The sequence below is a fragment of the Streptococcus rupicaprae genome (assembly GCF_040545225.1).
GTDB classification, from domain to species: Bacteria; Bacillota; Bacilli; order Lactobacillales; family Streptococcaceae; genus Streptococcus; species Streptococcus rupicaprae.
Genome location: NZ_JBEPLO010000016.1, coordinates 1 through 57508, shown reverse-complemented (window position 1 = coordinate 57508; position 57508 = coordinate 1). Strand labels below are relative to the sequence as shown.

The following is a 57508-nucleotide window of genomic DNA, read 5'->3' as shown; positions in this document are numbered from 1 at the left end:
CAAGAAGTCATTCAGGGCTTGCATTGGTCGGTATTGAAGTCAATTGTTAATAGGCGATGGACCGCCAATATCTATTTTTGATTTTGAATCAGTATAAAAGGAAATTGTCGTAAACTTCCTTTTAGGCGTTTTTTATGCACTCTGGCTTAAATGTGTGGTGAGCAAATTCTTTCTCGTCAACTGTTTGAAAATGGATGCTCTCTTAATCCCTGCTTGTGATTGGGCTCTTCACATTGTACTTTTGCTTGAGGAGGTATTTACCACCAAATCCAATGGCACCAATTAAAAGATTGGCCCAGCCAGGCAAAATCGGGTTGAGGCTGGCTGGAAGAAAAGCACTGAGACCGAAAATCAGGAAGACACCAAACATGATCAAGGCCAGAATCAACCAAGTCTTGAGGCCACTTGGTCGCTCGCTACGTGGCTTTCTCAGATGGCGGTAAACCAAATGGTACATGGCATACATCATAGCCCCTGTTGCGGCACTGAGCACAAAGAGACTGGTCACACCATAAGTCTGAGCTTGGTTTCTAGAAAAACTCAAAATCCCCATCATGACTGCCATGATTCCTAAGATGAATAGACTAGCATCCAACCACATGAGCCAAGGATTTTCATTTTGAGGAGGATTAGCTGCTGCTTCTTGGGCTTGAATAGTCAGATTATCAACCCAAGTTGTCGGAGCACCAAAGAGCTGACGCGCCGTAATGCCTTTTGATTGGTTTTCCACAATAGTCGGCAGAATGGTTGAGAGGGTCTCCTTGATTTCGCTGTCTGATTTGCCGTTTTTGATCAGATGGTTGGTGGCGATGTGGATAAATTCTTGGTTTTTTTTAGTCAAGTGGTCAAGGTTAAAAGTTTCCATGAAATAAATTCTCCGTGTTGTGCGTTATCTGTTAGAACCATTTTTTGCGGATAAAGTAGATAATCAGGAGGCCACTGATAGAGAAGGCCCCTGCAATGATCCAGAAAAAGGCATGGGGGATAGCGTTGAAGGGCAGGGCATTCGGATCGACAAAGTTCATGCCGTAAGCCGAAAAGATCATGGTCGGAATGGACAGAACCATGGTGGCTAATGCCAGAGTCTTCATGATAGTGTTTTGATTGTTTGAGATAATGGACCCAAAGGTGTCGGTCATTCCTTTTAAAATGTTGCCATAGATGTCAGCCATCTCGATGGCCTGCTGCGTTTCGACTAAGGTATCTTCTAGAAGGTCTTCGTCTTCCTCATATTTTTTGAGGAGGAAGGAAGAGGCGGCCAGTTTTTTGACAATCCGCTCGTTGGTCTTCAGAGAGGCCTTGAAGTAAATGATGGTTTTTTCTAGTTCCATCAGCTCAATAAGCTCCTCATTTTTAGTAGCTTCATGCATCTGGCTTTCGATCTCTTCACTTTTTCGGTCAATCTGCCGCAAGGCGGATAGGTAAATGGCTGCATTGCGGTAAAGAATTTGAAAGACGAAGCGAGATTTCATAAAAGTATAGAAATTTCGAATGCGTCGATTGATGAAAAAATCAAAGAGAGGCAAGTCCACCAAGCAGGTCGTGATGATGGCTTCCTCAGTGATCACGATACCTAAAGGAATGGTGACATAGTAAATTTTACCGTTACGCTCTTCTGAGATCGGCACGTCAATGATAATCAGTTTATAGTCGTCTTCCACGGAAATACGAGACATCTCTTCCGCATCGAGAGGCGCTCTCAAGTCAGCGATATCGATGTTAAAGCGCTCTGCTATTTCCATGGTTTCACTCTGGGAGGGGTTGACGAGGTTGATCCAAGCCCCAGGCGCAAAGTCATCTATTTCTTTAAAGTCTGCGATAGATGAAAGAAAAATTTGTTTCATCGCGGTCCTCCCTTTTCATGATAATCAAGCTTTTAGGCCAGATTCTATTATACACTAAAAATGCCATTTCACAAAACTCTTTTTTTGAAAATCTGACTGAAAAACTGACGTCAAACAGAGTGAAGAATCGCTTGAAGAAGTGCTGCTTTAAGGCTAGACGACCTTTTTTCTTTAGCTTCTTTTTTGAAAGTGCTATAATGAAAGGAAGTTGTAGAAAGAGGGAAGTATGCTAGATAAGATTGTGATTCATGGGGCGCGTGCCCACAATTTAAAAAATATTGATGTGGAGATTCCGCGGGATAAGCTGGTGGTTGTGACAGGTCTATCGGGGTCTGGTAAGTCCAGTTTGGCCTTTGATACCCTTTATGCAGAAGGGCAACGCCGTTATGTAGAGAGTCTATCTGCCTATGCCAGACAGTTTTTGGGCAATATGGACAAGCCTGATGTGGATAGCATTGATGGGCTATCGCCAGCGATTTCCATTGATCAGAAAACAACCTCCAAAAACCCGCGTTCGACGGTTGGTACAGTGACGGAAATCAATGATTACCTGCGCCTGCTCTACGCTCGGATTGGTGTCCCTTACTGTATCAATGGGCACGGAGCTATTTCTGCGAGTTCCGTCGAACAGATCGTCGATCGGATTTTGGAATTGCCAGAGCGTCAGCGTCTGCAGATTTTAGCCCCTGTTATCCGTAAGAAAAAGGGCCAACATAAGACTGTTTTTGAAAAAATTCAAAAGGATGGCTATGTCCGAGTTCGGGTCAATGGGGATGTTTACGATGTGACAGAAGTCCCTGAACTGCCAAAGAGCTTTGCCCATACCATTGACGTGGTTGTTGACCGGATTGTGATTAAAGATGGCATCCGCTCAAGGCTATTTGATTCGGTGGAAGCGGCCCTACGCCTGGCAGATGGTTATGTTGTGATTGACACCATGGATGGTCAAGAATTGCTGTTTTCAGAGCATTACGCCTGTCCGGTCTGTGGCTTTACAGTTCCCGAGCTAGAGCCACGTTTGTTTTCTTTTAATGCGCCATTTGGGTCTTGCAGTGAGTGTGACGGTCTGGGAAGTAAGTTGGAAGTGGATAAAGATTTGATCATCCCTGATCCGGAAAAGACCCTAAGAGAGGGAGCTCTAGCGCCGTGGAATCCGATTTCGTCTAATTATTACCCGCAGATGTTGGAACAGGCCATGACTCAATTCGGGATTGATATGGATACACCGTTTAAGGACCTCAAGAAGGCTGAACAAGACTTAATATTAAACGGCTCAAAGGGAGAACTCTTCCATTTTCATTATGAAAATGAATTTGGAGGCGTGAGGGACATCGATATTCCTTTTGAGGGAATCATTGCCAATGTGGAACGGCGTTACCGCGAGACAACTAGCGATTTTACTCGCAATGTCATGAGTGGCTACATGAATGAGTTACCGTGTGCTAGATGCAAGGGTTACCGCCTAAATGATCAGGCCCTATCCATCAAACTTGGTGGAGAAGATGGTATCCATATTGGGGCTCTTTCAGACCTTTCCATTGCAGACCATTTGGACTTGGTCAAGGATCTAGCTTTGACAGCTAACGAAGAAACCATCGCTCGCCCCATTTTGAAAGAAATTATAGACCGTTTGACCTTCTTAAAGAATGTCGGTCTCAACTACTTGACACTCTCTCGTGCAGCGGGAACCCTCTCTGGTGGAGAAAGCCAGCGGATCCGCTTGGCGACCCAGATTGGGTCTAATCTGTCAGGGGTGCTCTACATCCTAGATGAGCCATCTATCGGCCTTCATCAGCGGGACAATGACCGCCTGATTGCCAGCCTTAAAAAGATGCGGGACTTGGGCAATACCTTGATTGTCGTGGAGCATGATGAGGATACCATGATGGCGGCGGACTACCTGATTGATATTGGTCCAGGAGCTGGAAAATTCGGCGGAGAAATCGTTGCAGCGGGAACCCCCAAGCAAGTCGCCAGATCTAGTAAATCTATCACAGGTCAATATCTCTCGGGCAAGCGTAAAATTGAGGTTCCGCTGGAACGACGTGCTGGCAATGGCCGGTTTATCCGAATCACTGGTGCAAAGGAAAATAATTTGCAAAATGTGACCGCGACTTTCCCTTTGGGCAAGTTTATTGCTGTCACGGGCGTTTCAGGGTCAGGCAAGTCAACCTTGGTCAATAGTATTTTGAAAAAAGGGATTGCCCAAAAGCTCAATCGTAATTCTGCCAAACCAGGCAAGCACAAGGCCATTGAAGGCATTGAACATCTGGATCGGTTGATTGACATTGACCAGAGTCCCATTGGACGAACACCGCGATCAAACCCTGCAACTTATACAGGGGTCTTTGATGATATTCGTGATCTCTTCGCGCAGACAAATGAAGCTAAAATGCGCGGGTACAAGAAGGGGCGTTTCTCTTTCAATATCAAGGGCGGTCGCTGTGAGGCTTGTTCGGGAGATGGGATCATCAAGATTGAGATGCATTTCTTGCCAGATGTCTTTGTGCCTTGTGAGGTCTGCCATGGCCGACGTTACAATAGCGAAACCTTGGAGGTGCATTACAAGGAGAAAAATATTGCTCAAGTGCTAGATATGACCGTCAACGAAGCGGTCGATTTCTTTCAACACATTCCTAAAATTGCCCGCAAGCTACAAACGATTCAGGATGTGGGATTGGGGTATGTTAGCCTAGGCCAACCAGCGACGACCTTGTCTGGAGGTGAAGCCCAGCGGATGAAACTGGCGAGTGAGTTGCACAAGCGCTCAACAGGAAAGTCTTTCTACATTCTGGATGAGCCAACAACAGGCCTCCATACAGAGGATATTGCCCGCTTGCTTAAAGTCTTAGAACGCTTTGTGGATGATGGCAATACGGTTCTGGTTATCGAGCATAATCTAGATGTCATTAAGACAGCAGACCACATCATTGACCTTGGACCAGAGGGGGGTGTCGGTGGTGGCCAAATCATTGCGACAGGCACACCGGAAGAAGTTGCTGCCAATCCAGCTAGTTTCACGGGTCAGTATCTCAAAGGAAAACTAGGCTAATCTTCCAGAGATTTTGAAAATAGTGACTAATACTCATAGAAAATCAATCTAGCCTAGGAAAGGAAGCTGATGATAGAACTGGCCTTCATCGAAGCGAGTTGACAAGGGTTATCTTTGCTTTTCAAAGAGTATAAGACGTTGCGAACCCTAGTCAACTAGTTGCCTTTAAAGGTCAATAAACAGCAGGAGGAAGTGATGCTATGGCACAGTTAATGGTTTTGGGAACCTTTCATATGGAAAGTCAGCAGGATTTGCATAGCTTGGCCAATCCTGATCGAACTTTTGAGATGAGGCAGGAGTTGGATGAAGCAGTAGCTGCTTTGGCGGTCTACCAGCCGACCAAGGTCTTTGTGGAGTGGGAACGGTCGAATCAGATAGGTCTGGAGACCTACATCGATCAGCTGGTGAAAGGGGAAAGGCAGTCTACCAATGAGATTGCTCAGTTGGCCTATCCTCTGGCCAAGTTGAGCGGTGCTCCTCTCTTGGCTATCGATTGGATGGAGGCAGGGCAAGGCCTTTATGGTTTTGGCCAAGTTCATGAGGTCATTCAAGAAAACAGTACTTTAGTTAACTTGCTGGCTCTGTATGAACCTCAGCCTGCTGATTTGGATAAGGGGATCACATGGAACTTGCGCCATTTTAATTCGCCAGAGTTTGTGAAAGATACTCAGGCTTATTATACCAATTTGATTCAGGTAGCTGGTGACGATGATTATGGCATTGGTTGGTTGATTTGGTGGTATCAGCGTAATATGAAAATTGTTCAGAACACCTTGAGTCAGTTAGAAGCCGATGATCGGGCCATCTTATTGATTGGCAGCTCCCATAAGGGGATTCTAGAAAACTTCTTTGCGGATAGCCAGCAGGTAGAACTGGTGGATGCACTGACCTATCTGACTTGACTGTCGAAGTAGAATGGTGGACCCGAGCTGGTCATATCAAGATCAACTTGAAAAAAGGCGTGGCTATTCACCGTTTTAATCCTTCCTATGATAAAAGAAAACCCGTTCAGCTTGGCTGGGCGGGTTGTTGTTTTAAAAAAGATACAAAAAAGTCAAACAAAACTATTGACCTTTCCTGACCAATGGTGTATACTAGGTATCGTAAGGGAGAGAAAAACCTTACAGGAGCAGGATTGCTCACTATTTTTTGACAAAAAAGGTCAGTTTTGGTCAGTCCTAAATCTGATTAAACGGACAAGAGTAACAGAAAGGGAGGCTCGGTTTGGAGAGTACTTTATTTTTTAAGAAATTGGTCAGTGATGGTCAGACAAGCCGAGCTGAACCGATGATTGTCTATAGACAGACCTTTTATTTTTAAGAGAAAGGTCAGTTTTGGTCAAAATTATAGAGATGTGAGTGAACATCATCATGATAAAACAAAAACAATTCAATGAGGTAAAGACATGAACAACAACTTTAACAATTTTAACAACATGGACGATATTTTCAACCAACTCATGGGCAACATGGGTGGTTACTCTAGTGAACGCCGCCGCTACAGCATCAATGGCCGTGAGGTAACACCAGAAGAGTTTGCGATTTACCGTCAAACTGGGCAGTTGCCACAATCAGATACCAGCTCTGCTATGGCCCAAAAAGAAGGGCAAATCAAGCAAGACGGGATCCTAGCTAAGCTTGGGACCAACCTGACCCAGCAGGCGCGTGAGGGTAAACTGGATCCTGTCATCGGCCGCAACAAGGAAATCCAAGAAACCGCTGAAATTCTGGCCCGTCGGACCAAGAATAACCCCGTCATGGTCGGCGATGCGGGTGTTGGGAAAACAGCGGTCGTAGAAGGTCTGGCGCAGGCCATCGTCAATGGCGATGTACCTGCCAGCATCAAGAACAAGGAGATCATCTCCATCGACATTTCTGGGCTAGAAGCGGGTACCCAGTACCGCGGAGCCTTCGAGGAGAATGTGCAGAACTTGCTTGATGAGGTCAAAAAGTCTGGCAACATCATCATCTTCTTCGATGAGATTCATCAGATTTTGGGGGCTGGATCAACAGGTGGCGATTCTGGTTCCAAGGGCTTGGCGGATATCTTGAAACCTGCCCTGTCCCGTGGAGAGCTCTCTGTGATCGGTGCGACAACACAAGATGAATACCGCAACACCATCTTGAAAAATGCGGCTCTTGCCCGTCGTTTCAACGAGGTTAAGGTCAATGCCCCGTCTGCTGAGGACACCTTCCAGATTTTGAAGGGGATTAAGCCGCTCTATGAAGCCCATCACAATATCGAGTTACCAGATGCTGTCCTCAAGGCAGCGGTGGATTATTCAGTCCAATACATCCCGCAGCGCAGCCTGCCTGACAAGGCCATTGACTTGATCGATGTGACGGCAGCCCACTTGGCAGCCCAACACCCTGCGACAGACCTCAAAAGCCTAGAAGCGGAGATGGCAGAAGCCAAGCGCCTGCAAGAAGCAGCAGTGGAGAAAGAGGACTATGAAACAGCCCTCAATCAAAAGGTGCGGATCGAAAAACTCCAAGAGCAGATGGACAACCACACCGAAAGCCAGAAGGTCGTTGCAACCGTCAACGATGTGGCAGAATCAGTAGAGCGGATGACCGGTATTCCCGTTTCCCAGATGGGGGCTTCGGATATCGAGCGCTTGAAAGACATGAAGGCTCGCTTGGAAGCCAAGGTCATCGGTCAAGATGCTGCGGTGGAAGCTGTGTCTAAGGCCATTCGCCGTAACCGTGCAGGCTTTGATGAAGGCAACCGTCCAATTGGCTCCTTCCTCTTTGTCGGCCCAACGGGTGTCGGTAAGACCGAGCTAGCCAAACAACTTGCTCTCGATATGTTCGGGAATAAGGATGCGGTTATCCGTCTGGACATGTCTGAGTACAGCGACCGGACTGCCGTATCTAAGCTGATCGGGGCGACAGCCGGCTACGTCGGCTACGAGGACAACAGCAACACTCTGACTGAGCGGGTGCGCAGAAACCCTTACTCCATTGTCCTCTTGGATGAAATCGAGAAGGCTGATCCGCAGGTCATTACCCTCTTGCTCCAAGTGCTTGATGATGGGCATTTGACAGATGGTCAGGGGAACACCGTTAATTTTAAGAATACCGTTATTATCGCCACCTCAAACGCTGGCTTTGGCTACGGTTCTTCTGAGGAAATGGCGGAGCAGGCCATCATGGATCGGATTGCACCCTTCTTCCGCCCAGAATTTCTCAACCGCTTCAACGGCGTGATTGAATTCAACCCTCTTGATAAGGAAAATCTTAGTCAGATTGTAGACCTCATGCTGGCCCAGGTCAATCAGACCCTGGCTAAGAAAGGGATCAGCCTTGAAGTGACTCCGAAAGCAAAAGACTTCCTCATGGAAGAAGGCTACGATCCAGACATGGGGGCTCGTCCCCTTCGTCGGGTCATCGAAGGGCAAATCCGTGACAAGGTGACCGATTTCTACCTGGACAACCTAGACGCGAAGCAGCTCCAAGCAGACTTGGTGGATGGGGAAATCGTGATTACAGAAAATAAATATTAAGAAAAAAGCCATTCCCTATAATGGATAGGGGGTGGCTTTTTAACTTAAAATGATGATTTAGGTTTTGCTTGATAGGCAATGTAGAGATAGAATAATGTTGTTGCGAGTGTTAGATAAAAGAGGACACCAGCCCGTAAGAGGGCAAAGGGTAATTCAAAGAGAAATGAGAATAGAAAATCTGTACCATCTAACTGCCAAAGTCCTGGTGTTAAAAATAGAGATTTAGGGTCTTGAAAAGGAGTAGCGAGATCGGAGATGCTGGTGAAATGAATAAAACTGTAACATAAGAAAATCATGGCTGTGGCAAGGGCGCTTTTACGATACCGTTGATAGAAAGCCAATTGCGATTCCTCATCAGAAAACAGAACGTCTTCATGACCGTGAGCGAGTTGTCGGAAGTAGTGACTCCCACTGGACGGTGATCCAGAAATGCGTTCCCAACCGCTGTCTTCAAAAAGCATGAGATAGTCCTGGTATTGTTCCTTGGATAGTTGATCTCGGAAATCAATTCGGACAGTGGTGATTTGTTCAGCAACACAAGGTTCAAAGTGGTAATAGAGTTGGGGAATAGGAACGCCTACCAATCGATATCCTTTGGATTGCATACGGTTTATCCAGTCTTCTTCTTTCTTTAAGTTAGTGAATAGTTTCCATTTTTTCATGATACCCTCCTACAAATTAAAGTGTTCAGCGATTTGAGTGAGTTTTCGAAGACGTTTTGTTTCCAGAATAAGGATTTCTTTTCCAGCCTCAGTGATCTGATAGACCTTTCGCCGAGCATCATTGGAAGGAACACTGGTAATCCAATGAAGTTTTAACAAATTTTCAATGGCTCCGTACATGGTTCCAGCTGCAATTTTAACCTCACCATCGCTCATGTCATCTACCAACTGCATCACAGCATAGCCATGAGCAGGTTCGATCAGGGCCAGTAAAATATAATAAGTCGTCTCCGTTAAAGGAAGTTGCTTGGGTCGTTTCACTAGGCATTACCTTTCTAGTCTGTTCAACTATACAGTTCAACTTTATATCTTTATTATATATCGTCAAACTATACATGTCAACTGTATAGTTGGGTTTTTTTGAAATTTTTTCGAAAAACACTTGACTCTCACGCTACGTGATAGAATAGAATAAGAGTCAAGGAGGAATAACCATGAAAACAGTCAAAGAAGTCAGTCAATTAGCAGGGGTGAGCGTACGTACTCTCCACTATTACCACGAGATTGGACTCTTATTTCCCGGTCAGGTCACCGATAGTGGCTACCGGCTTTATGACGATAAGGCCCTGATGCGGCTGCAGGACATCTTGCTATTTCGTGAGTTGGATCTTCCTCTAAAGGCAATAGCAGAGCTGCTTGATAGCCCATTAGCTGTCAAGCAAGCAGCACTAAGAGACCATGTCCGTCTCTTAGAACTCAAGCGGGATCGATTGGACCGATTGGTGCAGTTGACCCAAGAACTCATCCAAGGAGAACAACCGATGAACTTAGAACTTTTTAAGCAAGACCAGCTCAAAGCCTACCAAGAAGAAGCAAAGACACGCTGGGGACAGACAGCAGCCTACCAAGCATTTGCCTCCAAGTCTACAGATCTAGACGGACAGTCCGGACATCGAGATATGATGGCAGTCTTTGCTACACTTGGCAAGCTCTTAGACCGACCTGTGACAGATAGTGCTGTCCAAGATCAGGTCAAGGCCTTACAAGACACCATTACCAAACACTATTACCCTTGCACTGATGAGATCTTGCAAGGATTGGGCCTCATGTATGTAGAAGACAATCGCTTCACTCAAACCATTGACCAGGCAGCAGGTGAGGGGACAGCGAGATTTGTCTCTGAGGCGATCGCTTTTTACACTCAAGCCTAAGTTTCCTATTTTCTCTCTTCGTGATTTGTGGTATAATAAACCGAAATCCTTCTAGCCCTGCTAGATGAAAACACGTAAAAGGAGAATCCCATGGGACGTAAGTGGGCCAATATTGTGGCGAAGAAGACCGCGAAAGACGGTGCCAACTCAAAAGTTTATGCCAAATTTGGCGTTGAAATCTATGTAGCAGCCAAAAAAGGCGATCCAGATCCAGAGACCAACGGAGCGCTGCGCTTTGTCATTGACCGTGCCAAGCAGGCGCAGGTGCCTAAGCACATCATCGACAAGGCCATTGACAAGGCTAAGGGAAATACAGACGAGACCTTTACAGAAGGCCGTTACGAAGGGTTTGGGCCAAATGGTTCCATGATTATCGTCGACACCCTGACCAACAACGTCAACCGGACGGCGGCCAATGTGCGTGCAGCCTTTGGGAAGAACGGAGGCAACATGGGGGCGTCTGGTTCGGTTTCCTTCATGTTTGATAAAAAAGGGGTCATTGTCTTTTCTGGCGACGACGCAGACAGCATTTTTGAATTGCTCCTTGAAGCAGATGTTGAAGTAGATGATGTTGAAGCAGAAGAGGGAACCATCACCGTCTACACCGCTCCGACAGATCTACACAAAGCTATCGTGGCTCTTCAGGAGTCAGGTATCACAGAATTCCAAGTGACCGAGCTAGAAATGTTGCCTCAGTCAGAAGTCAGCCTCAGCGAGGAAGATCTTGCGATCTTTGAGAAGCTCTATGATGCCCTTGACGATGATGAAGACGTTCAAAAAATCTACACCAACGTTGAAGGATTCTAAGCCTAAGATGACAAGGAAAACTTGACGCATGTTGCCAGTAGGCTAGAGCATTCGTTGTATTAAAAATCGCCAAGAACCCATGCTTAAGAGCAGGATAGTCTTGGCGATTTTTCAGTTATAGATTGTTAGAAAAACCAGACGGAAGGTCCAGTCTGGTTTTTCAACTTATTTAAGTCTAACATTTTCACGACGATAGGTTTGGGTGTAGTCTAGGAGTTGGGCTTCGATGTTTGGGCTGAGTTGCTCTTCGGTCATTCGCCATACCCAGTTACCGCCTAGGGTATTTGGGAGATTCATCCGAGTGCTACCGTCTAAACCAAGCAGATCTTGCATCGTTACAATGGTCATAAAGGCGACGGATGAAAAGAGCATGCGAAACATTGCTTGATTGACGGTCTCGCCCTCACGGCGGTTGCTGTATTTATCTAGGTAAGCACGGCTACGCTCGTCCGTCTCAGTTTCGTACCAACCGATGATGGTATTGTTGTCGTGGGTCCCTGTGTAGGCGACGACATTATTCCGATGATTATGAGGGCTTTCGATACTATCACCATCTGGGTCAAAGGCAAATTGTAAAACCTTCATACCAGGGAAGCCGGTTGTCTCACGCAACTCAATGACCTTATCGGTAATGGATCCCAAGTCTTCGGCGATGATATTGAGCTCCCCCAGCTCTGCCTTAATGGCGTCAAAGAGTTCAAAGCCAGGGGCTTCGACCCGGTAGCCGTTGACAGCCGTCTCTTCGCCAGCAGGAATTTCCCAGAAGGAGGCAAAACCAATAAAATGATCAATTCGTACCATGTCATAGAGTTTAAAACTCTCTCTGATGCGGGAAATCCACCATCTGAAACCATCAGCTTTCATGGCATCCCAGTCATAGATTGGATTACCCCAGAGTTGGCCAATTTCAGAGAAGGCATCTGGTGGGCAGCCTGCGACAACACGTGGTCGGCCTTCGTCATCCGTCTTGAAGTAATGAGGGCTGGCCCACATATCCGCTGAATCTGCAGCGATATAAATCGGCATATCCCCCACAAATTCAATTCCTCGCTCATTAGCATAGGCTTTTAAGGCCAACCATTGGCTAAAGAAAAAATATTGGGTGATACGGTGGTAGTCAATGGCCTCAGCCAAACGTTCACGATAGTTGGCCAGAGCTTCTGGTTGACGGGAACGGATCGCAGCGTCTTCCCACTCTGTCCAAGGCTTGAGACCGAAGGATTCTTTGATAGCCATGTATTCTGCAAAATTATCCAACCATCCGTGATGTTCTTCTAAGAAGCGATAGTAACCTTCAGACAAACCAGAGGCTTTGAAGCGCTGAACAGCTTTTTCCAGAATAGGCCTACGCCCGTAGAAAACCTTAGCATAGTCAACTTCAGCGGGATTACCTCCGAAATCCACACCCACTAAATCTTCAGGACTCAATAATCCTTCAGCTAGTAAACGGTCAAAATCAATAAAATGTGTGTTGCCTGCAAAGGCAGAGAAGGACTGGTAAGGAGAATCCCCATAGCTGGTCGTCCCCAAAGGAAGAATCTGCCAGTAGCGTTGCTTGGTCCGGACCAAGAAATCAACGAAGTCATAGGCCGCCTGCCCCATAGAGCCGATACCATACTTGCCGGGGAGAGAGGAGATGTGCATGAGCACTCCACTTTGACGTTCTTTCATGATTAAAGTACCTCAAATTAATTTGTGTTTAGTAGCGCTTAAGAAAACAAATGCGCAAACGATTGCTTTGTTTTTCTATTATATCTTGTCTCCGCTTACAAATCAAGCGAAACATCCAAATTTCGACATCATTTTACGGAATCCAACATAGACTTAACAGCTAACGCTTAGTTTAAAAGTAGATTAAACGGGTTTAAATGTCTCCTGTCTAAAATTTTTCTAAAAAAATTGTAAAAAAGACTTGCAACCGTATCCAATTTGCGGTATACTAATCTTAGTTTAAGAAAACGGTTGCGTTGGTTGTTTCTAAACATCGCTAGACTAGAAAGGAGGCCTTCGGCGCAAGGAATAGAGAATAGATGGAACTTACATCAATATATCATAGACCTGAATCCGAATATGCTTATCTTTATGAGAAAGATAAAATGCATATCCGAATCAGAACAAAGAAAAATGATATCAAGGCAGTTGTCTTGCACTATGGCGACTCTGTTATTTTTCACGAGGACTCATATGAAGAGTCTGTCGCCATGGAAAAGGTAGCAACTGATTTGTGGTTTGATTACTGGCAGTCGGAAGTATCTGTCAGGTTTGCTAGAATTCAGTATATCTTTGAAGTAGAGGATTTTGAAGGACAAACGGTCCTGTACGGTGATCGTGGTGTTGTTGAAAACACGTCTGAACATCTCAACTTCTTTATGAACGGCTTTAAACTACCTTATTTCCATGAGGCAGACCGTTGCAAGGTTCCTGAATGGGTCGCCAAAACCGTTTGGTACCAGATTTTCCCAGAGCGGTTTGCGAATGGCAATCCTGAAATATCTCCTAAGGATTCTTTGCCTTGGGACTCAACGATTATTCCGCAGAATTTTGATTTTTTTGGAGGTGATTTACAAGGGATTATTGATCAATTGGATTATCTGCAAGATTTAGGGATTACTGGTCTTTATCTCTGCCCTATCTTTGAAGCTCCTAGCAATCATAAGTATGACACACTAGATTATTTTGAGATTGATCGCCATTTTGGCGACAAGGATGTTTTTCGGCAACTGGTTGAAGAAGCTCACAACCGTGGCATGAAAGTCATGCTGGATGCCGTCTTTAATCATATCGGTCACCAGTCGCCTCAGTGGCAGGATGTTTTGGAGAAGGGAGAGCAGTCTGTCTACAAAGATTGGTTCCACATCCAAGAATTCCCTGTTACCAAGGAGAATCTGGGTAATAATCGCGACCTGAACTATCACGCGTTTGCCTTCCAAGGGCACATGCCCAAGCTCAATACGGCCAACCCTGAGGTCAAAGACTATCTCCTAAGCATTGCGACTTACTGGATTGAACACTTTGACATCGATGCTTGGCGGCTTGATGTAGCCAATGAGATTGATCATCAGTTCTGGCGAGCCTTCCAGCAAGCCGTTTTGGCTAAAAAGTCTGACCTTTATATTCTCGGTGAGATTTGGCACTCTTCGCAACCGTGGCTAAATGGCGATGAATTCCATGCGGTTATGAATTATCCTTTGTCTGAGAGTATCAAGGATTACTTCCTACGAGGTCGGATGGCTACCAGCCAATTTATCTCTGATATCAATAGTCAATCCATGTACTATAAACAGCAGATTGCGGAAGCTATGTTTAATCTCTTAGACTCGCATGATACGGAACGTATCTTGACAACAGCAAATGGGGATGTCCAGTTGGTAAAGGCGGCTCTGGCCTGTCTCTTCCTTCAACGGGGAACACCTTGCATCTACTATGGGACGGAAGTCGGCCTCAGTGGCGGTCATGACCCTGGCTGTAGGCGCGTTATGCCATGGGAGGATGAATTGCAAAACAAAGAGTTGTTGACCTTTGTGAAACAACTGATTCAGCTTCGCAAGGACATCTCAGAAATGATCCAGAAGGGGCGCTTGACCCTAGAGGAACTGCAATCGGATGTAATTTCGCTGAGATGGACCTATCAGGAACAGAGTCTGCACGCTATCTTTAATCATTCGAAGGAGCAGATCTCTTTGAAGGTTAACACACTAGACTTGATGAGTAACTGTCAGATCACAGCGGAAAGCTTGTCAGTTTTGCCAAATGGTTTTGCGATATTCCGCGATAAGGATAAAGTGTTGGGATAGCAACAGAGACGATATTTATTATAACATTGTAGCCGGCAAACTTGACAGTTATCATTATTAAGACACAATTAATTATATTCATTATTTAGGAGGAAAATATAATGAAATTTAACTTTAAAAAAGTTGCTTTGTCAACTTTAGTAGCAGCCTCAGCGCTTTCATTAGCAGCTTGTGGTGGTTCATCTTCAAAATCAGCTGAGCCAGCGGCAGATGGGGAGAAATCTTTGGTGGTTTCCGTCGATACCGGCTATGTTGACTATATCAATAGTATCAAAGGTAAGTTTGAAGAAGAAAATGGTGTTAAAATTACCGTTAAAGAAGAAGGAATGATTGACACCTTAGATAAATTGTCAACCGATGGTCCAACAGGAGCAGCCCCAGACGTTTTTGTGGCACCATATGACCGCGTGGGTGGTCTAGGTAACGAAGGTCAGCTTGCTGAAGTAACTTTGGGTAACAAGGCTGATTATGATGAAACAGCACAAAACTTGGTGACTTTAAATGGAAAAATCTACGGTGCACCAATGGTTGTTGAATCACTTATCCTTTACTACAACAAAGATTTAATCAAAGAAGCTCCAAAAACATTTGCAGAACTTGAAGAGCTTCAAAAAGATGCAAAATATGCCTTCGCTTCAGAAAGCGGTAAATCAGTAGCATTCTTGGCAAACTGGACTAATTTCTACTACGCTTACGGCTTGATTGCTGGTCACGGTGGTTACGTCTTTGGTGACCACGGTACTAAGCCGTCAGATATTGGTTTGGATAATGCTGGTACTGTAGAAGGTCTTGAATACGCTAAAAAATGGTATGCTATGTGGCCTCAAGGTATGCAAGATACCACAAAAGCAGGAGACTTTATCACTGAACAATTTACATCAGGTAAAGCAGCTGCAATTATTGATGGCCCTTGGGCTGCGGCATCACTTAAAGAAGCTGGTGTAAACTTCGGAGCTGCTCAAATTCCAACTCTTACCAACGGTGGCAACTACGAAGCCTTCGGCGGTGGTAAAGCTTGGGTTATCTCAAACTACAGCAAGAATATTGATACAGCTCAAAAATTCCTTGATTATTTGACTAATGAAGAAAATCAGAAAGCTTTCTATGATGCTACGCAAGAAATTCCTGCTAATATCAAAGCACGCGAATATGCTTCAGCACAAGGAAACGAGTTGACAAGTGCTGTTATCGCTCAATTCTCAAATGCTCAACCAATGCCAAATATCCCTCAAATGGCAGAAGTTTGGGAACCAGCGGGTACATTGTTCTTTGATGTTGCCTCAGGTAAAAAAGATGCTAAGACAGCCAGCAAAGAAGCTGTAACCTTCATTAAAGAAGCTATCGAACAAAAATATACTGAATAATAACTTATAAAAGCTGATTCAGATATATTTCTGTTCAGCTTTTTCTCTCTCTATTAAGGAAATTAGTAGAGAGAGAAAAGATTGGACAGATGGTATTTAGTAAGGAGAGATAATGAACAAAGCGGGATTTTTGCATATTCCTGATTCCAGATACTGTTTTGCAATTTCTGATAAAGAAGTTGTGATTCGATTGCGGGTGGCAAAGGAAGACAGAGATTTGGCGATTAGCCTTGTCTATGGGAATAAATACACCTACCACGAACAACAAGAAGAGGTCTCGCTGGAGCCCAGGTTTGTGGACAGCTACCATGCTTACTATGACGTTCGACTAAAGTTGACAGATGTTCGACTGACTTATGTTTTCAAAGTTCAGGACGGCGAAAAATCTTGGTACTACCATGAAAATGGCTTTAGCAAACACTACGATTTTGCTGATGCTTTTTATAATTGTTTCCAGCTGCCCTATATCAACCCTATTGATGTTCATCGCGTGGTTGACTGGGTGGACAGCGCGGTATTTTACCAAATTTTTGTGGATCGTTTTTATCGTGGAGACGCTGAGAAAGATGATACCTATATCAATATGGCGTGGACGGACAGGCCGCTTCCGAAGAGTTTTGCCGGAGGTGATCTTGAAGGGATTAGGCAAAAGTTACATTACCTCAAGGACTTGGGGATAAATACCATTTACCTGACTCCGATTTTCTCATCCATCAGCAATCATAAGTACGATATTCGAGATTATTATGATGTTGACAAGCAGTTTGGTAGTAAGCTAAGCCTGAAGCAACTTATTGAGGACATTCATGAATTGGATATGAAAATTATCCTCGATGCGGTCTACAACCATTCCAGTGATTTGCTTCCAGAATTTCAGGATGTGATTAAAAATGGGAAAGATTCGTCTTATTTTGACTGGTTTATGATTGACGGTGAAACCGTTGATCAAAAAGCAATCAATTATGAGACATTCGCTGCTTGTTCCTATATGCCAAAGTTTAACACGTCCAACCTTGAGGTACAGGATTACCTCTTGGATGTTACCCTCTATTGGACGCGAGAGTTTCAGCTTGATGGCTGGAGGCTTGATGTCTCAGATGAAGTATCGCATGATTTTTGGCGTCGCTTTAGAAAAGCAGTGAAAGCTGTCAATCCTAACATCATTATTATTGGTGAAAACTGGCACGATGCCTACCCTTATTTACAAGGTGATCAGTACGATGGTATCATGAATTATGCTTTTACCAAAGCTTGCTTGGATTATTTTGCGGCAGAAACACTATCATCTCAGGAGATGGCTGAGCGACTCAATCATATTCTCATGCGAAATACTGAGCAAGTCAACCGTATGAATTTGAATCTGTTGGACTCTCATGACACGCACCGCTTCTTTACTCAAATTGGCGGATCAAGAGATAAGTTATTAGCAGCAGTCGCCTTGCTCTTTACTTTTATTGGAATCCCTTGCCTCTATTATGGTACAGAGATTGCTATGGAAGGTGGCTATGATCCTGATTGTCGCAGGGGCTTTAACTGGAATGAAGACGAGTGGAATCAAGACTTGATGTCTGTCATCAAGAAGATTATCGCACTAAAACAACTACCTGTAATTCAGAAAGGAGATATTTTTATTAGTTCAACAGGTAATTTTCTGTCTATTCAGCGTTCTTGGCAAGGGACGAGGATAGAGTTATTAATTAATAAAGGAGAGGAGGTAGAGGTGTCAACAGAAGGCGTTATTGTTAGCAACGGTCTATCGAATCAATGCTTAAAGACGAATGGTTTTAAGGTTTGTTTGAATCTATAGGAGAACGAAATGAAACAAAAGAAAAAATATATTTTTGGAGTGTTAGCAGGCCTTACTTTTTTTAGCTTTTTGGGTAATGTTTATGCAGATGAAGTAACTGCTGTAACTAATAAAGCAGATTTTTCTACGGATACGATTTATCAAATTGTTACGGATCGTTTTGTGGATGGTGATCCATCTAACAATGCTCAAGGAGAGTTGTTTGATAGAGGTGATTTAAGGAAATATCATGGTGGTGATTGGCAAGGAATTATCTCAAAAATTAAAGATGGTTATCTAACTCAGATGGGGATATCAGCAATTTGGATTTCTGCACCTGTTGAAAATATAGGAGTGCTAGATCCATCTTCTAAAAGCGCAGCCTATCATGGCTATTGGGCAAGAGATTTTTTTAAAACCAATAGTCATTTTGGCACAATGGAAGATTTTAAGGAATTGATTAGGGTTGCCCATGATAACAATATCAAAGTTGTGATTGATTTTGCTCCAAATCATACTTCTACAGCCGAGTATGCTGGTTATACTTTTCCAGAAGATGGTGCACTATACCGTAACGGGGAACTAGTTGGAAAATTTTCTCAAGATGATAAAAACTTATTTAACCATGAAGCTTGGATGAGTACCTCCGCGCTGGAAAACGGTATCTATCATAGTTTATATGGTTTAGCTGATTTAAATAACATTAATCCCATTATTGATAACTACATGAAAGAAGCGATTCAAATGTGGTTAGATATGGGGATTGACGGTATTCGTGTAGATGCCGTTAAACATATGTCCTTGGGATGGCAGAAAAACTGGTTAAGTAGCATCTATCAGAAGCATAATATTTTTACATTTGGTGAATGGTTCGCAGGAGGGACTGATAATGATGCGGATATGAGTCATTTTGCGAATAATAGTGGGATGAGTTTATTGGATTTTCGTTTTGCAAATGCAGTTAGAAAATTATATACCGATTTTTCTTATTCTATGAATGATTTCTACCAAGTTCTGAAAAATACAGAAAGTGATTATAAAGAAGTATCAGACCAAGTTACTTTTATTGATAATCATGACATGGAACGTTTTGCTACAATAGTTCACAATAATCAAATTGCTGTCAATCAGGCTTATGCGTTACTTCTTACGTCCAGAGGAGTACCTAATCTTTACTACGGCAGTGAGCAGTATGCTCAAGGGGGGAATGATCCTGAAAATAGAGGAGATATGACTAGTTTTGATCAAACTTCCACAGCTTATCAAGTGGTTAGTAAGTTAGCTCCTCTTAGGAAGACTAATTTGGGCCTAGCATATGGTGGGACTCAAGAGCGATGGATAAATCAAGATGTTTTGGTCTTTGAAAGACAATTTGGGAATCATGTGGCATTAATAGCGGTGAATAAAAATCAAACTCATTCTTACCAAATCAACAATGCTGTTACATCATTACCGGCTGGAAAATATACAGATAAACTTGAAATGATTCTGGGTGGCGATGAGTTGCTTGTTAATGAAGATGGAACAGTACAAACATTTGAGTTATCGCCAGGAGAAGTCGCTGTTTGGACTTATGAGGGTGAAAGTCATCAGCCTAACTTGGCTGATGTAGATGCTTCGTTTGGAATCGCTGGGAATACTATAACGCTTAGTGGTCAAGGCTTTGGTAAGGCAATAGGAACTGTTTCTTTTGGACAGAATAAGGCTGAGGTAGTAGATTGGGATGATACTCTCATCAGGGTCAAAGTTCCAGAAATTGAAGCAGGTTTCTACGACATATCACTCACGACTAATGAAGGGGTTGATAGCACACCTTACAGCAATTTTGAAGTTTTAACAGGAAATCAAATCCCAGTTCGTTTGAAAGTTAATAATTTTAATACTAATTGGGGTGAACAGCTTTACATATTAGGTAATGTTTCAGAGTTGGGTGGAGGACGCTCAGAGTATGCTGTAGGACCACTGTTCAATAATACAGCAAGTATAGCAAGTTATCCTAATTGGTTCTATGATGTTAGTTTACCTGTTAATACTACAATTACTTATCAATTCGTAAAAAAAGATAGTTATGGCAATGTTTTATGGGTAGGTGAAAATAGAAGCTTCACAACTGGTGAACAAGCTGATACGATTATCTTAAAAGAATAAGATTGGATATTTTTTGAAAGGGCACATATGGGAACTAAAAAACATAATCCACAATTAGCAATGTGGTTATCGCTAGTTTTGGGACTAGGTCAACTTTATAATCGTCAAAAAGCAAAAGGATTGATACTTCTGGGGGTATTTGTCTTAGAAGTTATTGAAATTATTACCTTTGGAATTCCAGCTATTCAAGGTTTGATTACACTTGGTTCAACGCCTGTGGTTGATCATTCCTTGTTTCTTCTCATTAAAGGAGCTATGCAGATTATCGCCTTTGTTATCATGGCTATAATCCATGGTGCTTGTATGAGGGATGCTTACCATACCGCTAAACTTATTGGGGAGGGGTTTGAGGTTCCTATCACAGCCAAGGAAACGTTTAGGTCTATTTACGAGAATGGTTTTCCGTATTTGTTGACAATTCCTGCTTATTTAGCTATGGCGTTTACGATTGTTTTTCCAGTTTTGGTAACATTGTTTATTGCTTTTACCAATTATGATTTTAGACATATCCCACCTCAACGCCTAATTGACTGGGTAGGATTTAAGAATTTTACGAATATAGTCCAACTTAGTACTTTTAGACAAGCATTTTCTGCGGTATTATCGTGGACCTTTATTTGGACTCTGCTAGCATCCACTTTGCAAATTGTGATTGGGGTAGCAACAGCTATTATTGCTAATCAATCGTTCATAAAATTTAAGAGAGTTTTCGGGGTTATTTTCTTGCTTCCGTGGGCAGCTCCAGCTTTCATCTCGATTATGAGTTTTGGGAATTTCTTCAATGACTCTATTGGTGCTATGAACATGCAGGTATTGCCATTTATTGAGAAATTTATTCCGTTTGTTGATTTTGGCCTTATTCCATGGAAAACTGATCCTTTCTGGACTAAGGTTGCGGTTATCATGGTACAGGGCTGGTTGGGCTTCCCATATATCTATATTTTAGTTTCAGGGATTCTCCAGTCTATTCCATCTGATTTGTATGAAGCTGCAACTATTGATGGAGCAACAGCATGGCAAAAGTTTTGGAGAATTACCTTACCGATGATTTTAGCTGTAGCAGCCCCAACCTTTATTTCCCAGTATACCTTTAACTTTAACAACTTCTCTATCATTTATCTCTTCAATAATGGAGGACCAGGTAGTGTTGGTGGTGGTGCTGGTGCCACAGATATCTTGATTTCTTGGATCTATAAATTGACGACTCAGACATCGCCACAATTTTCAATGGCGTCTGCCGTGACTTTGATTATCTCCTTGATTGTCATTTCTGTGTCACTTATCACCTTTAAAAAATTCAACGCATTCAATATGGAGGACAGATAAATGGCTTCAAAAAAACTTTCAGGCTCTATAAAAAGAAAGAGATTTTTGACAAAATTCTTTACCTATGCTTACTTGTTGTTACTGGCTGTCATTATTTTATTTCCCATCTTGGTAACTATTACCTCAGCATTTCGTCCAGGGAACGTGACTGCATTTACTTTAAACTTAAACAGTAACTTTACTTTGAATAATTTTAATCGTTTATTCACAGAAACACTTTATGGGCGTTGGTATTGGAATACGATTATTGTTGCATTCTTTACAATGATCATTCAAGTAACAGTTATTACTTTAACCGGTTATGCCTATAGTCGTTATAATTTCTTTGGGAAGAAAAAAAGTTTATTGTTTTTCCTGATTATTCAAATGGTTCCTACAATGGCTGCGCTAACTGCTTATTTTGTAATGGCTTGGCTTTTCAATGCACTCAACCAATATTGGTTCCTTATTCTGATCTATGTTGGTGGGGGTATCCCGATGAACGCTTGGCTCATGAAAGGTTATTTTGATACCGTACCTTATGACCTAGATGAATCAGCCAAGCTTGACGGAGCAGGGCACTTACGCATTCTTTGGCAGATTGTCCTACCTCTGGTTAGACCTATGATTGCTGTCCAAGCGCTCTGGGCCTTCATGGGACCTTTTGGGGACTTTATGCTGGCTAAATTTTTACTTCGTTCACAAGAAAATTATACTGTAGCAGTAGGTTTGCAGACTTTCATATCTGATGCTAAAAATCAAAAAGTAACCTTGTTTGCGGCAGGTGCCATTCTTATCTCTGTTCCAATTTGTATCCTCTTCTTTATGCTTCAAAAGAACTTTGTTTCTGGATTGACAAAAGGTGGGACAAAAGGCTAGTCGACAGGCTTGAAGGATTCCCAAAAGTGCAGAGGCTGGGGCAAAAGTCCTTGCCTCTCCCTTTATTTTTGAATGATCAAGCAAGCCGACTTCATCAGCTTTTGCTGTCCTACTCAATTGTGTGAAGCTGGATTAAAAAGGTCTGGGAGATCTGTTTAATCGGGAAATGACACTTGCGAAAGCAAGTGTCAAAAACGGAGGAGACTGTTTCAGCCCGAACCCTAAAATTAAGGAGGTGAGGGAAAATCGAGTTCTCACGAATTTCCGATTTCTGCCCCTCTCTTTTGGGTTCTGATTAAGTCAATTCCTTTTTGACAGAGTGTCTATAAAGTGATAACATAAGCCTATTAATCGACTGATAAGGAGATCAAGATTGATTTAGTGCTTATTTCTTGTGGCGAGTCGACGTGACTTAGGACTGTTCAATAAGTAGGAAAGAGATTAGAAAACCACTAGAAGGTGGCGGATTAAGAAAAGCGCTACCCAAAAAGTTGGTGGAGAGGATGTCCCTCGGGATGTCCTTCACGATAAGGCGACACTTATAGCATTTATCAAAGGTAAAATAAAGGAAAAGCCTAAGGTGACAAGACAAGCCATTGCAGATGAGGTTGGAGTTAGCATAAAAACGATTCAAAGGACAGTAAAGGAAATCGATCATCTGCGTTATATCGGTATTGGGAGCAATTGGCATTGGGAGTTAGAGGAGTAGGTTGATTAGCCGCTTGTTCAATGACTAACCAAAGAGCCGGTTGGTGTGCCAATCAAACAGATACTTTGATTGCCGATGCGTCTGCTTGGCCAGTTTGCCATTGAGATTTATTTATAAAACATAAGAACTGTTAACTAAAGGCGGCAAGGAGCTGCCTCCCGCTCTTTCTACGAAAGGATCATTGATGAACCGTTACCCGATGTCTTATTTTTCAAGCTTATTTCCACCAAGGCGCATTTTTGGCCAGAGACAGAGCCTGTCTGTGTGGCAGATGGTCCTGACGACGCTCTTTTTGATGTCCCTCTTATTTATTCCTGTCTCCCTCCAAGTTGGCCAGTTGACAACTTATCCATTAGAGCGTATCGTTTCTGGGGTATATGATCCGCTGACCAAGGAGGTTATGGCTCATTTAGGGACAGGAGAATGGCGAGAAGGGCAGTTGGTTATCAATGAGGCAACTTTTCCACAGGTCTCTTTCGGGCCTATTCTTCCGGCGGAGACGGGGATTGTTTACCAATTTGCCAAGGACAAGCTGGCCATTCACCAAGACGACCTGCTTGTGGTAGAAGTCCCTTATAGCCAGCTCTCTTCCAAGGATTTACAGACCAAGGAGCAGTTGACAGCGACTCTCTCGGACTACTGGTTTTCAGAGAATCGGTTTGGGATTAGCCTCTTTTTGATAGGGACGTCTTGTTTGATTCTAGGAACGAATTTTCTCCTCTTGGTTCTTGGGTCGAGTCTGATTTTGTATTTGGCTTCTTTGACCAAGTGGTTTGACTTGAAAGGATTTAGACAGGCTTACACCTTCACCTTGAATTGTCTAGGCTTGCCGACAATCCTGACTTGCCTAATTGGTTTGTTTGGACAACCGATGACGACTCTTATCATGGTGCAAAATAGTTTCTTTATTTTGCTTTTAGTGCTGGTCTTCTTTAAAACACGCTTTAAGGATGAGCCGTAAGGCCAGAGTTTTTTCATGATGTAAACGGACCGCAAGTTTTGCGCAATCATCAGGCAAACGCTTGTTTTTTAGGGTGAATTAACGTAAAATATTATAGAAAAGAAAAACAGCGCGATTTCGAAAGAGCTGGGAAAGGAAGAGGGACATGGTTACGATCAAAGATGTTGCAGAACGTGCGGGTGTTAACGCTTCAACAGTCAGTAGGGCCTTGAAAGACAGTCAGTCTATTTCTAAAAAAACCAAAGAGCGCGTCCGTCAGGCCATGGAAGAGCTCGGTTATGTGCCTAACGTTGCGGCCAAGATGTTGGCCAGTGGGTTGACCTATTGTGTCGGGGTTATCCTGCCTCCCTTGGTCAGTCCTGATCGGGTCAGCGAGCCCTTCTTCATGGAGATTCTAACGGCGATTGCCGATGAGGCCAAAAAGCATGATTTTACCATTTCGATGGCGGTCAGCGAGAGTATGGAGGATTTAGAACGTCAAGTTCAGTTGCTCTATCGCCAGCGCCGTGTGGATGGTTTTATTGTCCTTTATTCGGAGAGTGATGATCCGGTTCGGCGTTTTCTGGCGGAAAATCAGGTCCCCTTTGTGATTGTGGGCTCTCCGACGGATAGCGGGAGCGAGACGGTTTATATTGACAATGACAACCAGCTTATGGCAAGGACTGCGGTCGAGTACCTTCATGACAAGGGGCATGAGAAGATTTTGTTTGTGACGGATGATTTGGAAAGCGAGGTTTTCTTAGAGCGCTATCTTGGCTATCTCAAAGGTGTCAGCAAGCTTAAGCTAGCCCAGTTTGAGGCTCAGCTATTTGATCGAGAGCAGGCGGAAACCCTACACGCATTGATAGAAAAGATTCAGTCGGAGTCCATTAGCGCCCTCATCGTGATCGGGGATACCTTGTCCATCAGGGTCATTCAGCTCTTGTCCTTTTATGGGATCAAGGTGCCAGACGATCTGTCGCTACTTTCCTTTAACAATTCCGTTTACTCCACCATGTTGCATCCGTATTTGACAACTTTTGACATCAATGTAGAGCATCTGGGACGAAACAGTGTTTCATATCTGGTCAAAAAGATCAACCACGAAGATTTCTTGGTTTCTTCTGTTACAGTTCCCTTTCATTTGCAAGAGCGTGAGAGTGTGACGAAATTGATCCGAGATTAACAAAAACCGCTTAACCAGTTTGTTTAGGTTAGGCGGTTTTAGAGTGCACTATTTCAGGTTGGACAGGCCTTTTAATTGGTCAAAGCGATCGTTGTCAATAACGGCTAAGAGACGTTCGGTGTCTTTGAAGCGATAATCTCTGGTGAGATTGGTCTTGATTCGCTGAGAGCCGTCTGTCCGATAGCCGATCAGGTTCATCTGATAGGTCTGTCTCAAGGGAATCTCAATCAAGGAGTGATTCAACCAACTTTCTGGAGGATAGAACTCGACAATACTGAGGTTCTCATCGATGCTGACGAAGTCAGTAGTGCTGGGGAAGAGGACTTGTTTGGCAACGGCGATTCCCATTTCCTTTTCAGGAGAGATGACATCGTCTGCCCCGACTTTGATCAGGACCTGGGCTGCGATATCGCTGGTTGCTTTGGCGATGACTTCAGACACACCTAGGTTTTTACAATGCATGACGGCTAAGACGCTGGCTTCTAAGCTGCTCCCTGTTGAAATGACCACTGCATCGCAGGTATCAATGCCTGCCGCTTCCAGTAACTCAAAATCGGTAATGTCGCCGATGATTCCTTGGGTCAGATAAGGCGCAACAGCATTGATATGGGCTTCGCGGTTATCGACTGCGATAATTTGGCAGTCGTAGTTTTTGAGGGTGTGGACGATGCTGGTCCCGAAAATACCGAGACCGAGAATTCCGATGGTTCTTTCTGACATAAGATTTTCCTTTTTAAAAATAAGTTAGCCAACAAAGAGGTCTGATTTGGCGTAGTGCAAGGTTTGTTTCTTAGAGGCTTGTCGGCGATTGAGGCTGGTGATAACGGTGATGGGGCCGATTCGTCCTGCAAACATCAGTCCCATGACTAAGACTAGACTGGCCTGGCTGAGTTGGCTGGTGAGATTGGCCGAGACGCCAACCGTAGCCAAGGCTGACATGGTTTCAAAGACCAAATGGAGGAAGTCAGCCTTAGGCTCTAGAGCGGTGAGAAGGATCAAGCCCAGGATAAAGGTTGCGATAAAAACGCTGGTGATGGCCAGAGACTTCTGGACAACGGTAGGGGCGATGGTCCGATAACGGAAGTTGGTATGGGGGAGGCCGAGGATTTGTCCACGGACAAATAGGATGATAACGAGGAGGGTAGTGATCTTGATGCCTCCTGCGGTCCCTCCTGGAGCGCCTCCCATCATCATTTGGATAATAAAGATGAGCAAGGTAATGGGATTAGCTCTGGTATAATCCATGGTTGCAAAGCCTGCGGTCCGCATGCTGACGGTTTGGAAGAAGCTGACCAGTAGCTTGTGACCGAGGGGCAGATTTCCAATGGTGGCGGGATTCTGATATTCGCTGATGAAGGTCAAGAGGGTCCCAATGGTCAATAGGCTGACAGTAACAGCCAGGACCACCTTGGTGTGAAAACGCAGATGGCGCAGGCTTCGCTTTTGAAGAACTTGCGTTTTGAGATCAAACCAGACGGAAAAACCAATTCCCCCCATGATAATCAAGCTAGCTACTGTGAGGTTGAGGAGGAAGTCGGTCGGGTAGTTCTGGAGACTATTGGCGCCTAGGTTATCAAAACCAGCGTTACAAAAAGCAGAGATGGCCATGAATAAGGCTGAAAAGAGCCCTTTTGACCAGCCTAGAAGAGGCACCAGGCGTAGACTGAGAAGGATAGCGCCGATCCCTTCTATGGCAAAGGTAAAGGCGAAAACAGCCTTCATAAAATCCTTGAATCCGGTAGTTTCTTCACGATTTAAACTTTCCTGAAGGGTGGTTCGATCGACTAGGCTGAATTTTTTACTGACATCCAGGTAGAGAAAACCGAGAAAGCTTAGAACGCCAAGCCCGCCGATTTGCATGAGAAACATGCAGACGATTTGTCCCAGTGTATTGTAAGTTTCAGCAACGGCCCGGGTGGATAGGCCGGTCACGCAGACCATAGAGACAGTGGTGAAGAGGTGGTCCATGTAGCTGGCTGTAGAGGTTTCAAGCTGCATGATGGGCAGACTGAGGAGGAAAGACCCTAGCAGGATCATTCCTAAGAAAAAGAGGAGAATCCGTCTGGTAGGGGAGAGGTGTTTAAGGAATGTTTTCATAGGTGACTTTCTAAGAGGTAAAACTGATATTATTTTACCATACTTTAGGCCGAATTCTCCAAAAAGTTTGTTGATGGCAACAAGAAGCTCTGTGTCGCCTTAATGGATCGGCTATTGCTCTCTTGCGGAAGATCATTTTGGGAGGCTGGGCTAAGGCTAGGTTTTTAAGTCATTCTAGAGAAACCTGGTTGACTCGCTAGGGAAGTCCTTTTAGTTGCTGCTAGGGGCAAAACGTTCACGATTGAGAGGCTTGGTTATTTTTAGCATCGGGGGAGTGACTAGGGCCATGAATTTCCGGACAGCTGGTGAGGCAATGCCTTGTAAAATGTCTGGAAAAAGCTGTCGGGATTAGGGTGTTAGGATTTCTTTTGGGCTCAAACCCGCCCTTTAGTGAAAAATGTGGTACAATAGATAAGATATGACAGATGCATTTAAACATGAAACAGTATTGTTGCAAGAAACAGTGGATGGTTTAGACGTAAAACCAGATGGGATTTATGTGGATGCGACCTTGGGAGGGGCTGGCCATAGCCAGTACCTCTTGTCAAAGCTTGGTCCTAAGGGCCACCTTTATGCGTTTGACCAGGACCAGACCGCTATTGACCATGCTCAGACAAGGCTGGCTCCCTACATTGAAAAAGGGCAGGTCACCTTTATTAAGTCTAATTTCCGTTATCTAAAAGAAGAGTTGGCTAAACATGGTGTTACTCGCATTGATGGGATTTGCTATGACTTGGGGGTGTCCAGTCCTCAGCTGGATGAGCGGCAAAGGGGCTTTTCCTATAAGCAGGATGCACCGTTAGATATGCGGATGGATCAAAGTCAGTCCTTGACAGCCTACCATGTCGTAAATGAGTATGATTTTCAAGAACTGGTGAAGATTTTTTTCCGTTATGGTGAGGACAAATTTTCCAAGCAAATTGCCCGAAAAATTGAGCAACAACGCGCCATCAAGCCAATCGAGACAACGACAGAGCTGGCTGAGTTAATCAAATCAGCCAAGCCGGCAAAAGAACTCAAGAAAAAAGGGCATCCTGCCAAGCAGATCTTCCAGGCTATCCGAATAGCGGTGAATGATGAGCTAGGCGCAGCAGAGGCGTCTTTAGCTCAGGCTATTGACCTTCTATCCGAAGACGGGCGGATTTCAGTCATTACCTTCCATTCCTTGGAAGACCGTTTGACCAAGCAGCTTTTTAAGGAAAAATCCACAGTGACAGTGCCAAAAGGCTTGCCGGTCTTACCTGCTGAATTGAAACCGACCTTGGCAGTAGTTAATCGTAAGCCGATTTTGCCGAGCGAGGAAGAATTGGCTCGCAACAATCGAGCCCATTCGGCAAAATTACGGATTGCCCGCAAAATATGACAGCAAAGGAGATAGCATGGCAAGAGAAGATGAGCAAAAACAGGCCTTGGATCATTTGATTCGAGAACGGGTTAAGACCTTTTCAGGTGTTGAAAAAGCTTTTTATGGGAGCATTGTTTTGACAGCGGTTATTCTTGCAGTCAGCATTATCTATATGCAGACCCAACTCTTGCAGCTCCAAGCAGAAATGACTGCTGTTCAGACGGAGATTGATCGCAAGCAATTGGAGTATGATGAGGCCAAGCAAGCAGTCAATGAATTGACCCGTTACAATCGCCTAATGGAAATCGCTAATGAAGCTGGCTTAAGCCTCAAAAAGGAAAATACTGGGATTCCAGGAGAATAGGGAAATGAAAGATGAGTAAGCGTCGGAAACTGTTGAGTTACGCCTTGTCTGGAAGGCGAAGTCCAGCCTATAATCGCAAACGTGTCGGAGTGTCGTTGAGCCTTTTGTCTGTTTTGTTGTTCCTAGTTTTCCTGACTAATTTTGCGCTGATTATCATCACGGGTAAGAAGTTTGGCCAGGATTTGAAGACTTTGGCGGCTGAGCGCCATCAGACAACTGTGACTGTCCAAGCCAAACGGGGAACGATTTATGACCGAAACGGAACAGCTATTGCAGAAGATTCAACAACGTACAGCATCTATGCTATTCTTAGTAAAGAATATGTCTCTGCTAAAGGAGAAAAACTCTTTATCCAGGCGGAACAGTATGACGATGTGGCAAAGATTTTGGCGGAAAAACTGGAATTAGAAGAAGATTTTGTTAAAGATCAGCTGAAACTAAAGGATAAATACCAGGTCGCTTTTGGACCGAAGGGAAACAATATTTCCTATAGTAAAAAGGTAGAACTGGAGCTGGCGTTCGAGGAAGTTGGCGTCACTGGGATAGGTTTTACCGCTAGTCCGGGTCGCCTCTACCCAAATGGGGTCTTTGCCTCGCATTTTATTGGCTTAACAACCTTAGAGGATAATCAGGATGGTAGCCAGTCTATTGTAGGCCAATCCGGGCTGGAACATGATTTGAACAAGCTATTGTCTGGTAAAGATGGGATCATCACTTACGAAAAGACCGCATCCGGTGTGATCAAACCTGGGACAGAGACGGTGACCCAGAAAATTGTGGATGGACAAGATGTTTATACAACCCTATCTGCTCCCTTACAGTCCTATCTTGAAACCAATATGGACATTTTCCAGGAAAAAGCCAACGGAGTCTTGGCCAGTGCGACTATCGTTGCAGCCAAGACAGGGGAAATTTTGGCGACGACCCAGCGTCCGACCTTTGATGCGGATACTAAGGAAGGGGTTAATGATTCACTGGATTGGAAAAACACCCTCTACCAGCACCAATACGAACCAGGCTCTACGCTTAAGGTGGTGACTCTGGCTGCTGGTATTGATTCTGGAAAGTTTGACCCAACCTACTATTATAATAATGCCAGTTATACGCTGATTGATACGGTGATTAGGGACTGGGATGTCAATATGGGCTTGTCAGAAGGGCGTTATATGAATCTTGCTCAAGGATTTGCCCATTCCTCTAACATAGCCATGTTGATTTTGCAACAAGCTATGGGGGATCAACTCTGGCTTAATTACCTGAGCCAATTTGATTTTGGTTTACCAACGCGATTTGGCATGAATAATGAGAGCTTTGGACAGCTCAACCGAGATAACCAGGTGACGATAGGGTCATCAGCCTTTGGTCACGGGATTTCGGTCACTCAGGTTCAAATGTTAAAGGCTTTCTCGGCTATCGCCAATAAAGGGGAGCTTTTGACGCCGAAATTTATCGCAGCGACTTATGATCCGAATACCCAGACAGCCCGTAAGGGCAGTCGGGAAGTGGTTGGAAAGCCTGTTTCAGAGCAGGCTGCTGATCAAACCTTGCAGTATATGGTGACAGTAGGGACGGATCCTTACAATGGGACCTTGTATTCATCAGAGACAGGGGCCATTATCCAAGTCAATGGTGTGCCAGCAGCGGTTAAGTCAGGGACTGCTCAGATCGCTAAGAAAGACGGTTCGGGCTATATTGAAGGAGAAAATGCTACCATTAACTCTGTCGTTGCCATGTACCCGTCTGAGAATCCTGACTTTATCATGTATGTAACCTTGCAACAACCAGAACATTGGAGTCCCCTCTTTTGGATGGACGTGGTCAATCCTGTTTTGGAAGAAGCAGTACGAATGAAAGATATGCTAAACCTCACGAATCCAACAATGATTTTAGATGATGTTGAGGGAGAGACAAAATACAAACTGCCAAACCTGATTGGCCGAGCTCCAGGTGAAACGGCTGCTGAACTTAGAAGACATCTGGTTCATCCTGTTGTCATCGGCTCAACCAATGAGATTGAAGATAGCTCTATCAAGCCGGGAACCAATGTTCCTGCTAATCAACGGATTCTGCTTTGGACAGGTAATCTCAAAACAATGCCGGATCTTTATGGTTGGTCAGAAGCAGAAGTCAAACAGTTTGAAGAATGGTCAGGGATTACGGTTACCTATAAAGGGACAGGTAGTAGGGTTATTAAACAAAATGTTAAACCGGAAACAGAAACTGAAAAACTAACAAAAATGACAGTAACGCTAGGAGATTAATGGACTTATGATACTTATGGGGAGTTTCTTGGCTTTTGCCCTAACGATTATAGGCATGCCAATTTTCATAAAAACCTACCAAAAGGCTAAAATTGGTGGTCAGCAGATGCATGAGGATGTTAAGCAACATCAGGCTAAAGCAGGAACACCGACTATGGGGGGGACAGTCTTTTTACTGGTTGCCTTGAGTCTAGGTTTGATCTTTGCTCTTCTTACCCAGGCAGGCTGGTCCACTTACGGTATCCTTTTTATCCTGTTTCTTTATGGTTTGATTGGATTTTTGGATGATTTTTTGAAGGTCTTTAAGCAGATCAACGAAGGATTGAATCCCAAACAGAAATTAGTTCTCCAACTCGTCGGTGGTTTAATTTTCTACCTGGCCCATATTAACCATTCTGGAAGTGGTTTGCTCAATGTCTTTGGCTATGACATCCAGCTGGGCTGGCTCTACATCTTTTTCGTTCTCTTTTGGTTGATTGGTTTTTCCAATGCGGTCAATCTGACCGACGGGATTGATGGTTTGTCGTCAATTTCGGTAGTGATTAGCTTACTTGCTTATGGGGTCATTGCTTACAAACAAAGTCAGTTGGATCTCTTAATCGTCATAGGGATTATGATTGGCGCCTTGTTGGGTTTCTTTGTTTTCAATAAAAAGCCTGCCAAGGTATTCATGGGAGACGTAGGTTCCCTAGCGCTTGGTGGAATGCTGGCGGCTATTTCTATCGCCCTTCATCAAGAATGGACCTTGCTCCTTATCGGATTGGTTTATGTGATTGAGACCGCTTCGGTTATGTTGCAAGTGGCCTACTTTAAGCACACGAAGAAAAAGTATGGCGAAGGGCGCCGAATTTTTCGGATGACGCCTTTCCATCATCATTTGGAACTTGGAGGGCTCTCTGGGAACGGTCGGCCCTGGACGGAATGGCAGGTGGATTTCTTCCTTTGGGGATTGGGAGTAGTGATGAGCCTTTTGACCCTTGTGGTCCTTTACCTTTAATTTCTGATAATAGCGTGCAAGAAATGCTGGCAGTCTGAGAGAGTTAGCCTGCGAACGGGGACTAGCTGAATAGGGTGCCTTGCTTCATCAACGCTAGTATCAAGGGGCAGTAGCATGCTTCTGAAAAGGCTCTATAGAAGATAGCGAAGTATTTGATGGAATGGGGCAATCAAGATGCTTTTGAGCAAGAGAGTGGCAAAGCACTGACCGGTTGAAGGCAGAGAGCTAGCTGGATTTAAGGCAAGGGGCTTTAGGGCTTTTGTCTTTGGCCGAGCGCTGATAGTATAATATAAGGAAGTAGAAACGAGGCGTATAATGAATTTTACAGCATTTAAGTTTAAACCCTACTTGCAGGAGGCGCTCAAAGATTTACGCTTTGAGACGCCTACAGAGGTTCAGGAAAAGCTGATCCCGATTGTCCTAGCGGGACATGATTTAGTAGGAGAGTCAAAGACGGGTTCAGGGAAGACCCATACTTTCTTACTCCCTATTTTTGAACAATTGGATGAAGACTTGGAACACGTCCAGGCTGTGATTACTGCACCTTCACGTGAATTGGCGAGCCAGATTTACCAAGCGGCCAAGCAGCTGGCAGCCCATTCCCCACAGGAAATCCGAGTGGTTAACTATGTCGGAGGGACAGATAAGCTCCGCCAGATCGATAAGTTGACCAGTAGCCAGCCACATGTAGTGATTGGGACGCCAGGCCGAATCTATGATTTGGTTCAATCAGGAGGTTTGGCCATCCACAAGGCTAAGACGTTTGTCGTTGACGAGGCAGACATGACGCTTGATATGGGATTTTTGGACACGGTTGATAAAATCGCAGCCAGCCTCCCTAAGCAGGTTCAAATCCTAGTCTTTTCAGCAACCATTCCACAAAAGTTGCAACCATTTTTGAAAAAATACCTCAACCAGCCTGTCATAGAGCAGATTAAGAGCCATACCGTTATTGCAGATACGATTGATAACTGGCTGATTTCGACCAAGGGGCGAGACAAGAATGCTCAGATTCTGGAATTAACCCATCTGATGCAACCCTATCTGGCTATGATTTTTGTCAATACGAAGGATCGGGCAGATGATCTGCATCGTTATCTGGTGGAAAATGGTTTGCACGTGGCTAAGATTCACGGGGATATTCCGCCACGCGAGCGCAAGCGGATCATGAATCAAGTGAAAAACTTGGAATTCCAATACATCGTGGCGACAGATTTGGCGGCGCGGGGGATTGATATCGAAGGCGTCAGTCATGTCATTAATGATGCCATTCCACAAGATTTATCCTTCTTTGTTCATCGTGTGGGCCGGACAGGCCGCAACGGCTTGTCAGGGATTGCGATCACACTCTATCAACCCAGCGATGACAGTGATATCCGCGAATTAGAAAAATTGGGTATCCGCTTTGTGCCAAAGGTGGTTAAAGATGGAGCGTTTCAGGATGGTTATGACCGTGATCGCCGAGCCAACCGTGAGAAAACACGGGAGAAACTAGACATCGAAATGATTGGTCTGGTCAAGAAGAAAAAGAAAAAAATCAAACCAGGCTACAAGAAGAAAATTAAGTGGGCAGTCGAAGAAAAGCGTCGTAAGACAAAGCGTATTGAGGCGCGTGCTAAAGGAAGAGCAGAGCGCAAGGCTAAGCGCCAAACCTTTTAGCTCAAGCCTAGCCGTTTTTGCCAGACACGGACAGCTTGACCAAAATGAACTCTCAGAAAGCAAAATGTCAGATGAAGGGCCATTGCCTAGAGGTTATTTGCCGTCTATTCTCAGGGAGATGAGTAAATTTGCGACTAACCCCTAATTTTTCAGGAAAGATTTCAAAAATGCATGCGGCTCAAAAAGAGTTGGATGCATTTTCTTTATCCGTGTATCATTTGAAAATGTTAACGGCTACATTTTTGCGTCAAAGAGTTATAATGACTATGACAGTTCAATAAGGTTAGTGGATTTTAGAAGGGAAGACACGATGATGAAAAAATGATTGCTGGCTATCACCGCAGTAGTGAGGTCAAAACCTTTCGATGCTTTAGCAGCAGTTTAACCCTTTGAAAGATTGATTAAAGGCTCATGATTAGTTTCAAGTTAATAAGTTCCATTATTTTTATAGCATTCGCTGGTTTGGGAGTTGCTTTGGTGAAGAACCAGTCAAAACTAGACTTTCCAAGGCACTTCAAACGTTATCTGTTCATTTTATATACCGTAATATTGGCCCTCTTGATATACTATTATCTAGTGTTCCTCCTGTTGGGCTATAATGCGTGAGTTGTCATAAGAAATACCTATCAGGTTGATTGGAAATCTTTAAGACGCCAATCAGCCTGATTTTATGGTTTTTGTGTTACAATGAACCTAATGCACCTTTTAGAAGGAGACTTGTCATGACAGTTTTTACCCTATTAACAGCAACCCCCGACTGGTACAAGGACTTGATGACCTTGATTCCCGACGGGAAGATTTTTAATTTACGAGCAGTCTTTGATGGCTTACCACAGATTGTGGCCAAGTTACCCGTGACTATCGGATTGACCTTGGGAGGTGCCGCTTTTGGTCTCATCTTAGGGCTGATTTTTGCTATCGTTAAAATTAACAAGGTCCCTGTTCTTTACCGCCTGCAGGCTCTTATGGTTTCATTTTTACGGGGGACACCGATTTTGGTTCAGTTGATGTTGACTTACTACGGCATTCCCTTGATGCTTAAGGCCATTAATGCCCGTTTTGGAACCAGCTTTAACATCAATGATGTGCCAGCTTACCTTTTTGTCGTAGTCGCCTTTGCTTTTAATGAAGCAGCCTATGCCAGTGAAACGATTCGGGCAGCAATAGAGTCTGTCGATCCAGGTGAGGTAGAGGCGGCTAGGAGTCTTGGCATGACCAATGCTCAAGTTTATAGCCGTGTGATTATTCCTAACGCTGCAGTTGTTGCTACGCCGACCTTGATCAATAATTTGATCGGCCTGACCAAGGGGACTTCCTTGGCTTTTAGTGCAGGGATTGTTGAAATTTATGCCCAAGCTCAGATTTTGGGTGGACGTGACTACCGGTATTTTGAACGTTTTATTTCTGTTGCTATCGTTTACTGGATTGTTAATATCTTGATTGAGCAACTAGGACGTTTTGTCGAGCGGCGGATGGCCATCAAAGCGCCTGAACAAGTTGCCTTAAACACGAAAGGGGGGGACCGTTAATGATAACCATTTCGCATTTGACCAAGACTTTTTCAGGCCAAAAGGTTTTGGATGATATCAGCTTTGAAGTGAAAAAAGGGGAAGTCATTGCCCTGGTCGGTTCGTCAGGGGCAGGGAAATCAACCCTCCTACGATCCTTGAACTATTTGGAAAAACCAGATAGCGGCCAGTTGGCCATTGATGATTTCACTGTAGATTTTCAGACCATTCATAAGGATGATATTTTAGCCCTGCGTCGTAAATTGTCTATGGTTTTTCAACAATTTAATCTCTTTAGCCGTCGGACAGCCTTAGACAATGTCAAGGAAGGGCTCAAAGTCGTTAAGAAGATGTCCGATAGTGAAGCGACAGCATTGGCTAAAGAAGAATTGGCCAAGGTTGGTCTGACAGACCGTGAAAATCATTACCCACGGCACTTATCTGGTGGTCAAAAACAGCGGGTTGGCCTTGCCAGAGCTTTGGCAATGAAACCAGACGTTCTATTGCTGGACGAACCAACATCCGCGCTTGATCCAGAATTGGTTGGTGAAGTTGAGAAATCAATCGAAAGAGCGGCTAAGTCCGGCCAAACCATGATCTTAGTTAGTCACGATATGGCGTTCATTCAGCAAGTGGCAGACAGGGTTCTTTTCTTAGATAAAGGGCATATTATCGAAGAAGGGACGCCAGACCAGTTGATTAATCACCCCAAGGAAGAACGGACTAAGGCTTTCTTTTCTAATTACAAACGCAACTTTATATGATATAATAGAGGAAATAGGGTCTGTTGGTGAGCAACAGGCTCTTTCCCCCTTTTGCTGGGAAAGGAGAAGCATGTTAGTCAGGATTTTGAGTCTCTACCTTCAAAGCCTTTTAGTGACAACACTTGTGGTGTTACTGCTTGGATCAATTTGGTTGATGGGTCAATCAATTGGCAAGAAAACGAAAGCGACAAAAACGCGTCGAACAGCCCTCTACGAGATGCTTTTGGTCGCGGTTATGGTGATTCCCATCTTATCTTTTGCGACGATGGGATTGATTTTAATGTTTAGCGTTTAATGACCACTAAACAACAGAAAGGAAGATGGATATGTATGATACGTTGATTATTGGTTCGGGCCCTGCGGGCATGACAGCTGCGCTCTATGCAGCGCGAGCTAATCTCAAGGTTGGCTTGTTAGAGCGCGGGGTACCTGGTGGCCAGATGAACAATACAGCTGATATTGAAAACTATCCAGGGTTTGATTTGATTTCAGGTCCTGAACTCTCAATGAAGATGTATGAACCTCTAGAAAAATTCGGAGTAGATAACCTCTACGGCTTTGTCCAAAAAATCGAAGATAATGGACGTGTTAAGCGTGTTATCACCGAGGAAGAAACCTTTGAGGCTAAGACAATTATTTTAGCGACAGGCGCCAACCACCGCCATCTAGGTGTTCCTGGAGAAGCAGAATACAACAGCCGGGGTGTTTCTTACTGTGCGGTTTGTGATGGTGCTTTTTTCCGTGATCAAGACTTGGTTGTTGTCGGTGGTGGGGATTCGGCGGTCGAAGAAGCGATTTACTTGACTCAATTTGCCAAGTCGGTGACCATTGTCCATCGCAGAGATGAACTTCGGGCTCAGAGGATTATCCAGGACCGTGCTTTTGCCAACAGCAAGATCTCTTTTGCTTGGAACAAGACTGTTGAGGAAATAAAAGGTGGCGACCGCCAAGTTGAATCTGTGCTTCTCAAGGATACCCAGACGGGAGAATTATCTGAATTGGCTTGTGGGGGTGTGTTTATCTATGTTGGGCTTGATCCGGTTAGTGAAATGGTCGCTGATCTGGGGGTAACCGATGAAGCCGGTTGGGTTCTAACGGATGACCAGATGGCGACTAGTCGACCTGGCCTGTTTGCCATTGGAGACGTTCGTCAAAAACACCTGCGGCAAATCACAACTGCCGTCGGGGACGGGGCTATCGCGGGCCAACAAGCCTATCAGTACATTGTGGCGCAAGGATAAAAAGCTTATTGAACTATCAATACTCCGTGTTGAAATGAGTAGGGGTTGATAAGTTTTCAAATAGAATAAGAAAAGCTTGAAGAGAGACCAAACTAGGGAACTCTTCAAGCTTTTTATATGTCAGTAGGCTTTAGGGAAATCTTCTGCTTCAGATGTGGGGGCTAGTGGAAGACATTCTTGCCAAAAATCATCTCTGGGTTTAATGAGATAAGAATAACCAGATGATGGGAAAGTCCAGTTTTTATTTTCAAAATAAGACATGGTAGCATTAGGGACAGTCATATCAATATTGTTCTTATTAGGATTGTAGTCCCCAAACTGTTTTAAAATCAGAACAAATTTATGGGATTGGTGAGATTGGATTCTGACATTGCACTTGAATTGTTTAGCTGGCGACAACAGCTTAAAATGTTTAATCCGAATAGGAAACGGAGCGATATATTCGTGCTCGGTCTGCACCAAGTAACTGTCTTGATGAGCAAAGGACCGTAGTCGGTAGAAGACTTTATAGGGATATTTGTCATTTTCGACATATCTTTCCTCAGCTTCAACTTCCAAAATATATTCAACACCGTTGATGATCAAGGAAGTGAGTCGGCTACTTTCTAGGAGTTCTTTTTGGGTGAAAGAATATTTAAACTCAAAATAGTCCTTTTGTGGTTCAGAGGGTTTAGGAAAATAAGTTTGGTAGGATTTCTTGTGGATAATTTTGAAATTTCGTTGCGCCATTCGAGGAATAACGACGATATCGTGGTGATAAAATTCGTAGAATTGCTTTCGTTGAATCTGGTCTAAAAAGTCTTGTTGAATAAATTCAGAATTCAGTAGGTCGTGGTTGGAGAAGGTTTCTGTATTGCTTAGCCTAGTCAGACAGTAAAAGAATACCCAAGTTAGATAGTCTGCATATCGTTGTTGCTGGATGAGTTGGCATAAAAAATCAGAATCAATTTTAGGGTCATCAGGTTCCAAAATATGATGTTTTTCAAAAGTTAAGCATCTGATTTTTTGTGCGACTAATTTTGTGGGAAAATTTCTCTCTTTTTGCAGTTCTTGACTAATAGCTGTCAGGCTTTCTTGACTATGATTGTTTTGATAGAAAAAACGCCTTAATCTTGTCGGAATATTTTTCCTTTGTTGGAAGTAAAGAGAACACTGAGGTGGTAGAACATAGTAATTGTTCTTTAAGGTTTGCACACCAAAAAGTTGAAACAGTTCATTGATAGCAATTTCCTGAGTGGTCCAGCCAAAATGTTTTTCTTCGGTTTTGTTAGTTAGGATGATTGCTTGCAAAACATTGCTAAGGCAGAGTCTATTGGTTTCCACAATTTCCCCCTTCGGCATTGGTCTATACACATGTTATATCATAAAATAGTGCTTAAAACAAGGTATTTAGAAGTTAACTTTTAAAAAGTAAATTTATCAAAAAAAACAAAACAATTCCTTTTTAAAACAAAAAAAGTGATGTCAAAAAAGTATAGAAAACGTTTTGATATGCTGGTAAGATTGAAGTTGAATAAAAATATGTCTTAGAGAAATAAGATTTAAATAGACGTGTCAGGTGTTTAGGCAAACAAAGTCTAGGAAAGTTGAGTAACTTTGATTTTCTAGACCCACTTGTCAAGTCAAGTACAACGGTTTAATCATATCTGTGACAGTCATATCTTAGTTGCTTTGAACTAGTTCAAAGTGGCCTTTGCAATAGTTAAGCAATAACATTAGTAACACTTGGGATTGAGATATCCCCATAAACTTATTTAGAGGAGAAAAGGAATGGAACAACTACGACAGTTCTGGCACAGTTTGACCCAAAAGTCGCGCTTATTGGTGATAGGCTTGGTAGCGGGTATTTGTATCTTCCTTCATTCGGGCTTTAGCTCAGCAGGAATTTATTGGTATGATGGAGAAGCTTTCACAGCTGGTAGTTTCTTTTTGCCAGATAAATACCAATACAACTTCTTTGGAGAAGAGGATATGAACACAGCCTATAACTGGATGTACGGAGATGAGCATGAAGAGCTCAAATTTCTCAATGAAGAATTGGCTAAGGCATAAAAAAATAGGAGGCCTTATCCTAGGAGTGCTCTTGGTTGGTGGAGCAGGTTATCAGTTGCGTCGAGAAGAAGACTTTAAAAAGGCGCTAGCAAAATTGGTTTAAGAGAAGGAGGAGAACAGATGTATTTACCATTGTGGCTATGGATAGTCTTCGTTGTTGTAGGGGGAATTGCTTGGATTGCCCAAAAGGTTTTTGTGCAACCAGGACTTGAACAGAAGGAAAAAGATTGTATTTCACAAGGTTTAGCTAAAGAGAGAGACCCTTACTTGATGAGACAATTGCATACCTATTATTTGAGCCGTGAGATTCCTGTAGGCCAGGTCTTAGAACGAATAGACCTATCTTTTTTACAGCAACATCTAGTGAAATGGCATGTTGGAATTGCAAAGGAGAAACTCTTTATGGAGACGGGTAACTTAGAAGCTATTATGGCTTTTCAAGCTGTTTTCCAAGAAGGAAGTCAAAAAAATGGAAAGATCTATCAGGTTGCTGTAACCTGTCTCAAGGGAGATAGCCAAGCAACAAAACTCTATCGTCTCCCTTATAATATCTTTTTGACCCATATTGAAGCGGTTCTAAAGGAATTAGACCCAGATGTTGAAGTAGAGCGAAAATTGATCTAATAGGGTAGGAGATTTTTATGGAATGGTTAGCTTTTATTGTTCTGATGGCTATTGGATATGGCCTCCTAACATTGATGGAAAAAGGAATCAATTTTTTGGATGATAAGACAGAACAAACTTACAAAAACTATCGCAGGCAAAAAGAAAAAGAAGCTGAGCAGATAAGCCAGAGTGATAAGCGAACTAAGCTGTAACTGTTAAAGGAGCAGGTATGAAAAAGATAATAACCTATTTCAGTTTTTTCAGTCTCGTATGCCTGCTGTCTGGGTGTCAGCTTATTGATCAACTAAAGTCGAACATGGCTTCCAAAGGTGCCAAAGAAGAGTTTATTGAGCGATTAGCCAAGTTCACTACTCCTAATGATCAGGGGTTGATTGGCATAAAGGCTGAGCGACAGTATCCAAGTGGCAGCACTAATGTGAGAACTATCATTATTGATACAGAAAAAAGCATTTATAGCGATAGTTGGGAATGGAAATTCGAAGACGGATCAACTGCTTATGATAACATCATAGAAGACGATCGATTTAGATATATTAGTTCCGAGAAAGAGAGTCAATATTTAAGAAAGGAAAGAAGTGTTGATGCTAAAAGTATTGTAGCGAATTATAAACGAAACAGGAAAGATGCCTTGGCATATTTGAGACGATTTCCTGAAAAAGATTTTTATTCTAAGAATGGGAGCATTTTCATGAATACAATTTATAAGGTTGATGACCATGTGCTTTATGCACTTAGTGATGGTGTAGCGATAGACTTTAATGAATTTTCTCAGGAAAACCCTATTCTTCCAAGCACTGAAGAAGATGTTTATCTTAGCGGTGACAGTCTAGTATTTGAATGGAAAGATGGAGGCAAATCTGTAATAACAGCTTTTTCTCCAACGGATGCTCCTCAACGTCCGGATAATTATTATGTTGAGTCGGAAGAGGAATAAACAATAAGTGTTTTAGAGAAAATTAGTGCTGAGTCTAGCAATGAGTATAAAGATAGGAATTAGCCCACGTGATATCTTCCTTTTGTTGGCAAAGGTAGCGCGGTAGTACTTTATAGTTTCTGTACAAAAAGCAACCTTTTCAACATCTATTGTTCTGAAAAAAACTTACAATAGTCAAGCTATTAATTTGTTAAAACTTGGGATTAAAAATCCTCACAAGTTTATTTTACAAGGAGATTGCAATGAAAAAAATTATTTTAAGTATCGCATTAGGTCTTACTCTCTTTCTGTCTGCCTGCTCGTCATCCTTCTCAATTGAAGGCATGTGGCGTAGTAGTGGGGGAAAGATTGTATCCTTTAACGATGGCGAGGTAAGCCCGACTTTGTTTGGTTTTCCAGATGGTCCAAATGGGAGTTATAGCTTATCAGAAGGCACTGATGCAGATGGGAACTACACCCTTAGTGGTACACACCTGACAGGTGGAAATGTAGAATATAGTGTAGAGGTTGAAGACAGGAATCATATTGTTTTAAAACTGAAGACAGATAATGTCTTGTCTTTTGCACCAGAGCAATTGGTCTTGGAGCGGCAGTAAGCTGGAGTTTGTCATTAGAGTAGTTAGATATGGAAAAGCAAAAACAGTTTCTTTTTAAGTGGTTAAAGTTAATCGGATGTTTTAGCTTATCGTGGAACTAATGATGCTATTGATTGGGGTGAACATTTTGGAGGTTTGTTACCTTCTAGACTAGTGAGTTGGAGTCGTTTTGAGTTATTTGAAAATGAAGATAGCTCACATGCTCAAGATGTCTATGCTCGTCAAACGGCACATAGCCTTGCTTCTGAATTAAATCTCAGTAATAAAAATGTAAAAATGTATATTACAGGTCATTCCTTAGGGGGGAGATTATCCCTTATTTCAAACGAATACTTTCAGCAGAAATTACTGTTTTCTCAAAAAATAGAGAAAACAGTAACCTTTAACGCTCTTGGAGTTTTTGGGATGAAGCATAATAAAGCTTATGAGGGGAACAATATTAATTATGTTATTTCTGGGGAGATGCTAAGTTCCATTGGTTTTGGTCCTCAAAAAAACGAGAGGAAACTTGAAATAAAAACAGTTTCTGATTCCTCTAAGAAACATGACCTTTACCACTTCTGGCAGCACATAGGTGTTCAGGGAGAGTAACTTAAAAATCAGAGAGGTTTTTGCCTCTCTCTTTGTGCATTATCTGTTAAAAAAACTTGGCGAGGTTTGCGCGTGTTTGTAGAATCTTGCTTGGGAAGAGGAGAGAATGAAAAAATGGTTGTTATTGCTGACTTGTTGTAGTGTGGGCTTGTCAGGAGTTGTTAGGTTACAGATGCCGTCAGGTTTTGGGACGGATCTTGTTTATGCAGCTGAACGGCGGTTGGACAAGCCTTTGATGTCTATTGGTCACTCTCTGACTGAGGAACAAGCGACAGAAACCAAACGTTTGTTAGGTGATACTGGCATGGCTAACGAGGATATTTTAAGGGTTGATGGTAAGGTTATTGCCAAATACCTTGATGATGTTGATGCCGGTGCTCAGATTTTTTCGAGTGCTTACATCAAACCTATGGACAAAGGCTATGGTGTGCAGGTAGAGATTGTGACACCTTCCAAGATTACCAAGGTATCGTCAGCGACCTTCCAAAATGCTGCTATTACGTCAGGGATTACTGACGTCTTAGTACGTGTTGCCTCTGTTAATGAGGTATCTGGTGAAGGGGCTTTGGCAGGGATTTATGCACTCTTAGAAGGAGCGGGGATCGAGTTGGATCAAGAAAGTGTCCAAGTCGGTCAAAATGAAGTTGGACTGATTGATGGAATCAAGTCTGAGACTGGCCTAACCGACTCAGAAGCCAATAAACTGATGGGACAACTAAAAAAAGCCATCACTGAAAAGACAACGAAGAAGGAAAAAATTTCAGACGATTGGTTGAAAAAAGCAATCGAGAAAGCTTTTAAAGATTTCCAAAAAGAAATTGGTGATGCCTTGAAGGGAGCCATCGTGGACTGGCTCAAGGATTTTTCAGCCACTGAAGTGGCACAGAAAAAAGCAACGATTCAACAGCTGGAACAGAGTCTTTTATCAGAAGAGTGGACAGATCTCTTGGCAGGGTTTGATAAGGTCTTGTCCAAGGAAGAGATTTTAGACCTTCCTCGTGAGGATTATAGTGATACTAAAGTCTATCCAGCGATTCTCCAGAAGCTCTATGGAAAGTTGCTCAAGGAAATCAAGGCAGGCAATCTGGCCACTATTAAGTTGATTTATACCCATACTTTTGTGCTTGAAAAACTATTTGGAACTACATCTGAAAAAGTTAAAGTGGCTCTGAACTATCTCCGCATGCTCTGCTATTACGCAGTAGCCAGTGCAGAGGATTCTCAGCTGCCAGCAGCCTTAAAGCAAGCAGATCGTCCGTCTTGGCTAGTCTTTGAGACAACCAAGGCCAATTGGCTTCATGCGATTGAACGCTACAAGCAATTGGCGCAACTTCCGGAACTCCAAGAGATTATTAACCGTATTGGGATCGCAACAGGTTATGCCTATGAGGTTTTCCTCTTTGAGGATATAGCACAAAAAGGTGATATTGTCACGGCAACAATTAGTTGTCCCTGTTTGGAGGGTCAGAAAAAAATCAAGGTTCGCTATAATGTGAAGACAGGACAGTGTCAGATTAAAGGAGGGAAGAAGAACCTTAGCCAAGAACTCTATGACTTCAAAGGTCTGTATGGCAGTCCTGTGGAAAACAACTATCAGAAATTAGTGGATGACATCTCCCAGTATCGGATTTTAGCAGAGGATAAGTTGCTCTTTTCTCTTCGAGCTAGAAATCGTGCAGCACGTTTGGCCTATAAGGCTGTCCTGATGGACCATTTAGCCTATATCAAGGGTGAATTAAACTTAGAAGAGCAACCACTTTTAAATCAGGAACACCTTGTGATGGAGGATCTCCGGACTAAGCAAAACTTTTACTACGGTATTGTGGATACCAATGGCGATGGTCTGGAGGAGTTGGTGGTCACTGATGCTGTTAGAGAGAAAATCATCGGTTTCTATAGTTTTGATGGTTCTCAGGTTCATTTTGTAGGAGGAACGGGATACCGGTCAGATCTTCAAATTTTCAGAGATGGGTTTATCGTAAACGCGGGTTCTGGTGGTGCTTATCTCTCTGGAGCGACTCTTTATCGGATGCAGGTGCGTGGCTCTGAGTTGGAAAAACACCTCTCTGTCGACAAAGAGTATCGTGCGCCTGATTTTGATGCGATTACCTATACTGTCACTGCTACGGACGGTACGACCAAACAATATGACAGCGAAGAAGCTTTTGTTCAAGCTCACCCAGATACGGCCCCTTATTTTTCGGTTGGCGTGAGGAAGATTGTGGAAATAGCAGAGCAGGCGGATATTTTGGACACCTCCGACTTTCTTGATGCCTCCACTTTAGAATCAGATGGACAGCTTGCAGAAGAAGCTGAAGAAGAGGAAATAGAAGAGCATTCAGAGACTGAACAAAACCTAGTTGAGACGGAAAGGGAATCCCTGTGGAGCCGGGTGAAAAATGGTCTCAAGCGTTTCTGGCAGGGCTTGACCTCCTCGGAAAAACAGGCGAAGAAAGTCTCCTTTAAGGCCCTCAAACGCGCTTATCAAGGTGTTCTGGATGAGTATGCGCAGGTGATAGAGCTGCCTATAGAAAAAGCAGAAGCTAAAGCATTTCATCATCTTAATGAAGTCCAGGTAAAATGGTTCTCTGACTATAAGCAGAGGTACGGGGACATTGTTTTCTATGCTTATGAGGATCTCAACAGAGATGGCCTTGTAGAATTGATTGTTGCGGATAAACATTCTGAGAATCATAGAGTAGTGGGCATTTACACTTATGATCAGAATCAAGTGGTCAACCTTATGTTCTCAGAATTGGAGGCTTACTCGCTTGATCTAGTGTCAGGTTTTAATCTTTATAAGGATGGTCTAATCCATTACTATATGGAAGCTAGTGCCTCTACAGTAGCTCATTATTTTGGGAAAATTGAAGACGGACGTTTAGAATTGATTGATCACTACGAGAGTGACGGAAAAATATTAAAGGATGCCTTGACTGGGGAAGTCTATAGCCAAGAAGAGACTCTGCGACTCCATAAGGATTATATTGACCGTGGTTTTGGCAAGATGATTCCAGAGCCGTTTCAAACGCGGCGACTACGTTTTGAAGCTCTCTCACAGTCGGTGAAGCAGACCAATCAAACCAAGAAAGCCAAGTCCAAAGATCAGGCAGATCCTCAGATGACTATGAAAGAAGAGGAGATTGACCGTGGAGACTATTCTAGTGTCTTGGGCTATTGGGAGTCTGATTTAGGAGATCTCTGGTTCATCACTGAAACAGGCCTGGGAGGAGAGGAACCTGGATTCAAGGGGCTGAGAACGGGTGAGACACGTAAGCTTGACGATATTCATGAGACAGAATATTTCCGGACTAGGGCAGAAGATAATCACCTTATGGATGTAGTGGCAATGTCAAGAGGGACTCGTACCATTCATTACAAGTACGTGCCAAAAGGTTCTCGGTATTCACCGACCTGGTATGGAGAGGATTCGGAGTACCTCACTGCCGAGGAGGACATGATTCTGACGGTGATGAATGGGACAGATGGGGTTTATGCCATTTACAGACGAGCAGAGCACGGCGAAGCGAAAGCGATTATCAGAACCCACCTTATTGGTGGAGGGCTCCTCTTTTCTGTGCCGACAGAATTAGTGCTTCCTTCCACCTACCCTGATAATATCAATGTTCACCGACTGGATATGAGAGATGTGCTGGACTATTACAATACCCATTACAGGGAAACCTACTCTCTGGAGATGGTCTTGGATGATTTAGGCTCTGTTGAGAGGAGATCAGGTAAGGCTTCGGAGTTGTCCATCTCTGATTTGGAAGAAATTCAAAGCGCATCAAGCGGGATGGAGTGGCTGTATTTTGAAGGAGATCAGCAACTGATCTTGACGATGGGACACACAGGGCACGCAGGATCATTTCCAAAAGCAGCTCCAGTATCGGACTGGGAAATAAAAGGAGATACCATCAGAGTCCCCGTGTTAACTTTTGACGGCAGACCACATGGGGAAATCATCCTCAAGAAAAATAAGAAAAACTATAAGGGCGGACGCAAGAGATCATCCTATTATGTAGATGCCTATAGAGAGAAAGGGTAAAAATGGAGGAAAACTATTTTATCAATCAGCGGGAGAATGAGCCTACTTTTTGGAGTGCCAATGTGGATTATTTTAAGGGAGTCTTTTCGTTTAAGGGATATACGACAAGGAGAGGTTATGTTTACTCTTTTATTGGTCTGATTATTTTATATACTGTTTTTCAAATATTATCCTGGCTGTCTTTAATGAGTGATTTGAATCACTATAATTATTATAGTAATTCATCCGTGGGAGTAGGTTTTGGATTTTTTCAAATCATCAGCATTTTACTTTTCGTGCCCTCAGTGGCTCAAGCGGTGCGTCGTGCTCGAGATGCAGGTTTGACCGTTAAGGGGTATCTCGTTCTTGCGGTAGCTGGTTTTATCCCAGTGATTAATGTTGTAGCATGCTGTTTTGCAATTTATGTTGCTCTTCAACCCTCTGACGGTCTGTTAACCGATAAGCCTGATCACTTCTTTTTCCGCCAACGGCCTCAAAATAGGTTCGATAGTCAGGCGGAACAAGGGAACTTTTACCAAAGAGAACCACTTGCTACAAATCCATTTAAGGGTCATGAGGAATTGGGGCGAGCGATTCAAGACTTTTCTGACACCATGGGACGAGAAATAGACAAGCTTGTTCAGCCAAATCCTAGTCCAAGTCAGGTGAATCTAGCTCAACCGCCGCAGGAAAATCAAGCGATTCGAGAGCGATTAGTTCCACAGGAGCCTCTTAAGCAACTAGAAGTGGAACCTCATCAGTTTTTAGACTCGCTGGAAGTTGCAAATACTCCGTCGATGTCAGACAGACTTCGTCTATCAGATCAAGACAGGCATTCGCCTACTTTTCAAAAGAGTGAAGAGTCAGATGCTGTCAAACTCTGGGTAGAACAGTTCCAGGTCTTCCATGGTCGCAAGCCTCAGCCTCAGGAATTTTTAGAAGCCAAGCAAAACCATTTTGCCCTGGACAGCTTGATGGATTACGAATCCGAAGACGTTCTAGCTACCGCATCAGTTGTACCAACGCAGGCAGAGTCGTCTGAGCCAGCACTCCAAGAACATTTTGGTCCAGATCAATCGTCGGATTCGTCGGCAGAACTTGCCGCAAGAGAATCCTGGATAGAGCTTTTCCAGGCTATACACGGCCGTCATCCAAATCCGGAAGAGGTTCAGGAAGCGTGTCAAACAGGCTTCATCCTGCCTAACCTAAGACCTCAAGAAGTGAACGATGTTCCAGTATCAGAACGATCATCCATCCTGTCTACTGAGGTTGAAACTCTTGAACCCCAGCCTGAGGAAAGTCTGAGTGCGATGCCATCTTCGGAAGAACCAGCCTCCCTTGATCCTAGTAAGTCCTGGGTAGAGCTCTTCCAAGCCATACAAGGGCGTCATCCAAATCCAGAAGAACTTCAAGAAGCACGTCAGACAGGCTTCGTCCTGCCTAACCTAAGACCTCAAGAAGTGAACGATGTTCCAGTATCAGCATCCATCCTGTCTACTGAGGTTGAAACTCTTGAACCACAGCCAGAGGAAAGTCTGAGTGTGATGCCATCTTCGGAAGAACCAGCATTCCTTGATCCTAGTAAGTCCTGGGTAGAGCTCTTCCAAGCCATGCACGGTCGCAATCCAAACCCGCAGGAATTTCAAGCGGCACGTCAGACAGACTTTCGCCTGACGAATGATTTAGGTGTGGAGCAAGCCCTAGAAACTCAGAAAGAAACGAAGGAGAGCGCCGAGTTTTTTCACCCCTTAACTGATGTGGAGGCTTCGGATGGTAGTTATCAAGGCTTAAAACCAGAGGAGGCGCTTGAAGAGATGCCTGCCTCAGAAGAGGCCAAACAACCCTTCCTAGCGCCACTTCCTCAGAAAAGACAAAAACGAAAGTGGCTCTATGGACTCGTAATCTTGATTCCCTTGCTTGCTGTTGGCTCTTGGTTTTTGATGGGCAATAGGCTGAGCAGTAAGGAGGTCGATCTCTCAGAATATGCAATTGCCGTGACTGCTTCTGGGGAAAATGGATCAGGAAAAGCAGAGGTAGAAGTGCTGGAGGGACCCTCGTTTGAGGGAATTTCAGAAAAGGCGCGTGAGTTTTTGGAAAATCCTAAGGTAACCATTAGGCCAAAAGATAAATTAAGCAACGGCGACCGTATCGAGGTTGAAATGAGTCTGGATGAAAAGGAAGCTAAGGCCCTAGGCCTTAAACCAGTCGGTGAGTATTTTGAATACTTCAAGATAGATGGTTTGAAAGAAGGGACAAAAGAAACAAAGGCCGAAACTCAGGAAAAGCAGCCTCCAGCTCCTGTAGCAGGACAGCTGCAGAAAAACAATATCAGTTCGGTCTCAGCCACCTCTTACTTATCTGAACCCCAGTATCAACTGGTCCATTCGCCTCAAAATAGTATTGACGGAGATGCGTCTACCGCTTGGGTAGAGGATGTTAAGGGGCAAGGTGAGGGAGAGTCCCTGACGCTTCAGCTAAATGGAACCTACCAGATTACCAAGCTTGCCCTCATGCCTGGCTATCAAAAGGACGATGATCACTTTTACCAAAACTCTCGTCCGTCGAAGGTACGACTGAGTTTTTCGGATGGAAAACAGGAGGAATTTGATCTTGCAGATCGACAAGGAATTCAGGAATTAACCCTATCCTCACCAGCGACCACCTCTTCAGTGACGCTTACTCTCTTGAAGGTCTATCCAGGAAGTCGTTTTGAAGATACAGCTATCTCAGAGGTTAGCCTTTACGGCCACCAATTCAATCAGAACAGTTCCCAAAGCCAATCCTTGGAAATAGCTCTGGAGTCCTTCCTACAGGATTATCGGGCTAAAACGAACCAATCCCTGTCTAGTCGTTCGGCTAGCTACATTAGGGGAGCTTTTACGTCAGAGAGTAATCCTTACTATGTGGATACTAAAGCCTATATAGAGAATCAGTCAGCTAGTGATGGCATTGCACGCTATGACTCACGAACGGATCGTTTATATAATATCTCAGAAACTGATGATCAGGTGACCTTTAGTTTGGATTATACGACGGTTATCCACTATATGGATGGCCGTTCCCCTCAGACCATAAGCAATCGTAGAGATTACATCCTTAAAAAATCAGGCAATAGCTTCCGAATTGAGAAATTTTAGTTAGCCCCTAGAGGCATTGGTTAGTAAGGGAGGATTGATGAGAGGAGTATCTCTAACCAACCTTCCTAGTCAAAAACCTTAAACTGGAAGACTGGCTTATTTTATGAACACAAGGTATTAACAACAAAAGGAGAATGGTATGGACCAAGTACCGAAATTACGAAAACGTCGCACGGGCCAGTGGGCCATAGTTGCAGGTCTGGCTTCAGTTAGTTTGTTGCTTTCTCAACCTACTGAAGCAAATGAACAGCAGTCTATCTGGGTTGCTCGCACTGTCAAAGAGATAAAGAGGGATATTGAAACCTCAGAAGATAAAACTAAATATTTGATTAAGTGGGGAGACACCTTGTCCACTATTGCCCAGGCTTTAGAGATTGACTTGCAGGTCTTAATCCAGATTAATCAGATTAGCAATGCGGATCTCATCTATGCAGGTAATGTCTTGTTTATTAGTCAAGATGGGACGCGTCTGATAGTTGATAATGGGCAAGTAGCACAAGCCTATGTTGTCCTAGAGGACACGGACGCATCAATAGAGACAGTTGTTCCCCGTGTCGAATATGTGGCAGAACTCCCACGGGATGATCAAGAAGCTATCAGCGATTTTTTAGAGAGTGGTAGTGATGAGTCTACAGATAGTCAGGTTTCGCCCAATAGCAACTCTCCTTTCCATGCTACGAAAGAAGAGCCTACCCTATCGGCTCAGCCTAGCTCAGAAATTGTACCAACTGTTATAGCAACTGAAACTATCATAGACATTAATCAATCTACTAATGAGTTGAGGCAAGATTCAGGACTTGATTTGGAAGTCTCTGAGCCTCAGTTGACTAATAATGAACAGGAACGAGTTGACAAGGGAGAAGACGCACCGTTAGTAACAGATTCTGGAAACAAGCCATTGACTGAAGCTCCGAAGGAAACAGATTCGGTAGCTACAGATAAGGGAAAAGGCAGTGATGGTCTGGCAATTTCTAATGAAAACGTTATTAGTGATACGACACTTACCTCGGAAGAAGCTCCTGGCTCAGACCAAGATAAGAGTGACCTGAAAGGGGAGGATGGAGTTGTTTCAAGACCAGCCGATTCGGAGCTTCCTCAAGCAGAGACAGGGTTGCTAAAAGGTCAAGACCAGAGTCATGCTGATACTCCTTCCCGACCTGAATCCGAAAAAAATCAGGATGGGCAAAAAGATAAGGAACCATTACCAACTGGTCCAACTGTTTCTCAACCGACACAAGATCCTGACCATAACTTGTCTGAGGTAACCTCAGAGCTTGTATCTGTCGAGACAATAGTAAAAGAATCCACCAAGAGGACTGAAAAATCTCCAGAGGAACCTCAGGTGTCCAGTCAAGTGTTGACTTCAGTGATTCGTGATAATCAAAGAGTGGATACCGTTGAGACCAAAGAGCAACTGGAGCCGGAGACGATTTATATCGAAGACTTCTCCTTGTCAAAAGGGACAAGGATTGTGGAAGATGAGGGAGAAATTTCCCAAAAGATTCGTCAAGAAAACTGGTTTTACAATACCCAAGATGAGCTTGTTCACAAGGAAATGATTTCGGAAGAGTCACCGACTGGTCGACCTCGTGTGATCCGTTTGGGTATGGGAGTGACAAGTATAGAAATCGTACGTGAGAAGCAAGAGCTATTCAATCAGGTGAAGGAAATCTTAGATGATACCTTGCCAAAGGGGGAACGGTATTTAGAAACTGCCGGTCAATATGGTGCCCTAACCGTCTTAAAGCGTAGAACCTTGCTTGATGGAGAAGTGATTTCAGAGGATGAAATCAGCCGTGAAACGACGCCAGCAATCGACGAAGTATGGCGGATTGGCACTAAGATTTACAATCCTGAGGAATTCTTTGCGCCAATCATCGATCAACAAGAGAGCAGCCTTTACACCTTCCACGATATTGACGGTGATGGGAATAAAGAGTTGATTCTCGCAGAGCCGACAAGCCATCTGGAGAGAATTACTGCCATTTATACCGTCAAAGGAGGACAGCCGACGAAGGTAATTGATAGTGGTGATAAGACGATTATCAATATCTTTGAGAATGGGTTGATAAGGAAGTGGAACATTCATAGTAATTACGATTTGTCTCGTGATATTAGGATTGACTGGAACCGGTTGGAAAAAAATACTAGTAAGAATCTTCATCACTTTATCCCAGAAGGAGCGTATTACAGCACAGAGTTGTTACCTGGTGAAGCGGACTCACAGCGAATTGACAATGGCGCCTACAATCAATTTGAAAAAGGTATTAGAGATAAAACTAAGGAAAAATTGGATTTCATCTGGTATCAGACAGATACAAAAGCAGAGGTAGCTAAAGAGATCTCGGACTTTCTAACGCCGAGAGAAGCTTATCTGCTCTATGAAAAAATGGCTGAAAAATATGGTTATATCTATCCTCATCGTTTACTTACAGGAGATAGGACAGAGTTTTACCGTGAGCATTATAATATTAATAGATCAAAACAGCTTATTTTTCACTATGTAAATTCCGGACTGGCAGGTGGTGGAGACATTCGATTTGTTAAACGTGATGATGGTAATATAGATGTTGTGACTTACCATGGAAATTTTAGTTTTTCTAGCCGAAGAGCAGATATGCACGAAATTGTCACCAGGAATGGAGAATTAATTCAAAGGATATCTTACCCTAAAACTTGGAGACCGACAAAGGAGCAACTTCAGAATGCTGAAAATAAGATGCGTCAATTTTTGACTCAGAAACACCCTGATTTATCTGGTCACTATAATTATCAGGTATTCCAGGATCAATACGATTATCAGTTTCTAATTTTTAGGTCTCCAAAATCTTACTGGACATTTGGTGTAGATTTAGTGGATGACAAAGTTTACTATCTTGAAGACTTTAGAAAAACTGACATTGGATCTCGTTATCTCTTTAACTTGAAAGAAAGTGATGAACAAGCAGATTTCCTAAAGCAAGAATATGATGCTTATCAAGAATATCAAGCCTACCAAAACAAAGACTCCGACGGTGATGGTATTCTTAACAAGGATGAAAAACCAGGAGAAGCTGGTGTTTGGAATGTTTCAGACCGTGATTTGGCGATATTTGCAGCTTTGGCGTATGCTAAGCCGGATCAAATGTTTGTATTTGAGAATTTAGATGACGAGGGTAATAAACCTCAAAAACTTTCTAAAGATAAAAGAGAAAAAATTAATAGTTTAGGACAAATTGATGGTCTAGACTTAGGTGCTAGTGATGAGCAATTATTTTTAAAATGGCGAATTGTGGGGAGCAGTACACAGCTCATAGATTCAATTGATAACCAATTTATTGCTGCATTTGAAACATATTTTAATCCAAATGCTATAGGGACTTGGAATAATACAATTATTTATGCTGATGAATCTAATAGAAATCTTGTTATAGCTTATAGAGGTACGGATGATGGGGGATCCGAAAATTGGGAGGATTCTAAAATTCTTGTTAATTTTAATCAGCATAAAGATAAGGTTAAGGAAGATGTACCTAAAATTTTAAATATGCTTGAAGCAAGGGGGATTCACTATGAAAATCTTTATATAACTGGACATTCTTTAGGTGGCTATCTAGCATATCATGCGGCAGATAAGATTTTTGAAACAGAAGCTAAAGCTAAGCTGAGACGAGTGGTTAATTTTAATGGTCCAGGAGTATCATTGGATTTAGGAATGTTTAATAAGTTATTTGGTAAGGAAAATGTGATTCATTACAGAGTGAAGGAAAATGAATTGATTACTGTAAACAAAGCCATAACAGAATTTCAAACTTCTCATCCAAATAAAGTGATAGAGTTATCGTCTGTATTAAAATCAGGGTTAGATAAAAGAGACTGGTGGTATAATCATAATATGTACTCGTTCTTCTATCATCTTGACGCGGGAACACGAACGTCAAAAGATAAGTTTAAATCTTTTGGACAAGGTGGTTGGTAACTTAAAGCCTCTCTAATGATTATCTCCCTCCCCACCCGTTCGGGTGGGGTTTTGTGCAGTCCAGGGATTGTTTTTGGGAATGTTTATGAGCACTGATGGCTTCTAGAAATGAATGGAACCGACAAGCGGTTCCCTAACCCTATATGCTTCTCTTCTTTATGGTATAATAAAGTTATTATCGTCTCAGATGAGAAAAGGAGAGGCCTATGTACCCTGATGATTCATTAACCCTACACACAGACTTGTATCAGATTAATATGATGCAGGTTTATTTCCAACAAGGCATTCACAATCGCCATGCGGTTTTTGAGGTGTATTTTAGAAAGCAACCGTTTAACAATGGCTACGCTGTTTTTGCTGGTTTGGAACGCTTGGTTCATTATTTTGAAACGCTGACCTTTAGCGAGTCAGATCTGGCTTACCTGCGTGACGAAGGCTATCCAGAGGACTTTTTAGCCTACTTGGCAGATTTTAAATTTGAATTGACGGTCAAGTCTGCCCGTGAGGGGGATTTGGTCTTCGCGAATGAGCCGATTGTTCAAATCGAAGGGCCCTTGGCCCAGTGCCAGCTGGTAGAAACGGCTGTGCTTAACATTGTCAATTATCAGACACTGATTGCGACCAAGGCAGCGCGGATTAAGTCAGTCATTGGCGATGAGCCCCTTTTGGAATTTGGAACCCGCCGTGCGCAAGAGATGGATGCAGCCATCTGGGGGACCCGTGCAGCCTTCATCGGAGGGGCGCAAGGAACCTCAAATGTTCGCGCTGGAAAACTCTTTGGCATTCCGATTGTTGGGACGCATGCCCACGCTCTAGTTCAGGCTTATGGGGATGACTATAAAGCCTTCAAGGCCTATGCAGAAACCCACAAGGACTGTGTCTTCTTAGTGGATACCTATGATACCTTGCGCGTTGGGATGCCTGCGGCCATCAAGGTTGCTAAGGAAATGGGTGATAAGATCAACTTCAAAGGTGTTCGGATTGATTCAGGGGATATGGCTTATATTTCCAAAAAAGTCCGTGAACAGCTGGATGAAGCTGGTTTTACAGAAGCTAAAATCTATGCCTCCAATGACTTAGATGAAAATACCATCCTTAACCTTAAAATGCAAAAAGCTAAAATCGATATGTGGGGTGTTGGGACCAAATTGATTACGGCTTATGATCAGCCGGCTCTCGGTGCTGTTTATAAGGTTGTATCGATTGAAAATGACGAAGGCATCATGGTTGACTCAATCAAATTGTCTAACAATGCTGAAAAAGTATCAACGCCCGGCAAAAAACAAGTTTGGCGGATTACCAGTCTGGAAAAAGGCAAGTCTGAAGGCGATTATATCACCTTTGCGGATGCAGATGTCCCTGCCATGGATGAGATCTACATGTTCCACCCAACTTACACTTATATTAACAAGACGGTGAAAAACTTTGGGGCAGTTCCGCTTATGATTCCGATTTTTGAAAAAGGCAAACGGGTTTACGAACTGCCAACCCTTCAAGAAATCCAAGCTTACGCCCGTACAGCCTTTGAAGAGCTTTGGGATGAATACAAACGAGTCCTCAACCCGCAAATCTATCCTGTCGACTTGGCCCAAGAGGTCTGGGACAACAAGATGGCATTTATCGATCAGGTGAGAAAACGTGCTCAGGAACAGAGTGAGGAGGTTCAGGGATGAGTTTGCAAGAATCAATTATTAAACAACTTGGGGTCAAGCCTGTCATCGATGCGGATGAAGAAATCAGACGGACCATCGATTTTTTGAAGGAATACCTCTATAAGCATCCTTTTTTGAAAACGTATGTTCTTGGCATTTCTGGGGGACAAGATTCGACGTTGGCCGGTCGCTTAGCCCAGTTGGCCATGGAAGAAATGCGTGCGGAGACGGGTGATGCGGCCTACCGCTTTATCGCTATTCGTCTGCCTCATGGCGTACAAGCGGATGAGGCAGATGCCCAAAAAGCCCTAGCTTTTATCCAGGCTGACGAGGTCCTAACCATTAATATCAAACCAGCCACAGACGGTATGATGACTGCCTTGGCAGAAGCCGGTCAAGCCATTTCTGACTTTAACAAGGGCAATATCAAGGCTAGGCAGCGGATGATCGCCCAGTATGCCGTTGCTGGCCAACGTTCGGGAGCTGTTATCGGCACGGATCATGCGGCGGAAAACATCACTGGTTTTTTCACCAAGTTTGGCGACGGTGCTGCGGATATCATGCCCCTCTTTCGCCTCAACAAGCGCCAGGGGCGGACCTTGCTTCAGGCTCTTGGAGCGAATGCTAGCCTCTATGAGAAGGTACCGACCGCTGATTTAGAAGAAGATAAACCTGGTCTAGCGGACGAAGTGGCCCTTGGCGTCACTTATGCGGCTATTGACGATTACCTGGAAGGCAAGGAAGTCTCTCCCCAGGCTCAAGAAACCATCGAAAATTGGTGGCTTAAGACTGAGCACAAGCGTCATTTACCGATTACAGTTTTTGATGATTTTTGGAAGTAGGTCGTCCTATGGTCTCTTTCTTTAAGAAATTTTCCAAGCCAGCTGGTCCAGCTTGGCTACCAGCTACGGTAGAGAGCATTAACTTATTTGACCATTTGGATGATCAGGTCATGGTCTTGGTCAACCAAGAAGGTGAGCCTTTTGATAACCATCTTCATATTTGTCTGACACAGGAAAGTTTTGACATGCAAAGTCAGGTCTATAAGGTTCAAGGGAAAATGTATGCCTTAGGGATTGCGGGGGACTATGCTCTAAGGCTATCAAACGTAAGATCCGTGATCCTGCATGGTTTTCCTGCAGGATCAGTGGAGATCCCATTGGATAACCTAGAGACCCTGAGGGATGTGATCGATAGTTTCTGCGTTATGTATGCTTTTGCCAGAGGCCAGTTATCGCAAGAAAAGGCCTACGATATCCTTAGACATAAGACAGTTTTTTACCTAGGGGAACCCTTCTTAGGGCGAAAAGGATCGACGTTTGGATTTGAAACAATTCTGAGAGAGGAAGGGCGCGAGTCTGTCAAGCTCTTTCTGACAGCCCAGAGCGCAAGTCGTTACAATGCTCATAACCATCCAATAACCCCAGTAGAACTAGAATCCATCAAGCAATTTGTGTCAGGACAGTTCCAAGTAATTTTAGAACCACATCGCAATTATTGGGTAGAATTTTAGGGACCTCTGAAGCTTCCTTATTCCTGGGGATATCTGAAGTTTACCGCTGGCTACTGGTCGTTTTAAAGACTAATTAGGACTTGTTTCCATACAAATACTAAAAAACATCTCGCTAGGTGATGAGCCTGCGAGATGTTTTTGTCTGACCATTTAGGGATAGAATGGTTAAGAAATCAATACGCTTAGGGATTAGCGTTTGCCATGGCGCTTATGCTCATGGATAATTTTTAGTGCGCGTTTGCGCGTTTTGATATTTGGACTTTTTAGCCTGCGATAGGCTGAAGCCAAATCGGTTTTTTCTGCCATCGGGTCCTCCTTTTAAAAAAACTTATCAGACAAGGCTGATAAGACTAGTCTACCACAAAATAATTAACTGGTAAAGTATTTAGCTAAAAAATATTAAAAATCCTGAGATCAAAGCTACTCGGAAGACTTCAATCCCCTGAGAAGAGAGAGGGTTGTACTAAGCAGCCCGATCAGGCAGGCCAGCATCAAGACCTTATTGTCCTGTTGATAAGCAAGATATAGAATGATGCATTCAGCTAAGCAGAGCAAAAGGTGGAGTGTGATTGTAACTTTTTTCATAAAAACTCCATTTAGGCAAATTTTGAGAGAATAATCCTACTGGTATTATAGCAAAAAGGGAGATTGGCGACAAGGCAAGTCAGCAGCCATCCGTGAGATGGAATACGGAAGCGCGTCGGTTTCAAGAACATGGACAACCGCTCAATGAATCTAGCCATCTAGTTTTTAGGGCTTTGGTAATAGTTAATCCAAAGTGGGGAAGGGGATTATGAAGAGGCATAATGCCATTCTGGCTTTTCGATAAGTTTCTGAAAACCATGTTACCGAGCCTGAAGAGGTCCCTTTTTCATATAACCTTGGTGCAAGATAGTACGAATCATTCCCCTTGTTTCCCAGCCCAGTCCCCGTGCCTATTTTGAAGGCCTCAAAAAGAAAAATCGCCACGAAAAGTAGCGATTTTTCCATTTG

General features: G+C 43.4%; 45 protein-coding genes and 1 pseudogene. 35 read left to right on the top strand and 11 right to left on the bottom strand.

The annotated features are described in order from the left end of the window. Window positions 1-202: 202 nt before the first annotated feature. Together ABID29_RS07815 and ABID29_RS07810 are read right to left on the bottom strand one after the other, a co-directional pair. On the bottom strand, window positions 203-865 hold the full coding sequence (locus ABID29_RS07815) for a DUF1129 domain-containing protein (protein ID WP_354365599.1): 663 nt from the start codon (window positions 863-865) through the stop codon (window positions 203-205). A 31-nt stretch (window positions 866-896) separates the two neighbouring features. Beyond that, entirely contained in the window at window positions 897-1844 is a 948-nt protein-coding gene (locus ABID29_RS07810) for a magnesium transporter CorA family protein (protein ID WP_354365598.1), read from the bottom strand. A gap of 226 nt (window positions 1845-2070) precedes the next feature. Between ABID29_RS07810 and uvrA the strand changes: the two genes are divergently transcribed. From uvrA to ABID29_RS07795, 3 genes are all read left to right on the top strand, one after another. Continuing rightward, window positions 2071-4896 carry an excinuclease ABC subunit UvrA gene (gene uvrA, locus ABID29_RS07805; RefSeq protein ID WP_354365597.1) on the top strand — a complete coding sequence of 942 codons (2826 nt, stop codon included), beginning with the start codon at window positions 2071-2073 and terminating at the stop codon, window positions 4894-4896. 200 nt (window positions 4897-5096) lie between these two features. Next, on the top strand, window positions 5097-5798 hold the full coding sequence (locus ABID29_RS07800; RefSeq protein ID WP_354365596.1) for a DUF5694 domain-containing protein: 702 nt from the start codon (window positions 5097-5099) through the stop codon (window positions 5796-5798). 503 nt (window positions 5799-6301) lie between these two features. Beyond that, window positions 6302-8401: an ATP-dependent Clp protease ATP-binding subunit gene (locus tag ABID29_RS07795; protein WP_354365595.1), complete on the top strand. Its 2100-nt coding sequence runs from the start codon at window positions 6302-6304 to the stop codon at window positions 8399-8401. Between the two features lie 44 nt (window positions 8402-8445). Here the strand turns inward: ABID29_RS07795 and ABID29_RS07790 are convergent, their stop codons facing one another. Beyond that, entirely contained in the window at window positions 8446-9063 is a 618-nt protein-coding gene (locus ABID29_RS07790; RefSeq protein ID WP_354365594.1) for a DUF2812 domain-containing protein, read from the bottom strand. Window positions 9064-9072: 9 nt separating this feature from the next. Then, window positions 9073-9384, bottom strand: a complete 312-nt coding sequence (locus ABID29_RS07785; RefSeq protein WP_354365593.1) for a PadR family transcriptional regulator — start codon at window positions 9382-9384, stop codon at window positions 9073-9075. 173 nt (window positions 9385-9557) lie between these two features. Between ABID29_RS07785 and ABID29_RS07780 the strand changes: the two genes are divergently transcribed. Further along, window positions 9558-10274, top strand: a complete 717-nt coding sequence (locus ABID29_RS07780) for a MerR family transcriptional regulator (protein ID WP_354365592.1) — start codon at window positions 9558-9560, stop codon at window positions 10272-10274. A 90-nt stretch (window positions 10275-10364) separates the two neighbouring features. Beyond that, window positions 10365-11081 (top strand): YebC/PmpR family DNA-binding transcriptional regulator, encoded by a 717-nt coding sequence (locus tag ABID29_RS07775; protein ID WP_354365591.1) that lies wholly within the window; start codon window positions 10365-10367, stop codon window positions 11079-11081. Window positions 11082-11246: 165 nt separating this feature from the next. Here ABID29_RS07775 and malQ read toward each other — a convergent pair whose 3' ends face one another. Then, window positions 11247-12752 carry a 4-alpha-glucanotransferase gene (gene malQ / locus ABID29_RS07770; protein ID WP_354365590.1) on the bottom strand — a complete coding sequence of 502 codons (1506 nt, stop codon included), beginning with the start codon at window positions 12750-12752 and terminating at the stop codon, window positions 11247-11249. Between the two features lie 359 nt (window positions 12753-13111). Here malQ and ABID29_RS07765 point away from each other — a divergent pair, with 359 nt between their 5' ends. The 9 genes from ABID29_RS07765 to ABID29_RS07725 all read left to right on the top strand — a co-directional run bounded on the left by ABID29_RS07765 (window position 13112) and on the right by ABID29_RS07725 (window position 25192). Continuing rightward, the gene (locus ABID29_RS07765) at window positions 13112-14875 is read left to right on the top strand and encodes a glycoside hydrolase family 13 protein (RefSeq protein ID WP_354365589.1); all 1764 of its coding nucleotides are present in this window, start codon (window positions 13112-13114) and stop codon (window positions 14873-14875) included. A gap of 101 nt (window positions 14876-14976) precedes the next feature. Next, the gene (locus tag ABID29_RS07760) at window positions 14977-16239 is read left to right on the top strand and encodes an extracellular solute-binding protein (protein WP_354365588.1); all 1263 of its coding nucleotides are present in this window, start codon (window positions 14977-14979) and stop codon (window positions 16237-16239) included. 112 nt (window positions 16240-16351) lie between these two features. Beyond that, window positions 16352-18046 (top strand): glycoside hydrolase family 13 protein, encoded by a 1695-nt coding sequence (locus tag ABID29_RS07755; RefSeq protein WP_354365587.1) that lies wholly within the window; start codon window positions 16352-16354, stop codon window positions 18044-18046. Between the two features lie 9 nt (window positions 18047-18055). Further along, a complete protein-coding gene (locus ABID29_RS07750) occupies window positions 18056-20173 on the top strand; it encodes an alpha-amylase family glycosyl hydrolase (RefSeq protein ID WP_354365586.1) in 2118 nt (705 codons plus the stop codon). A gap of 27 nt (window positions 20174-20200) precedes the next feature. After that, window positions 20201-21499: a sugar ABC transporter permease gene (locus tag ABID29_RS07745; RefSeq protein ID WP_354365585.1), complete on the top strand. Its 1299-nt coding sequence runs from the start codon at window positions 20201-20203 to the stop codon at window positions 21497-21499. Continuing rightward, entirely contained in the window at window positions 21500-22357 is an 858-nt protein-coding gene (locus ABID29_RS07740; protein ID WP_354365584.1) for a sugar ABC transporter permease, read from the top strand. 580 nt (window positions 22358-22937) lie between these two features. Next, window positions 22938-23066 carry a hypothetical protein gene (locus ABID29_RS12340; protein ID WP_435533159.1) on the top strand — a complete coding sequence of 43 codons (129 nt, stop codon included), beginning with the start codon at window positions 22938-22940 and terminating at the stop codon, window positions 23064-23066. A gap of 184 nt (window positions 23067-23250) precedes the next feature. Then, window positions 23251-24027, top strand: coding sequence for a hypothetical protein (locus ABID29_RS07730; RefSeq protein ID WP_354365583.1), 777 nt, complete (start codon window positions 23251-23253; stop codon window positions 24025-24027). Window positions 24028-24172: 145 nt separating this feature from the next. After that, entirely contained in the window at window positions 24173-25192 is a 1020-nt protein-coding gene (locus ABID29_RS07725) for a LacI family DNA-binding transcriptional regulator (protein ID WP_354365582.1), read from the top strand. Between the two features lie 48 nt (window positions 25193-25240). Here the strand turns inward: ABID29_RS07725 and ABID29_RS07720 are convergent, their stop codons facing one another. Then, on the bottom strand, window positions 25241-25912 hold the full coding sequence (locus ABID29_RS07720; RefSeq protein WP_354365581.1) for a potassium channel family protein: 672 nt from the start codon (window positions 25910-25912) through the stop codon (window positions 25241-25243). Window positions 25913-25936: 24 nt separating this feature from the next. Continuing rightward, window positions 25937-27289: a TrkH family potassium uptake protein gene (locus tag ABID29_RS07715; RefSeq protein ID WP_354365580.1), complete on the bottom strand. Its 1353-nt coding sequence runs from the start codon at window positions 27287-27289 to the stop codon at window positions 25937-25939. A 418-nt stretch (window positions 27290-27707) separates the two neighbouring features. Here ABID29_RS07715 and rsmH point away from each other — a divergent pair, with 418 nt between their 5' ends. The 9 genes from rsmH to trxB all read left to right on the top strand — a co-directional run bounded on the left by rsmH (window position 27708) and on the right by trxB (window position 37428). Continuing rightward, the gene (rsmH, locus tag ABID29_RS07710) at window positions 27708-28652 is read left to right on the top strand and encodes a 16S rRNA (cytosine(1402)-N(4))-methyltransferase RsmH (RefSeq protein ID WP_354365579.1); all 945 of its coding nucleotides are present in this window, start codon (window positions 27708-27710) and stop codon (window positions 28650-28652) included. Between the two features lie 16 nt (window positions 28653-28668). Beyond that, window positions 28669-28998, top strand: a complete 330-nt coding sequence (gene ftsL, locus ABID29_RS07705; protein WP_354365578.1) for a cell division protein FtsL — start codon at window positions 28669-28671, stop codon at window positions 28996-28998. A gap of 11 nt (window positions 28999-29009) precedes the next feature. Continuing rightward, a complete protein-coding gene (gene pbp2x, locus ABID29_RS07700; RefSeq protein ID WP_354365577.1) occupies window positions 29010-31259 on the top strand; it encodes a penicillin-binding protein PBP2X in 2250 nt (749 codons plus the stop codon). A gap of 7 nt (window positions 31260-31266) precedes the next feature. After that, entirely contained in the window at window positions 31267-32256 is a 990-nt protein-coding gene (gene mraY, locus ABID29_RS07695) for a phospho-N-acetylmuramoyl-pentapeptide-transferase (RefSeq protein ID WP_354365576.1), read from the top strand. Window positions 32257-32571: 315 nt separating this feature from the next. After that, complete coding sequence (locus ABID29_RS07690; RefSeq protein WP_354365575.1) at window positions 32572-33915, top strand: DEAD/DEAH box helicase; 1344 nt, start codon at window positions 32572-32574, stop codon at window positions 33913-33915. A gap of 722 nt (window positions 33916-34637) precedes the next feature. Continuing rightward, window positions 34638-35444 carry an amino acid ABC transporter permease gene (locus ABID29_RS07685; RefSeq protein ID WP_354365574.1) on the top strand — a complete coding sequence of 269 codons (807 nt, stop codon included), beginning with the start codon at window positions 34638-34640 and terminating at the stop codon, window positions 35442-35444. After that, entirely contained in the window at window positions 35444-36187 is a 744-nt protein-coding gene (locus ABID29_RS07680) for an amino acid ABC transporter ATP-binding protein (RefSeq protein WP_168548739.1), read from the top strand. The genes ABID29_RS07685 and ABID29_RS07680 overlap by 1 nt, the downstream gene beginning before the upstream one ends. Before the next feature lie 70 nt (window positions 36188-36257). Continuing rightward, window positions 36258-36482, top strand: a complete 225-nt coding sequence (locus ABID29_RS07675; RefSeq protein ID WP_354365573.1) for a DUF4059 family protein — start codon at window positions 36258-36260, stop codon at window positions 36480-36482. A 31-nt stretch (window positions 36483-36513) separates the two neighbouring features. Further along, entirely contained in the window at window positions 36514-37428 is a 915-nt protein-coding gene (gene trxB, locus ABID29_RS07670) for a thioredoxin-disulfide reductase (protein WP_354365572.1), read from the top strand. 120 nt (window positions 37429-37548) lie between these two features. Here trxB and ABID29_RS07665 read toward each other — a convergent pair whose 3' ends face one another. Continuing rightward, entirely contained in the window at window positions 37549-38751 is a 1203-nt protein-coding gene (locus ABID29_RS07665) for a hypothetical protein (protein WP_354365571.1), read from the bottom strand. Between the two features lie 447 nt (window positions 38752-39198). Here ABID29_RS07665 and ABID29_RS07660 point away from each other — a divergent pair, with 447 nt between their 5' ends. From ABID29_RS07660 to ABID29_RS07605, 12 genes and pseudogenes are all read left to right on the top strand, one after another. Next, window positions 39199-39480, top strand: coding sequence for a hypothetical protein (locus ABID29_RS07660; protein ID WP_354365570.1), 282 nt, complete (start codon window positions 39199-39201; stop codon window positions 39478-39480). 120 nt (window positions 39481-39600) lie between these two features. Next, window positions 39601-40104 (top strand): hypothetical protein, encoded by a 504-nt coding sequence (locus ABID29_RS07655; protein ID WP_354365569.1) that lies wholly within the window; start codon window positions 39601-39603, stop codon window positions 40102-40104. A gap of 17 nt (window positions 40105-40121) precedes the next feature. Next, window positions 40122-40298 (top strand): hypothetical protein, encoded by a 177-nt coding sequence (locus ABID29_RS07650; protein WP_354365568.1) that lies wholly within the window; start codon window positions 40122-40124, stop codon window positions 40296-40298. 17 nt (window positions 40299-40315) lie between these two features. After that, window positions 40316-41041 carry a hypothetical protein gene (locus tag ABID29_RS07645; protein WP_354365567.1) on the top strand — a complete coding sequence of 242 codons (726 nt, stop codon included), beginning with the start codon at window positions 40316-40318 and terminating at the stop codon, window positions 41039-41041. Window positions 41042-41283: 242 nt separating this feature from the next. After that, window positions 41284-41637 carry a hypothetical protein gene (locus ABID29_RS07640; protein ID WP_354365566.1) on the top strand — a complete coding sequence of 118 codons (354 nt, stop codon included), beginning with the start codon at window positions 41284-41286 and terminating at the stop codon, window positions 41635-41637. Window positions 41638-41727: 90 nt separating this feature from the next. After that, window positions 41728-42228: pseudogene (locus ABID29_RS07635) on the top strand (lipase family protein); the annotation flags it as partial. Between the two features lie 106 nt (window positions 42229-42334). After that, entirely contained in the window at window positions 42335-46276 is a 3942-nt protein-coding gene (locus ABID29_RS07630) for a DUF1002 domain-containing protein (RefSeq protein WP_354365565.1), read from the top strand. A 2-nt stretch (window positions 46277-46278) separates the two neighbouring features. Further along, window positions 46279-49392 carry an NADase-type glycan-binding domain-containing protein gene (locus ABID29_RS07625; RefSeq protein WP_354365564.1) on the top strand — a complete coding sequence of 1038 codons (3114 nt, stop codon included), beginning with the start codon at window positions 46279-46281 and terminating at the stop codon, window positions 49390-49392. A gap of 139 nt (window positions 49393-49531) precedes the next feature. Further along, window positions 49532-53350 (top strand): G5 domain-containing protein, encoded by a 3819-nt coding sequence (locus ABID29_RS07620; protein ID WP_354365563.1) that lies wholly within the window; start codon window positions 49532-49534, stop codon window positions 53348-53350. A 206-nt stretch (window positions 53351-53556) separates the two neighbouring features. Beyond that, the gene (locus tag ABID29_RS07615) at window positions 53557-55023 is read left to right on the top strand and encodes a nicotinate phosphoribosyltransferase (RefSeq protein WP_354365562.1); all 1467 of its coding nucleotides are present in this window, start codon (window positions 53557-53559) and stop codon (window positions 55021-55023) included. Then, window positions 55020-55844 carry an ammonia-dependent NAD(+) synthetase gene (gene nadE / locus ABID29_RS07610; protein WP_354365561.1) on the top strand — a complete coding sequence of 275 codons (825 nt, stop codon included), beginning with the start codon at window positions 55020-55022 and terminating at the stop codon, window positions 55842-55844. Before ABID29_RS07615 ends, nadE begins: the two co-directional genes overlap by 4 nt. An 8-nt stretch (window positions 55845-55852) precedes the next feature. Then, complete coding sequence (locus ABID29_RS07605; RefSeq protein WP_354365560.1) at window positions 55853-56515, top strand: hypothetical protein; 663 nt, start codon at window positions 55853-55855, stop codon at window positions 56513-56515. A 189-nt stretch (window positions 56516-56704) separates the two neighbouring features. On the opposite strand, the gene ABID29_RS07600 is transcribed toward ABID29_RS07605, so the two are convergent. From ABID29_RS07600 to ABID29_RS07590, 3 genes are all read right to left on the bottom strand, one after another. Further along, a complete protein-coding gene (locus ABID29_RS07600) occupies window positions 56705-56821 on the bottom strand; it encodes a putative metal homeostasis protein (protein ID WP_168548727.1) in 117 nt (38 codons plus the stop codon). Between the two features lie 114 nt (window positions 56822-56935). Then, window positions 56936-57100, bottom strand: coding sequence for a hypothetical protein (locus tag ABID29_RS07595; protein WP_354365559.1), 165 nt, complete (start codon window positions 57098-57100; stop codon window positions 56936-56938). Between the two features lie 183 nt (window positions 57101-57283). Next, window positions 57284-57508, bottom strand: a 225-nt coding sequence (locus ABID29_RS07590) for a hypothetical protein (protein WP_354365558.1), incomplete at its 5' end; no start/stop codon positions are given.

What these genes read in the sequence shown, in the direction of transcription:
- ABID29_RS07815 (WP_354365599.1), bottom strand. Translation starts at nt 865, where the DNA reads ATGGAAACTTTTAACCTTGACCACTTGACTAAAAAAAACCAAGAATTT.
- ABID29_RS07810 (WP_354365598.1), bottom strand. Translation starts at nt 1,844, where the DNA reads ATGAAACAAATTTTTCTTTCATCTATCGCAGACTTTAAAGAAATAGAT.
- uvrA (WP_354365597.1), top strand. Translation starts at nt 2,071, where the DNA reads ATGCTAGATAAGATTGTGATTCATGGGGCGCGTGCCCACAATTTAAAA.
- ABID29_RS07800 (WP_354365596.1), top strand. Translation starts at nt 5,097, where the DNA reads ATGGCACAGTTAATGGTTTTGGGAACCTTTCATATGGAAAGTCAGCAG.
- ABID29_RS07795 (WP_354365595.1), top strand. Translation starts at nt 6,302, where the DNA reads ATGAACAACAACTTTAACAATTTTAACAACATGGACGATATTTTCAAC.
- ABID29_RS07790 (WP_354365594.1), bottom strand. Translation starts at nt 9,063, where the DNA reads ATGAAAAAATGGAAACTATTCACTAACTTAAAGAAAGAAGAAGACTGG.
- ABID29_RS07780 (WP_354365592.1), top strand. Translation starts at nt 9,558, where the DNA reads ATGAAAACAGTCAAAGAAGTCAGTCAATTAGCAGGGGTGAGCGTACGT.
- ABID29_RS07775 (WP_354365591.1), top strand. Translation starts at nt 10,365, where the DNA reads ATGGGACGTAAGTGGGCCAATATTGTGGCGAAGAAGACCGCGAAAGAC.
- malQ (WP_354365590.1), bottom strand. Translation starts at nt 12,752, where the DNA reads ATGAAAGAACGTCAAAGTGGAGTGCTCATGCACATCTCCTCTCTCCCC.
- ABID29_RS07765 (WP_354365589.1), top strand. Translation starts at nt 13,112, where the DNA reads ATGGAACTTACATCAATATATCATAGACCTGAATCCGAATATGCTTAT.
- ABID29_RS07760 (WP_354365588.1), top strand. Translation starts at nt 14,977, where the DNA reads ATGAAATTTAACTTTAAAAAAGTTGCTTTGTCAACTTTAGTAGCAGCC.
- ABID29_RS07755 (WP_354365587.1), top strand. Translation starts at nt 16,352, where the DNA reads ATGAACAAAGCGGGATTTTTGCATATTCCTGATTCCAGATACTGTTTT.
- ABID29_RS07750 (WP_354365586.1), top strand. Translation starts at nt 18,056, where the DNA reads ATGAAACAAAAGAAAAAATATATTTTTGGAGTGTTAGCAGGCCTTACT.
- ABID29_RS07745 (WP_354365585.1), top strand. Translation starts at nt 20,201, where the DNA reads ATGGGAACTAAAAAACATAATCCACAATTAGCAATGTGGTTATCGCTA.
- ABID29_RS07740 (WP_354365584.1), top strand. Translation starts at nt 21,500, where the DNA reads ATGGCTTCAAAAAAACTTTCAGGCTCTATAAAAAGAAAGAGATTTTTG.
- ABID29_RS07730 (WP_354365583.1), top strand. Translation starts at nt 23,251, where the DNA reads ATGAACCGTTACCCGATGTCTTATTTTTCAAGCTTATTTCCACCAAGG.
- ABID29_RS07725 (WP_354365582.1), top strand. Translation starts at nt 24,173, where the DNA reads ATGGTTACGATCAAAGATGTTGCAGAACGTGCGGGTGTTAACGCTTCA.
- ABID29_RS07720 (WP_354365581.1), bottom strand. Translation starts at nt 25,912, where the DNA reads ATGTCAGAAAGAACCATCGGAATTCTCGGTCTCGGTATTTTCGGGACC.
- ABID29_RS07715 (WP_354365580.1), bottom strand. Translation starts at nt 27,289, where the DNA reads ATGAAAACATTCCTTAAACACCTCTCCCCTACCAGACGGATTCTCCTC.
- rsmH (WP_354365579.1), top strand. Translation starts at nt 27,708, where the DNA reads ATGACAGATGCATTTAAACATGAAACAGTATTGTTGCAAGAAACAGTG.
- ftsL (WP_354365578.1), top strand. Translation starts at nt 28,669, where the DNA reads ATGGCAAGAGAAGATGAGCAAAAACAGGCCTTGGATCATTTGATTCGA.
- pbp2x (WP_354365577.1), top strand. Translation starts at nt 29,010, where the DNA reads ATGAGTAAGCGTCGGAAACTGTTGAGTTACGCCTTGTCTGGAAGGCGA.
- mraY (WP_354365576.1), top strand. Translation starts at nt 31,267, where the DNA reads ATGATACTTATGGGGAGTTTCTTGGCTTTTGCCCTAACGATTATAGGC.
- ABID29_RS07690 (WP_354365575.1), top strand. Translation starts at nt 32,572, where the DNA reads ATGAATTTTACAGCATTTAAGTTTAAACCCTACTTGCAGGAGGCGCTC.
- ABID29_RS07685 (WP_354365574.1), top strand. Translation starts at nt 34,638, where the DNA reads ATGACAGTTTTTACCCTATTAACAGCAACCCCCGACTGGTACAAGGAC.
- ABID29_RS07680 (WP_168548739.1), top strand. Translation starts at nt 35,444, where the DNA reads ATGATAACCATTTCGCATTTGACCAAGACTTTTTCAGGCCAAAAGGTT.
- ABID29_RS07675 (WP_354365573.1), top strand. Translation starts at nt 36,258, where the DNA reads ATGTTAGTCAGGATTTTGAGTCTCTACCTTCAAAGCCTTTTAGTGACA.
- trxB (WP_354365572.1), top strand. Translation starts at nt 36,514, where the DNA reads ATGTATGATACGTTGATTATTGGTTCGGGCCCTGCGGGCATGACAGCT.
- ABID29_RS07660 (WP_354365570.1), top strand. Translation starts at nt 39,199, where the DNA reads ATGGAACAACTACGACAGTTCTGGCACAGTTTGACCCAAAAGTCGCGC.
- ABID29_RS07655 (WP_354365569.1), top strand. Translation starts at nt 39,601, where the DNA reads ATGTATTTACCATTGTGGCTATGGATAGTCTTCGTTGTTGTAGGGGGA.
- ABID29_RS07650 (WP_354365568.1), top strand. Translation starts at nt 40,122, where the DNA reads ATGGAATGGTTAGCTTTTATTGTTCTGATGGCTATTGGATATGGCCTC.
- ABID29_RS07645 (WP_354365567.1), top strand. Translation starts at nt 40,316, where the DNA reads ATGAAAAAGATAATAACCTATTTCAGTTTTTTCAGTCTCGTATGCCTG.
- ABID29_RS07640 (WP_354365566.1), top strand. Translation starts at nt 41,284, where the DNA reads ATGAAAAAAATTATTTTAAGTATCGCATTAGGTCTTACTCTCTTTCTG.
- ABID29_RS07630 (WP_354365565.1), top strand. Translation starts at nt 42,335, where the DNA reads ATGAAAAAATGGTTGTTATTGCTGACTTGTTGTAGTGTGGGCTTGTCA.
- ABID29_RS07625 (WP_354365564.1), top strand. Translation starts at nt 46,279, where the DNA reads ATGGAGGAAAACTATTTTATCAATCAGCGGGAGAATGAGCCTACTTTT.
- ABID29_RS07620 (WP_354365563.1), top strand. Translation starts at nt 49,532, where the DNA reads ATGGACCAAGTACCGAAATTACGAAAACGTCGCACGGGCCAGTGGGCC.
- ABID29_RS07615 (WP_354365562.1), top strand. Translation starts at nt 53,557, where the DNA reads ATGTACCCTGATGATTCATTAACCCTACACACAGACTTGTATCAGATT.
- nadE (WP_354365561.1), top strand. Translation starts at nt 55,020, where the DNA reads ATGAGTTTGCAAGAATCAATTATTAAACAACTTGGGGTCAAGCCTGTC.
- ABID29_RS07605 (WP_354365560.1), top strand. Translation starts at nt 55,853, where the DNA reads ATGGTCTCTTTCTTTAAGAAATTTTCCAAGCCAGCTGGTCCAGCTTGG.
- ABID29_RS07600 (WP_168548727.1), bottom strand. Translation starts at nt 56,821, where the DNA reads ATGGCAGAAAAAACCGATTTGGCTTCAGCCTATCGCAGGCTAAAAAGT.
- ABID29_RS07595 (WP_354365559.1), bottom strand. Translation starts at nt 57,100, where the DNA reads ATGAAAAAAGTTACAATCACACTCCACCTTTTGCTCTGCTTAGCTGAA.